This window comes from Catenuloplanes japonicus (assembly GCF_000717135.1).
In the GTDB taxonomy this organism is placed as follows: domain Bacteria; phylum Actinomycetota; class Actinomycetes; order Mycobacteriales; family Micromonosporaceae; genus Catenuloplanes; species Catenuloplanes japonicus.
Genome location: NZ_JNXY01000017.1, coordinates 115,343 through 169,454, shown reverse-complemented (window position 1 = coordinate 169,454; position 54,112 = coordinate 115,343). Strand labels below are relative to the sequence as shown.

59 protein-coding genes and 1 tRNA gene (2 of these 60 cut by a window edge) are annotated in these 54,112 nt (G+C 71.6%); 28 read left to right on the top strand and 32 right to left on the bottom strand.

The features are described from left to right. The 3 genes in view from OP04_RS24220 to OP04_RS24210 are tightly spaced (at most 16 nt apart) and all read right to left on the bottom strand, a layout consistent with a single transcriptional unit that may run on beyond the window. Window positions 1-653, bottom strand: partial view of a siderophore-interacting protein gene (locus OP04_RS24220; RefSeq protein WP_198153958.1) — the 5' portion only. The gene continues 154 nt to the left of window position 1, outside the view; 653 of the gene's 807 nt are visible here — the first part of the coding sequence; its start codon is at window positions 651-653; the stop codon falls past the left edge of the window. Window positions 654-669: 16 nt separating this feature from the next. Then, window positions 670-1,566 (bottom strand): PDR/VanB family oxidoreductase, encoded by an 897-nt coding sequence (locus OP04_RS24215; RefSeq protein ID WP_033342089.1) that lies wholly within the window; start codon window positions 1,564-1,566, stop codon window positions 670-672. Next, window positions 1,566-2,183 carry an MSMEG_1061 family FMN-dependent PPOX-type flavoprotein gene (locus OP04_RS24210; protein WP_033342088.1) on the bottom strand — a complete coding sequence of 206 codons (618 nt, stop codon included), beginning with the start codon at window positions 2,181-2,183 and terminating at the stop codon, window positions 1,566-1,568. Before OP04_RS24210 ends, OP04_RS24215 begins: the two co-directional genes overlap by 1 nt. 62 nt (window positions 2,184-2,245) lie before the next feature. Here OP04_RS24210 and OP04_RS24205 point away from each other — a divergent pair, with 62 nt between their 5' ends. Beyond that, window positions 2,246-2,890, top strand: a complete 645-nt coding sequence (locus OP04_RS24205) for a TetR/AcrR family transcriptional regulator (protein ID WP_232323721.1) — start codon at window positions 2,246-2,248, stop codon at window positions 2,888-2,890. On the opposite strand, the gene OP04_RS24200 is transcribed toward OP04_RS24205, so the two are convergent. The 3 genes from OP04_RS24200 to OP04_RS24190 are packed head-to-tail and all read right to left on the bottom strand — an operon-like array spanning window position 2,891 to window position 5,255. Next, window positions 2,891-3,265, bottom strand: a complete 375-nt coding sequence (locus OP04_RS24200) for a hypothetical protein (RefSeq protein ID WP_157240260.1) — start codon at window positions 3,263-3,265, stop codon at window positions 2,891-2,893. A gap of 17 nt (window positions 3,266-3,282) precedes the next feature. After that, the gene (locus OP04_RS50040) at window positions 3,283-4,272 is read right to left on the bottom strand and encodes a peptidoglycan-binding domain-containing protein (protein ID WP_157240258.1); all 990 of its coding nucleotides are present in this window, start codon (window positions 4,270-4,272) and stop codon (window positions 3,283-3,285) included. Window positions 4,273-4,298: 26 nt separating this feature from the next. Next, entirely contained in the window at window positions 4,299-5,255 is a 957-nt protein-coding gene (locus OP04_RS24190) for a penicillin-insensitive murein endopeptidase (protein ID WP_033342086.1), read from the bottom strand. Window positions 5,256-5,597: 342 nt separating this feature from the next. Between OP04_RS24190 and OP04_RS24185 the strand changes: the two genes are divergently transcribed. Then, the gene (locus OP04_RS24185; RefSeq protein WP_157240256.1) at window positions 5,598-6,041 is read left to right on the top strand and encodes a hypothetical protein; all 444 of its coding nucleotides are present in this window, start codon (window positions 5,598-5,600) and stop codon (window positions 6,039-6,041) included. A gap of 20 nt (window positions 6,042-6,061) precedes the next feature. Beyond that, window positions 6,062-6,808, top strand: a complete 747-nt coding sequence (locus OP04_RS24180) for a D-Ala-D-Ala carboxypeptidase family metallohydrolase (protein WP_033342084.1) — start codon at window positions 6,062-6,064, stop codon at window positions 6,806-6,808. A gap of 58 nt (window positions 6,809-6,866) precedes the next feature. Here the strand turns inward: OP04_RS24180 and OP04_RS24175 are convergent, their stop codons facing one another. Further along, window positions 6,867-8,147 (bottom strand): helix-turn-helix domain-containing protein, encoded by a 1,281-nt coding sequence (locus OP04_RS24175; RefSeq protein WP_063746675.1) that lies wholly within the window; start codon window positions 8,145-8,147, stop codon window positions 6,867-6,869. 250 nt (window positions 8,148-8,397) lie between these two features. On the opposite strand from OP04_RS24175, the gene OP04_RS24170 reads away from it, so the two are divergent. Continuing rightward, window positions 8,398-9,180, top strand: a complete 783-nt coding sequence (locus OP04_RS24170; RefSeq protein WP_033342082.1) for a MerR family transcriptional regulator — start codon at window positions 8,398-8,400, stop codon at window positions 9,178-9,180. 7 nt (window positions 9,181-9,187) lie between these two features. Here the strand turns inward: OP04_RS24170 and OP04_RS24165 are convergent, their stop codons facing one another. Both OP04_RS24165 and OP04_RS24160 read right to left on the bottom strand, forming a co-directional pair. Next, the gene (locus OP04_RS24165; protein WP_157240255.1) at window positions 9,188-10,399 is read right to left on the bottom strand and encodes an LpqB family beta-propeller domain-containing protein; all 1,212 of its coding nucleotides are present in this window, start codon (window positions 10,397-10,399) and stop codon (window positions 9,188-9,190) included. Between the two features lie 22 nt (window positions 10,400-10,421). Continuing rightward, on the bottom strand, window positions 10,422-10,988 hold the full coding sequence (locus tag OP04_RS24160) for a TetR/AcrR family transcriptional regulator (RefSeq protein WP_033342080.1): 567 nt from the start codon (window positions 10,986-10,988) through the stop codon (window positions 10,422-10,424). Window positions 10,989-11,064: 76 nt separating this feature from the next. Here OP04_RS24160 and OP04_RS24155 point away from each other — a divergent pair, with 76 nt between their 5' ends. After that, entirely contained in the window at window positions 11,065-11,922 is an 858-nt protein-coding gene (locus tag OP04_RS24155; RefSeq protein ID WP_033342079.1) for an alpha/beta fold hydrolase, read from the top strand. Between the two features lie 18 nt (window positions 11,923-11,940). Next, window positions 11,941-12,750: an alpha/beta hydrolase family esterase gene (locus tag OP04_RS24150; protein ID WP_033342078.1), complete on the top strand. Its 810-nt coding sequence runs from the start codon at window positions 11,941-11,943 to the stop codon at window positions 12,748-12,750. Between the two features lie 51 nt (window positions 12,751-12,801). Here the strand turns inward: OP04_RS24150 and OP04_RS24145 are convergent, their stop codons facing one another. The 6 genes from OP04_RS24145 to OP04_RS24120 are packed head-to-tail and all read right to left on the bottom strand — an operon-like array spanning window position 12,802 to window position 17,913. Then, complete coding sequence (locus tag OP04_RS24145; protein WP_033342077.1) at window positions 12,802-13,479, bottom strand: GntR family transcriptional regulator; 678 nt, start codon at window positions 13,477-13,479, stop codon at window positions 12,802-12,804. Further along, a complete protein-coding gene (locus OP04_RS24140) occupies window positions 13,469-14,488 on the bottom strand; it encodes an amidohydrolase family protein (RefSeq protein WP_033342076.1) in 1,020 nt (339 codons plus the stop codon). Before OP04_RS24140 ends, OP04_RS24145 begins: the two co-directional genes overlap by 11 nt. Further along, window positions 14,485-15,249 carry an NAD(P)-dependent oxidoreductase gene (locus OP04_RS24135; protein WP_033342075.1) on the bottom strand — a complete coding sequence of 255 codons (765 nt, stop codon included), beginning with the start codon at window positions 15,247-15,249 and terminating at the stop codon, window positions 14,485-14,487. Before OP04_RS24135 ends, OP04_RS24140 begins: the two co-directional genes overlap by 4 nt. Beyond that, window positions 15,249-16,196: a VOC family protein gene (locus tag OP04_RS24130; RefSeq protein WP_033342074.1), complete on the bottom strand. Its 948-nt coding sequence runs from the start codon at window positions 16,194-16,196 to the stop codon at window positions 15,249-15,251. Before OP04_RS24130 ends, OP04_RS24135 begins: the two co-directional genes overlap by 1 nt. Beyond that, a complete protein-coding gene (locus tag OP04_RS24125) occupies window positions 16,193-17,218 on the bottom strand; it encodes a PrpF domain-containing protein (RefSeq protein WP_198153957.1) in 1,026 nt (341 codons plus the stop codon). Before OP04_RS24125 ends, OP04_RS24130 begins: the two co-directional genes overlap by 4 nt. Before the next feature lie 11 nt (window positions 17,219-17,229). Beyond that, window positions 17,230-17,913 (bottom strand): 4-carboxy-4-hydroxy-2-oxoadipate aldolase/oxaloacetate decarboxylase, encoded by a 684-nt coding sequence (locus OP04_RS24120; RefSeq protein WP_033342072.1) that lies wholly within the window; start codon window positions 17,911-17,913, stop codon window positions 17,230-17,232. 108 nt (window positions 17,914-18,021) lie between these two features. Here OP04_RS24120 and OP04_RS24115 point away from each other — a divergent pair, with 108 nt between their 5' ends. The 5 genes from OP04_RS24115 (at window position 18,022) to OP04_RS24095 (ending at window position 21,323) form a co-directional block, all read left to right on the top strand. Then, window positions 18,022-18,957, top strand: coding sequence for an ABC transporter substrate-binding protein (locus tag OP04_RS24115; protein ID WP_033342071.1), 936 nt, complete (start codon window positions 18,022-18,024; stop codon window positions 18,955-18,957). After that, entirely contained in the window at window positions 18,954-19,715 is a 762-nt protein-coding gene (locus tag OP04_RS54785; protein WP_033342070.1) for an ABC transporter permease, read from the top strand. The genes OP04_RS24115 and OP04_RS54785 overlap by 4 nt, the downstream gene beginning before the upstream one ends. Then, window positions 19,712-20,449: an ABC transporter permease gene (locus tag OP04_RS54780; RefSeq protein WP_232323720.1), complete on the top strand. Its 738-nt coding sequence runs from the start codon at window positions 19,712-19,714 to the stop codon at window positions 20,447-20,449. Before OP04_RS54785 ends, OP04_RS54780 begins: the two co-directional genes overlap by 4 nt. Then, on the top strand, window positions 20,446-21,228 hold the full coding sequence (locus tag OP04_RS24100; protein ID WP_033342069.1) for an ABC transporter ATP-binding protein: 783 nt from the start codon (window positions 20,446-20,448) through the stop codon (window positions 21,226-21,228). The genes OP04_RS54780 and OP04_RS24100 overlap by 4 nt, the downstream gene beginning before the upstream one ends. Before the next feature lie 20 nt (window positions 21,229-21,248). Next, window positions 21,249-21,323: transfer RNA gene (locus OP04_RS24095), tRNA-OTHER, on the top strand. Between the two features lie 402 nt (window positions 21,324-21,725). Here the strand turns inward: OP04_RS24095 and OP04_RS24090 are convergent. Then, complete coding sequence (locus OP04_RS24090) at window positions 21,726-22,841, bottom strand: DNA glycosylase AlkZ-like family protein (RefSeq protein WP_033342068.1); 1,116 nt, start codon at window positions 22,839-22,841, stop codon at window positions 21,726-21,728. 139 nt (window positions 22,842-22,980) lie between these two features. On the opposite strand from OP04_RS24090, the gene OP04_RS24085 reads away from it, so the two are divergent. Next, on the top strand, window positions 22,981-24,504 hold the full coding sequence (locus OP04_RS24085; protein ID WP_033342067.1) for a catalase: 1,524 nt from the start codon (window positions 22,981-22,983) through the stop codon (window positions 24,502-24,504). Window positions 24,505-24,584: 80 nt separating this feature from the next. Here the strand turns inward: OP04_RS24085 and OP04_RS24080 are convergent, their stop codons facing one another. Together OP04_RS24080 and OP04_RS24075 are read right to left on the bottom strand one after the other, a co-directional pair. Beyond that, the gene (locus OP04_RS24080; protein ID WP_033342066.1) at window positions 24,585-24,848 is read right to left on the bottom strand and encodes a hypothetical protein; all 264 of its coding nucleotides are present in this window, start codon (window positions 24,846-24,848) and stop codon (window positions 24,585-24,587) included. Window positions 24,849-24,880: 32 nt separating this feature from the next. Beyond that, on the bottom strand, window positions 24,881-25,201 hold the full coding sequence (locus tag OP04_RS24075; RefSeq protein ID WP_033342065.1) for a luciferase domain-containing protein: 321 nt from the start codon (window positions 25,199-25,201) through the stop codon (window positions 24,881-24,883). Between the two features lie 366 nt (window positions 25,202-25,567). On the opposite strand from OP04_RS24075, the gene OP04_RS24070 reads away from it, so the two are divergent. Further along, window positions 25,568-27,109, top strand: a complete 1,542-nt coding sequence (locus OP04_RS24070) for an SDR family NAD(P)-dependent oxidoreductase (RefSeq protein ID WP_033342064.1) — start codon at window positions 25,568-25,570, stop codon at window positions 27,107-27,109. Next, complete coding sequence (locus OP04_RS24065) at window positions 27,103-28,242, top strand: leucine-rich repeat domain-containing protein (RefSeq protein ID WP_157240253.1); 1,140 nt, start codon at window positions 27,103-27,105, stop codon at window positions 28,240-28,242. The genes OP04_RS24070 and OP04_RS24065 overlap by 7 nt, the downstream gene beginning before the upstream one ends. A gap of 65 nt (window positions 28,243-28,307) precedes the next feature. Here the strand turns inward: OP04_RS24065 and OP04_RS24060 are convergent, their stop codons facing one another. Continuing rightward, the gene (locus tag OP04_RS24060; RefSeq protein WP_232323719.1) at window positions 28,308-28,829 is read right to left on the bottom strand and encodes a flavoprotein; all 522 of its coding nucleotides are present in this window, start codon (window positions 28,827-28,829) and stop codon (window positions 28,308-28,310) included. 32 nt (window positions 28,830-28,861) lie between these two features. Then, window positions 28,862-30,064: a hypothetical protein gene (locus OP04_RS24055; RefSeq protein ID WP_051798828.1), complete on the bottom strand. Its 1,203-nt coding sequence runs from the start codon at window positions 30,062-30,064 to the stop codon at window positions 28,862-28,864. A gap of 513 nt (window positions 30,065-30,577) precedes the next feature. On the opposite strand from OP04_RS24055, the gene OP04_RS24050 reads away from it, so the two are divergent. The 3 genes from OP04_RS24050 to OP04_RS24040 are packed head-to-tail and all read left to right on the top strand — an operon-like array spanning window position 30,578 to window position 32,381. After that, window positions 30,578-31,144 (top strand): GPP34 family phosphoprotein, encoded by a 567-nt coding sequence (locus tag OP04_RS24050; RefSeq protein WP_033342062.1) that lies wholly within the window; start codon window positions 30,578-30,580, stop codon window positions 31,142-31,144. A 44-nt stretch (window positions 31,145-31,188) separates the two neighbouring features. Then, on the top strand, window positions 31,189-31,764 hold the full coding sequence (locus OP04_RS51155) for a winged helix-turn-helix domain-containing protein (protein ID WP_063746673.1): 576 nt from the start codon (window positions 31,189-31,191) through the stop codon (window positions 31,762-31,764). Continuing rightward, a complete protein-coding gene (locus OP04_RS24040) occupies window positions 31,761-32,381 on the top strand; it encodes a hypothetical protein (protein ID WP_033342061.1) in 621 nt (206 codons plus the stop codon). The genes OP04_RS51155 and OP04_RS24040 overlap by 4 nt, the downstream gene beginning before the upstream one ends. A gap of 382 nt (window positions 32,382-32,763) precedes the next feature. Here the strand turns inward: OP04_RS24040 and OP04_RS24035 are convergent, their stop codons facing one another. Both OP04_RS24035 and OP04_RS24030 read right to left on the bottom strand, forming a co-directional pair. Next, the gene (locus tag OP04_RS24035; RefSeq protein ID WP_033342060.1) at window positions 32,764-33,744 is read right to left on the bottom strand and encodes an NmrA/HSCARG family protein; all 981 of its coding nucleotides are present in this window, start codon (window positions 33,742-33,744) and stop codon (window positions 32,764-32,766) included. A gap of 9 nt (window positions 33,745-33,753) precedes the next feature. After that, window positions 33,754-34,596 (bottom strand): NAD(P)H-binding protein, encoded by an 843-nt coding sequence (locus OP04_RS24030; protein ID WP_033342170.1) that lies wholly within the window; start codon window positions 34,594-34,596, stop codon window positions 33,754-33,756. Between the two features lie 143 nt (window positions 34,597-34,739). Here OP04_RS24030 and OP04_RS24025 point away from each other — a divergent pair, with 143 nt between their 5' ends. The 4 genes from OP04_RS24025 to OP04_RS24010 all read left to right on the top strand — a co-directional run bounded on the left by OP04_RS24025 (window position 34,740) and on the right by OP04_RS24010 (window position 39,366). Further along, the gene (locus OP04_RS24025; protein WP_033342059.1) at window positions 34,740-35,096 is read left to right on the top strand and encodes a winged helix-turn-helix transcriptional regulator; all 357 of its coding nucleotides are present in this window, start codon (window positions 34,740-34,742) and stop codon (window positions 35,094-35,096) included. Then, a complete protein-coding gene (locus OP04_RS48590) occupies window positions 35,093-36,952 on the top strand; it encodes an ankyrin repeat domain-containing protein (RefSeq protein WP_157240251.1) in 1,860 nt (619 codons plus the stop codon). The genes OP04_RS24025 and OP04_RS48590 overlap by 4 nt, the downstream gene beginning before the upstream one ends. Before the next feature lie 75 nt (window positions 36,953-37,027). After that, window positions 37,028-38,203: an AAA family ATPase gene (locus OP04_RS24015; protein WP_033342058.1), complete on the top strand. Its 1,176-nt coding sequence runs from the start codon at window positions 37,028-37,030 to the stop codon at window positions 38,201-38,203. Then, the gene (locus tag OP04_RS24010; RefSeq protein ID WP_085066714.1) at window positions 38,200-39,366 is read left to right on the top strand and encodes a vWA domain-containing protein; all 1,167 of its coding nucleotides are present in this window, start codon (window positions 38,200-38,202) and stop codon (window positions 39,364-39,366) included. Before OP04_RS24015 ends, OP04_RS24010 begins: the two co-directional genes overlap by 4 nt. 5 nt (window positions 39,367-39,371) lie before the next feature. Here the strand turns inward: OP04_RS24010 and OP04_RS24005 are convergent, their stop codons facing one another. Further along, window positions 39,372-39,950, bottom strand: coding sequence for a TetR/AcrR family transcriptional regulator (locus OP04_RS24005; protein WP_033342167.1), 579 nt, complete (start codon window positions 39,948-39,950; stop codon window positions 39,372-39,374). An 85-nt stretch (window positions 39,951-40,035) separates the two neighbouring features. Here OP04_RS24005 and OP04_RS24000 point away from each other — a divergent pair, with 85 nt between their 5' ends. Next, window positions 40,036-40,917 carry an SDR family oxidoreductase gene (locus tag OP04_RS24000; protein WP_033342057.1) on the top strand — a complete coding sequence of 294 codons (882 nt, stop codon included), beginning with the start codon at window positions 40,036-40,038 and terminating at the stop codon, window positions 40,915-40,917. A 478-nt stretch (window positions 40,918-41,395) separates the two neighbouring features. Beyond that, a complete protein-coding gene (locus OP04_RS23995; protein ID WP_232323717.1) occupies window positions 41,396-42,499 on the top strand; it encodes a DUF808 domain-containing protein in 1,104 nt (367 codons plus the stop codon). A gap of 102 nt (window positions 42,500-42,601) precedes the next feature. On the opposite strand, the gene OP04_RS50035 is transcribed toward OP04_RS23995, so the two are convergent. From OP04_RS50035 to OP04_RS23980, 3 genes are read right to left on the bottom strand one after another with little or no spacing between them, the layout of a single operon-like run. Continuing rightward, the gene (locus OP04_RS50035; protein ID WP_051798819.1) at window positions 42,602-43,084 is read right to left on the bottom strand and encodes an RDD family protein; all 483 of its coding nucleotides are present in this window, start codon (window positions 43,082-43,084) and stop codon (window positions 42,602-42,604) included. A 59-nt stretch (window positions 43,085-43,143) separates the two neighbouring features. Beyond that, the gene (locus OP04_RS23985; protein ID WP_157240248.1) at window positions 43,144-43,746 is read right to left on the bottom strand and encodes a hypothetical protein; all 603 of its coding nucleotides are present in this window, start codon (window positions 43,744-43,746) and stop codon (window positions 43,144-43,146) included. Window positions 43,747-43,751: 5 nt separating this feature from the next. After that, window positions 43,752-44,228, bottom strand: a complete 477-nt coding sequence (locus OP04_RS23980; protein WP_232323716.1) for a sigma-70 family RNA polymerase sigma factor — start codon at window positions 44,226-44,228, stop codon at window positions 43,752-43,754. 144 nt (window positions 44,229-44,372) lie between these two features. Between OP04_RS23980 and OP04_RS23975 the strand changes: the two genes are divergently transcribed. Continuing rightward, window positions 44,373-47,273 carry a GH92 family glycosyl hydrolase gene (locus OP04_RS23975; protein WP_033342055.1) on the top strand — a complete coding sequence of 967 codons (2,901 nt, stop codon included), beginning with the start codon at window positions 44,373-44,375 and terminating at the stop codon, window positions 47,271-47,273. A 47-nt stretch (window positions 47,274-47,320) separates the two neighbouring features. Here OP04_RS23975 and OP04_RS55815 read toward each other — a convergent pair whose 3' ends face one another. From OP04_RS55815 to OP04_RS23960, 4 genes are all read right to left on the bottom strand, one after another. Beyond that, window positions 47,321-47,935: an acyltransferase family protein gene (locus OP04_RS55815; protein WP_232323715.1), complete on the bottom strand. Its 615-nt coding sequence runs from the start codon at window positions 47,933-47,935 to the stop codon at window positions 47,321-47,323. Then, a complete protein-coding gene (locus OP04_RS55810; RefSeq protein ID WP_232323714.1) occupies window positions 47,929-48,402 on the bottom strand; it encodes an acyltransferase family protein in 474 nt (157 codons plus the stop codon). Before OP04_RS55810 ends, OP04_RS55815 begins: the two co-directional genes overlap by 7 nt. 89 nt (window positions 48,403-48,491) lie before the next feature. Further along, window positions 48,492-50,483 (bottom strand): sensor histidine kinase, encoded by a 1,992-nt coding sequence (locus tag OP04_RS23965; protein WP_232323713.1) that lies wholly within the window; start codon window positions 50,481-50,483, stop codon window positions 48,492-48,494. Between the two features lie 26 nt (window positions 50,484-50,509). Further along, window positions 50,510-51,238 carry a response regulator transcription factor gene (locus OP04_RS23960; protein ID WP_051798817.1) on the bottom strand — a complete coding sequence of 243 codons (729 nt, stop codon included), beginning with the start codon at window positions 51,236-51,238 and terminating at the stop codon, window positions 50,510-50,512. Window positions 51,239-51,380: 142 nt separating this feature from the next. Between OP04_RS23960 and OP04_RS23955 the strand changes: the two genes are divergently transcribed. Genes OP04_RS23955 through OP04_RS54775 form a run of 3 tightly spaced genes read left to right on the top strand, consistent with a single transcriptional unit; the run spans window position 51,381 to window position 52,604 of the window. After that, window positions 51,381-51,626, top strand: a complete 246-nt coding sequence (locus tag OP04_RS23955; protein WP_085066712.1) for a helix-turn-helix transcriptional regulator — start codon at window positions 51,381-51,383, stop codon at window positions 51,624-51,626. Further along, window positions 51,610-52,323, top strand: coding sequence for a type II toxin-antitoxin system HipA family toxin (locus tag OP04_RS23950; protein WP_085066711.1), 714 nt, complete (start codon window positions 51,610-51,612; stop codon window positions 52,321-52,323). Before OP04_RS23955 ends, OP04_RS23950 begins: the two co-directional genes overlap by 17 nt. Continuing rightward, window positions 52,227-52,604, top strand: coding sequence for a HipA domain-containing protein (locus tag OP04_RS54775; protein ID WP_332309678.1), 378 nt, complete (start codon window positions 52,227-52,229; stop codon window positions 52,602-52,604). The genes OP04_RS23950 and OP04_RS54775 overlap by 97 nt, the downstream gene beginning before the upstream one ends. A 22-nt stretch (window positions 52,605-52,626) precedes the next feature. Here OP04_RS54775 and OP04_RS23940 read toward each other — a convergent pair whose 3' ends face one another. After that, window positions 52,627-53,445 (bottom strand): enoyl-CoA hydratase/isomerase family protein, encoded by an 819-nt coding sequence (locus OP04_RS23940; RefSeq protein ID WP_033342050.1) that lies wholly within the window; start codon window positions 53,443-53,445, stop codon window positions 52,627-52,629. A gap of 60 nt (window positions 53,446-53,505) precedes the next feature. On the opposite strand from OP04_RS23940, the gene OP04_RS23935 reads away from it, so the two are divergent. After that, window positions 53,506-53,904: a MerR family transcriptional regulator gene (locus OP04_RS23935; RefSeq protein ID WP_033342049.1), complete on the top strand. Its 399-nt coding sequence runs from the start codon at window positions 53,506-53,508 to the stop codon at window positions 53,902-53,904. Here the strand turns inward: OP04_RS23935 and OP04_RS23930 are convergent. Continuing rightward, window positions 53,892-54,112 carry the final stretch of a flavin reductase family protein gene (locus tag OP04_RS23930; RefSeq protein ID WP_033342048.1) on the bottom strand. The gene runs 247 nt beyond the window's last position, so 221 of the gene's 468 nt are visible here — the last part of the coding sequence; its start codon lies off the right edge, out of view; its stop codon occupies window positions 53,892-53,894. The two genes, OP04_RS23935 and OP04_RS23930, sit on opposite strands and share 13 nt — an antisense overlap.

The window sequence follows — 54,112 nt, the reverse complement described above, 5'->3', positions numbered from 1 at the left end:
GCGGCGCGGACCGTCTCCAGCGCGAGCGCGCCCGGAATCCCGCCGCGGCCGTCGCGGGGCAGCCAGTGCACCCGGACACCCGCTAAAGCGGGAAAAATCCGGATGTCGGACGACGTGGGTACCTCCAGGAACACCGACGCACGCAGGCCGGCCGGGGCGTGGTCGAGGATGCTGAGCACGGCCGGGACCGCGCTCTCGTCCGCGACCAGCAGCTGTGGCACACGGGGGTCCGGCGGCAGGTACTGGATGCCCTCGGGGAACAGTCCGGCCTCGTCACCCGGCCGCGCGTGGGTGGCCCAGTGGGAGGCCGGGCTGTCGTCGCCGTGCGCCACGAACTCGATGTCCAGTTCGCCGGCGTCCGGGCGGCAGGCGCGGATCGTGTAGTTGCGCACGTGCGGGCGTACCGCCGCGGGAATCAGGTAGATCTTGGCGATCCAGCTGTTGCCGGACGAGTTCGGCAGGCGCAGCCCGTCCTGGCCACGGCGCGGGAAGAACAGCCGGACCGCCTGGTCGACACCGAGGTAGTCGAACCCGCCCATCTCCTCGGACGCCAGCGTGACGGTGATGAAGTGCGGGGTCAGGCGCGTGACGCGGGCGACGCGGGCGCGGATCAGCGTGCGGAACGCGGGATTGCGGAACCTCAGGGCAGGCATCGGGGGAGGGCCTCTCTCACAGATCCAGGACCAGGCGGGGGCCGAGAGCACGGGAGACGCAGGCGTACATCCGGCCGGCCGGCGCGCCGATGTCGTCGCGGTGCTCCGGCTCACCGTCGAGCACGCGCAGCTCACAGCTGCCGCACACGCCTTCGCGGCAGCCGGACGCCACGGCCACGCCCTCATCGGCGAGCGCATCGAGCAACGATCGATTCGGGGGTACGGCCAGCGTCCGCCCGGACCGCGCGCAGAGCACCTCGAACGCGGCGTTCGGCCGGTGTGTGCGCGGCTGCGGCCGGAACCGCTCCAGGCGTACCCCCGGAAAGATCTTCTGCACGTGATCGGTCATCGCGGCCGGGCCGCAGCAGTGGACCAGCGTGCCCGGCGCCAGCTCGGCCGCCACCTGCCGCAGGTCGGGCCGCCCGTCGCGTTCGGTCTCCACGATGCGCACCCGGTCGCCGTGCCGCTCGCGCAGGTCCGCCGCGAACGGCATCGCGCCGAGGTGTCGTCCCGTGTAGATCAGACGGGCGTCGTCGATCGCGTCCATCATGGACAGGAACGGCGTGATGCCGATGCCACCGGCGATGAACAGGTGGCCTGGCGCGGGCGTCAGCGCGAAGTGGTTGCGCGGCGCGGAGACCGCGAGCGGGCGGCCGGCGCGCAGGAAGCGGTGGATGTATTCGGAGCCGCCGCGGCTGAGCCGGTCGAGGCGGACCGCGACCCGGTAGCGCGTCGCGTCGCCCGGGTCGCCGCAGAGCGAGTATTGCCTGGTCAGCCAGTTGGGCAGGGTGAGGTCGACGTGGGCGCCGGGCGTCCAGGGGAGAAGCGGCGTGTCGGCGGCGTCCAGGTCGAGCGCGACCACGTCCTCGGCGACCGGTGCGATGCGCGCCACCACGGCCTGTTGCGCGGCCATCAGAACAGCTCCCGGTAACCGGCCCGGACGTGCTTCGTGATGGTCTCGACGTCGCCGCCGACCAGGTCCGCGACCACGTCCGCCATGGTCGGCGCCTCCGCGGCCAGCGCCTGGCTGTCCGCGTCCCACAGGCGGGAGCGCAGCAGCGCGCGTCCGCAGTGGAAGTAGACCTCGGCCACCTCGACCACGATCGCCAGCATCGGCGTGCTGGCCTCGGTCTGCATGCGCGCGAGCACGTCCGGCTCGTCGGTGACCCAGGCGCGGCCGTTGACGCGCACGGTCTCGATCATGCCGGGGATGAGGAACAGCAGGCCGATGCCGTCGTTCTCGGCCAGGTTGGTGAACGAGTCGGCGAGCTTGTTGCCGGGCCGGTCCGGGATGGCCAGCGTGCGCTCGTCGAGCACCTTGGCGAAACCGGGGTAGTCGCCGCGCGGCGTGCAGTCCGCGTTCCCGGCCGCGTCGGCCGTGGCCATGGTCAGGAACGGCGAGTGCGCGATGAACCGGCGCACGTGCGCGTCGATGTGGCCGAACTTCTTCATCCGGGTGAGCGCGTCGGGCTCGCCGATGCGCGCGCGGACCTCATCGGGCGCGACCCGATGCATATAAGTGCTGCTCATGGCACTATTATGAGCAATTACTCGCTTCCCCGACTACTCGCTTTCGCGCGGGACAGGAGCCCATGATGGCCGCGGACGACAAGCGCCTGCGGGCTCGGAAAACGCCGCGGCAGGCGCGGGCGGAGATCACCCGGCGGCGGATCCTGGACGCGGCTGCTCACGTTTTCGCCGAGCACGGTTACGCGGCCGGCACCACGAACCGGATCGCGGAGCGCGCCGGGATCTCGATCGGCTCGCTGTACCAGTACTACCCCGGTAAGGACGCGATCCTGGCCGAGCTGATCGGCGGGCACCTCGACCGCGGCATCGTCTCGCGGCAGATGTGGGCGGATGCGCCCTCCGCGCCGCTGACCGACGTGCTGCGCGGCTACGTCCGGCAGGCCGTCGACAACCACCGCGACGACCCGCAGCTGCTGCGGGTGTTCCTGGAGCACGCTCCACAGTGGGCCGACATCGCGCCCCGGATCGCAGAATTCCACCAGACCGAGATCGAGGGGGTACGGGAGGCGCTCGATCACCATCCCGAGGTGCACGTGGCGGACACCGCCACGGCCGCGCAGCTGGTGGTCACCACGGTCGAGCTGGTGGTGCACTGGGTGAGCGCGGGCGCGGAGGTGACGCCGTCCGCGCTGGAGAACGAGCTGGTGGCGATGCTGGGGCGCTACCTGGCGGGGGCCGACGCCCCAGCACCGCCGGTCAACGGGTGATCAGCAGGACGGCGAGTCCATGATCTTGATCTGGGTCACGGCCCCGGCCTGGTAGACCGGCTGCAGGTGGAAGTAGCTGTTCGGCTTGAGGCACTGCTCGGAGCCGTCCTCGAACCGCAGTCGTGCGCCGTCGTCGTCCCGCGAGTTGTAGACGTACTCCGAGGACCGGCTTCGCGAGCCCAGCGTCTGCCAGGAGCCGAGATCCTGGTAGGCGGCGGTCGGCGCGTTGGCGTTCCAGTTCGAGGCGTACAGGTAGAAGCACACGCGCGGCCAGTCGCAGCCGTGCGGGGACGCGGCGGCGGCCGGTTGCGCGGCGGCCAGCGCGCCCGCGGCGATCGCACCGGCCATGGCGGCCGCGGTCCAGGTCTTCCTCATCAGATCTCCCATCGTGATCACGCGATCCCGGCGATCAGCAGCTGCCAGAGCGTCGGGTCGACCACGCCGCCGGCGGTCCGGTCGTGCGCGGACTGGTAGGCGTTCACCGCGGCCTGCGTGCCGGAGCCGAAGTCGCCGTCCACGGTCAGGCCCGCGCCGCCCTTGTTCAGCGCGACCTGCGCCGCCTTGACCGCGCTGCCCTGGCTGCCGCGCGACACCTGCTTGAGCAGCTTCGACCAGGTGACCATGCCGACGATCCCGTCCGCGGTGGCGCCGTTGGCGGACTGGAACGCCTTGACCGCGGTCTCGGTCGCGGGCCCGAAGTCGCCGTCGACCGTGATGCTCTGCCCGGCCGCGTTCAGCAGGTGCTGGAGCACCTGGACGTTCGCGCCGTTCGCGCCGCGCTCGGTGCGCGGCCAGGCCGCGGGCTGGTCGACCTGGGTCCACCAGGTCGTCTGCTTGGCCGCGCCGGCCCGGCTGAAGCTGAAGTGCACGTGGTCGGTGTGCGGGTTGCTGCCGGTGTACGTGCGCCAGCCGTCCCCGGCCTGGTAGGAGCCCCAGATCCGGTGATCGAAGATGATATACATGATGCCCAGCCGGCGTGCGTTCGCGTGCTGGTTGCCGCGGCTGTCCGTGGCCAGCAGCCAGGCCAGCAGCTCATCGGCGCGCGCGTGGTCCGCGGTGTTGCCCGCGTTGATCGTCCAGTCCCAGGCCCGGCCTTCCTTGTGCTCCGTGACCTCGGTGTCGCCGGTGCAGGAGCGGACGATGCCGGAGTCCCCGGTGCTCGGGTACTGGCGCAGCGCCAGCTCGCGGAAGCCGATCACGCCCGGCTTCGCCACCGGGTCGCAGGTGTTCTGCGGGTCGTAGGCGGCGTACGCGTCGATGGTGGTGCCGAACACCGGTGTGCTGGGTGCGGCCGCGGCGGCCGGGACCGCGGAGGCCAGCAGCGCCGCGGTCGCCACGGCCGCGGTGGTCGCGCCCCGGCGGAGGGTGGTGGTGAAACGCATGAAGCTCTCCCCGTTGGTGAGAATCGTCAGCACTTGTGCAGTGCGTTCGGGTGGCCGACCTCGCAGTAGCGGATGTGCAGGTGGTTGTCGTGGTTGTCGTAGCTGCTGGTCAGCCCCTCGCTGATCAGCACCGGGTCGTTGAAGTAGACGAGCTTGATGTGACCCGGCGCGGCGGCGCGGACGGCCTTGACCAGCTCCCGGGTCGCGGCCCGGTCGTAGGTGCTCGACTGCCAGGTGATCCGCCCGGCCGTGCACTGCGCGGAGTCGGTACGGATCGGCCAGATGTCGATGTCCAGGCCGGCCTCGTGCGAGGCATGGCCGGGAATGTCACCGCCGTGCTCGAAGCCGGAGTCGCCGACCGGCACCTTGCCGTTGCCGGTGAAGCCGCGCGTGGCCGTCTCCAGCTGCGCGACCGCGTCCGAACTGGCCCAGTTCGCGTTGCCGTTGCCGTCCGGGTCCTGGTCGCACAGGTTGGCGCTGAAGTCGAGGTACTCGTAGTGCCAGACCAGGTTCTTCCAGGTGTCCGGGCCGACCACGCCGTCGGACGAGATGCCGGCGTGCGACTGGAACGTGCGCACCGCGCTCTCCGTGCCGCTGCCGAAGTCGCCGTCCACGGTCAGCCCGGCGCCGCGCTTCGCGTTCAGCAGGTACTGGACCGCCTTCACGGCCGAACCGGTGCTGCCGTTGCGGACCGTGGTGACCAGCTTCGCCCAGGTGTTCGGCCCGACGATCCCGTCGTCGTCGAGCCCGGCACCGCGCTGGAACGCGGCCACCGCGCTGTTCGTGGCCGGCCCGAACGCACCGTCCACGGTGATCGACGCGCCGTGCTGGACCAGCAGGTACTGGATCGCGGTGACGTTCGCGCCGCGGTTGCCGCTGTTCTGGGCCGGGAAGAACGCGGCGGAGAACGCCTGCGCCGCGGTCCCGGTGCCGAACAACGTCGCCATGACCAGGCCGAGCACGACCAGGGCTCTGACTTTCATAGGTGCCTCCGATGGTGGGCCGGTCGGGTGACCGCCCGCGATGGACTGTGCGGCGGCACGCGGGACACCGGCAACGGATCGATGCGGTTGTGGGACGACGGGACGCCGGCACGCCGCTGACGTGCGCGAACGCCGCTGGGATGGGACGGGCGTGGGATAACCGCCGATAGACCGCGGTCATCCCAGCGGCGTCCCGGGACGCGGTGCTCCGCGCCTGGTGAACCGGGGCGTCCGTGACCGGGCGTCCCAGAACGGTCGCTGATCGTGGACCGGCGTCCGGCCCGGCTGCCACGGTGACGCGGTCCGGCCGTTCGTCGCCGGCGCTCCGAGAGGACACCCTTCATGCCCGTTATCAGCAAGAGGAAAGTGCTCGCCGGCCTGGCCGCCACGCTGCCGATGGCGGCCGCCATGGTGATCACCTCCGCGTCACCCGCGATGGCCGCCAGCTGCTACGACCACACCGGCAACGTCTCGGGCACGTACACCCGCACGGACGGCCTGGACCAGCGTGTGCCGGCCAGCGGGAGCCTGAGGACCACGTCGTACTGCAACGACATCAACCTGTGGGTCGGCGAGGACACGGTCAATCCGGACTACCCGTACCTGATGGCGTGCGTCGTGTTCACCGCGCACAGCACCTCGTGCAGCAACGGCAACATCCCGGTCGGACCGGGCTGGAACGTCATCGCCACCGACGTGCTGGACAACAGCGCGTTCATCGTCAAGGTCCGCGGCCTCCAGAACGACACCGACGCGCGCGGCACCAAGTTCAAGATCGCATTCTGAAAAACCCGAGAAGGAGCCACATGTCTTCGCACGACTTCGCCGTGGACCGCCGGACCCTGATGCGCGGCGCGCTCGCCGTCGGCGCCGGAATCGCCGCGGCCCCGCTGGTCGCCGGCGCCGCGTTCGCCTACAACTGGGGCGGCACGCTCCAGGCCGGCGCGAACGGGGCCGCCGTCACCGAGCTGCAGATCCGGGTGGCCGGCTGGCCGACCGGCAGCGCCAGCCAGACCCGGCTGGTCATCGACGGCGACTTCGGCCCGGCGACCACCGCGGCCGTGAAGCGCTTCCAGACGGCGTACGGCCTGAGCTCGGACGGCATCGTCGGCCCGAACACGCAGTCGGTGCTGAACGGCCTGGAGTCGTCGGACGGCTCGACCGCGCACTTCAACTGGAGCGAGTTCTACGACCAGTCCGCCGGTAACTTCAACGGCGGCAAGGTCAGCGCGGCCGCGGTCAAGGAGAACGTCCGCCGTGCCATGTATAAGTTGGAGGCGCTGCGCAAGAAGCTCGGCGACCGGGCGGTCACCATCACCTCCGGGTTCCGCAGCATCGCGCACAACGCGGAGATCGGCGGGGCCAGCGACAGCATGCACCTGTACGGCACCGCGGCCGACATGCTGGTCTCCGGCGTGAGCATCAAGACGATCTACCAGAAGGCGGAGACCTGTGGGTTCTCCGGCCTGGAGACGTACACGGTCGACCACCAGCACGTGGACAGCCGGGCCGACCTCGGCCGCTCCTGGTGGTGGGAGGACGGCACGGTCTGACCGTCTCCGGAACGCGCCGGCTGCCGTGCGCACGGGGGCACGGCAGCCGGCGCGTCCGTCAGCTCGCGGTCGGGGACGGGGTGGCCTTGAGGGTCTCCTCGCAGTACGGCCAGTGGTGGAAGTCGCGCGCGGTGCTCCACAGCCGGTGGGCGGCGGTGATGTTCCACTCCGGGTCGAACGCCTGCGCCGGCGTGCCGTCGAGCTGGGCGAGCGTGGAGTCGGAGATCTGGAAGAGACCCCAGTTCCGTGAGCCGTTCGTGTTCGGCAGGACGTGCAGCGGATCGAGCCGCGACTGGCACCGGGCGATCGTGACCGCGTCCTCCGGCGCCTCGGTGAAGACCGCCCGGATGCGGGCCGCGGCCTGGTCCGGCGTCCAGGTCTCCATGCGCACCGGCTGGTCGTAGAGCGCCCTCTTGGTGGCGTCGTCCACGATGCCCTTCGGCGGCAGCCCGGCCAGCACCTGGAACGCGGTCACCCGGCGCAGCGTCTCCGGGCCGAACGCGCTGTCCGCGGACAGCTTTCCGCCCGCCTTGATCAGCAGCGTCTGCACCTCGAGGACGCACTCGTCGTTCTCACCCATGCTGACCGGGTCCTGGCAGGCGCGGGAGAACAGCAGCCGGTCGTCCGCGGGCGCGGAGCTTCCGGGCTGCGGATCCGTCGACCCCCGCAGCGCGAACAGGCCGGCGGTCGCTGCGAGCACGACGACGACCCCGGCCGCGGCGAGCAGCAGTGTCCGCCTGGTTCTGCCGGGCGACGCTGACTCCATTGTGGACTCGCGGGCGGGCGCCGCCTCCGCGGTCTCGCCCGCGGGCCCCGGCTTGTCATCGGCCGTGACCCGCACATCCGTGCTGGCCGCCGGACTCCTGGAGCCGGTAAGGCGCTCGGCGGAACCGGAATCGGCCGCTTGCGCATCGGAGCCGCCCGCCGACGCGCTCGGGCCTGCTGCCCGCTCGCCCGAGCCGGCCGTCCCGGAATCCCGCTCGCCCGAGCCGGCCGTCCCGCCGGTGCCGGTGGTCTGCTCGGAGACATCGGCCGGGGCCGCGTCCGGGACCGGGCTGATCGGCTCGGTGTGGCGGACCGCCTCGGCCGCGGCCCACAGCCGGTGCAGGTGCCGGATCTCCTCCGCGGTGGCGCCGCACGACCGCGCGAACGACAGCACGATCCGGTAGTCCTGCGGGACGCTGGCCCCGGAGCAGTATCGATGAAGGCTCGAACTGCTGACGCCGGCCAGCTTTCCCAGCTGCGTGAAACCGAAGCCGCTGCGGCTCTTCAGCATCCGAAGGTAGGCCGCGAACCGTTCCGTGTGATTAAGATGATCATGAATGACTCCCCCCGCCATGAGCCCGACCCTACACCAATGTGCACAGCCGCAGATTGTCAATATTTAGGCGTATCTGTAGGGGTCATTTGTCGCGATTCAACCGAAGGTTCGGCCGCGCCCGGAGGGGTTTCCGGCACCACCCACGGACCCGGCAGGGAGGAGCGCCGGCGACGACCGGTGCCCGCGGGAGCATGCGGAAAGCGACCACCCGCGACGTGGGAAGTCAAGCGCTGGACCCTCCCTCAGGGAGAGGCGTCAGACTGGGACGATGCTGACCGTCGGCGAGTTCGCCCGGCTCACCCACCTGAGCATCCGCACGCTGCGGCGCTACCACGACTCCGGCCTGCTGGTGCCGGACCGCGTGGACGAGGCGACCGGGTACCGCTACTACACGCCCGCGCAGATCCCGAACGCACAGGTGATCCACCGGCTGCGCGAGCTGGACCTGCCGCTGGCCGAGGTGCGCCGGGTGCTGGACAGCGAGGATCCGGACGAACGGGCCCGCATCGTCGCGGCCCACCTGCGGCGGCTGGAGGATCAGCTGGAGCAGACCCGCCGGGCCGTGGTGTCGCTGCGGCAACTGCTGGCGCCGGAGCCGGTGGCGGTGGAGCTGCGCCGCGTGCCCCCGCTGACCGTCGCCGCGATCGAGGCGGTCGTCGACCTCGGCGACGTGCTGAGCTGGTACTCCGGCGCGATGGCCGAGCTGGACGCGATGGCGTTGCAGGGCACCCCCGGCGGCGTGTACGACAACGCGCTGTTCACCGAGGGTCGCGGGTCCGCGCTGGTCTACCTGCCGAGCGCGGTCCCGCCCACCGGCGGGCGCGTCCTCCCGGTCACGCTGCCCGCGGCGGAGCTGGCCGTGGCCGTGCACGAGGGCGCGCACGACGCGATCGACGTGACCTACGGGCGGCTGGGCCGGTGGGCCGCCGAGCACTCGCTCGCGATCGGCGGCCCGGTGCGGGAGCACTACCTGTGCGGCCCGCGCGACACGGCCGATGCCGCGTCGTGGCGCACGGAGATCGCCTGGCCGGTGTTCACGGTCGCGGGCTGAGAAGAGCTCAACGCCGCCACGCGTACGCGTCGTCGCGGTTGTTGTCGTCCGGCGGGGCCAGCGAGGTGTCGGCGGAGACGAACGCGACCGTCTCGCCGTGCGCGGAGACCGCCGGATACCCGCTGTGCCCGTCCGAGTCGGTGGCGGACGGGCTGGCCAGCGTGTTCGTGCCGGTCAGCAGGTCCCGGACGAAGATGTCACCCCAGGCCTCGGTGTCGTCCGGCGTCAGGTCACGGGACACCCCGCGGAACGCGACATGGCGCCCGTCCGCGCTGATCCTCGCCTCGTGGCAGATGCAGCCGATCTGCTCGCCGGCGTTGTTCAGGCTGACCTTCGTGGTGGTGCCGGCCGCGCGATCCCGGACGTAGGCGTCCCGGTGGTGCCGGCCGACGTTGGTGTCGCCGGGCACGATGTCGTCCTCGTCCGAGGCGAAGACCACGAGGTTGCCGTCGCCGCTGATCGAGACCGTGGTGTCGGAGTGCGAGGTCTGACCGCCGGTGTAGGTGACCGTGACCTGGTCGAGCGTGCCGGTCTGCAGGTCGCGGACGAAGATGTCGGTGTCCGGGCCGATGCCGTAGCCGGGCGTCTCGGGCACGTCGTCCGGGACCAGGCCGGCCGTGGCGGTGCTGAACACCACGTACCGGCCGTCCGCGGACAGATCGATCTGGTGCGCCGCGCCGTCGATCAGCGTGGTCGTGCCGGTGGCGAGGTCGTGCACGTATGCGGCACCTTCCGCGATCATCGCCACGTGCGTGCCGTCGTCGCTGAGCCGCACCTGCCACACCGTGCCGGGCACGTCCGCGCCGGCGAGCGTGGCCACGCCGGTCTGCAGGTCGGTCACGTAGGCGTCGTCCGTGGTGTCCGTGTCGGCCGGGTCGAGCGCCACGTCGGTCAGGTAGGCGAGGTAGCGGCCGGTGGCGTCGAACGAGGGGTCGCCCGCGGACCCGCCGCCCGGGGCGAAGAGCGTGGTGGTGCCGGCGTCCAGGTCGCGGATGAACGTGCCGCCGGTGGGCGCGGCCGGGGACAGGTTGCCCGAGCGGGTGGTGAAGGCGACGTACCGGCCGGTGCCGTCGACGTCGATGTCCGTGTAGGTCCGGTTGTCGCCGCGGGTCCCGTCGGTGGCGACGCTGACCAGCTGGACGGTTCCGGCGTTCGCGAAGGCCGGGGTGGCGGGGAGGAGGAGCGCTGACACTGCACAGAGGACGGTGAGTGTTCTCATGACGCAGCATCATTGCAGCAAGTTATTGCACTGTCACGGTGCGTAGGCCATTCAGCATGATGTTGAGATAGCGGTGCGAGACCGCGCGCCGATCCTCGCCGCTCGGGTGCACGTCCACCGCGTAGATCACGCCGCACATCAGCGGCAGCATGTCGGCCTGCGTCACCTCGCGCCGCACCGCGCCGGCCTCGTGGGCGCGCGCGAGCAGCCGGCCGGACAGCGTGTGCAGGCGCGCCAGCAGCTCGGACGTGTGCGGCAGCACGTGGGTGCCGGCCGCGAGCGCGGGCCGCAGCGACGCGTCGTCCAGCTGCGCGTCCAGCATCGCGACCAGGTGGCCGGAGAACGCGCGCCAGGTGTCGTCGTCCTCGACCGCGCGCTCCGCGCGAGCGACCAGCGCCTCCAGGCTCGGCGTCGCCACCGTCTCCAGCAGCGCCTCCGCGGTGGGGAAGTGACGGTAGACCGTGGCGACGCCCACGGAGGCGGCGCGCGCGACCTCGTTGAGCTGCATCGGGGTGCCCTCGTCGACGAACCGGCGGCCGGTGTCGACGATCAGCTGCCAGTTGCGGGCCGCGTCCTTGCGCATGGTCATGAGACCAGGATAACCGGATAGGTCATCCGTCTTGTGTTACGGTCAAGCGGATACGTTATCCGAATTTGGAGGCGCTGTGCTGCCCGAAGGCTTCGCCAGTCGTACCGTCGCGGTCAACGGTCTTGATCTGCATGCCGTCGTCGGCGGGGACGGGCCGCCGCTGCTGCTGGTGCACGGCTGGCCGCAGTTCTGGTACACGTGGCGCCTGGTCATGCCCTCGCTTGCTCGCCACTTCACCGTGATCGCACCCGACCTGCGCGGGACCGGTGCCAGCGACAAACCCGCCACCGGGTACGACGCGGCCACGCTCGCCGGCGACCTTGCCGGGCTGATGACCGCGCTCGGCCACGAGCGGTTCGCGGTCGCCGGCTACGACATCGGGATGATGGTCGGCTACACGCTCGCCGCCACCTACCGCGACCGCGTCACGAAGCTCGCGGTCGGCGAGGCGGTCCTGCCCGGCTTCTCCGAGCTGCCGCCGCTGCTCATGCCGCCCGCGATGAACGAGTTCATGTGGCACTTCGCGTTCAACCGGCTGCACGACATCAACGAGCGGATGGTGGCCGGGCGCGAGGAGGTCTACTTCGGACACCAGTTCGCGTCGAAGGCCGCCTCTCCGACCGCGATTCCGCAGTCCGCGGTGGACGTCTACGTCGAGGCGCTCCGTGACCCGGCCGCGCTGCACGCCAGCTTCGAGTTCTACCGGGCCGGGGAGAGCGAGGATCAGGTGCTCGCGTGCCGGGCGGCGGGGCTGCTGGAGATCCCGGTGCTCGCGCTCGGCGGCGAGCTCGCGGCCGGTGCGGCGGTCGAACAGGTCATGCGGCTGGTCGCCACGGACGTCCGCGGCGTGATCATCCCGGGCGCCGGACACTTCCTGCCCGACGAGGCGCCGGGCGCGGTGGCGCAGGCCCTGCTCTCCTTCCTGACTTCCTGACCTGCGAAAGGGACGGACATGACTGATCGTTCGATCGAGGTGGGCGGGCGTACCCGCACCTACACCGTCGTCACGCCGGAGGGCGGCTTCGACCGGCTGCTGCTCGCCTTCCACGGGTCGGGGCAGCAGGCGGCGTCGCACCGCACGTTCACCGGCAACGCGTTCGACGACATCAAGCGCACGGCCGTGGTCTACCTCGACGGCTACCGGCGCCGGTGGAACGACTCCCGCCTGCACAGCCGCTTCCCCGCCCGCAGGCAGAACATCGACGACACCGGGTTCGCGGAGGCGGTCGTCGCGCGCGAGGCCGGTGGGCGGCCGGTCTACGCCTCCGGGTACTCCAACGGCGGCGGCCTGGTCATCCGCCTGCTCCACGAACGGCCGGGACTGCTCGCCGGCGCCACGATCATCGCGGCCGGGCAGCCCGCGCCGGACAACCTGCTGGACCTGGGCGACGCGCCGTTCGTGCCCACGCCGATCCTGCTCATCCACGGCACCCGCGACCCGCTGGTGCGGTATGCCGGCGGGGCGATGGCTCCGTGGGCCCAGTTCCTGTTCCGGGTCGGGGGCAGTCTGCTCTCCGCGCCCGACACCGCCGCCTATTTCGCCGCGCGCAACGGGATCGCGGCCTTGCCGTCCACCGTCGATCTGACCGCCGAGCTGAGCCGCACGGACTACCGCGAGGACGGCCGTCCGCCGGTCACGCTCTACACGGTCCACGGCGGCGGCCACACGATCCCCGGGCGTACCCCGTCACCCGCCCTGCTGGGCCGTACCACCTCTCACCTGCACACCCCCGGCGCGATCACGGAGTTCTTCGCCTTCTGACGCAGTGGTCCGGGAAACCCACGCGGCGCGGCTTCGGCCGGCCGGCGGCGGTCAGAGGCCGAGGGCGTCCATGGTGCGGAGGGCGTCGATGACGCTGGAGATGTGGTCGCGCATGGCGGCCTCGGCCTCGGGCGGGTCGTGGGCGAGGATCGCGGCGATCACGCGTTCGTGCTGGGGGAGGGAGGTCTCGGGGCGGCCGGGGAGCAGCGACAGCATGAACTGGTGGCGGACCAGCTGGGCGTGCAACGTGCCGATGATGTCGTCCGCGGTGTGGTGCGCGGCGATGCTCCGGATCAGCGCGTGCAGGCGCTGGTTGAGGTCGCTGTAACGGCGGGACTCGCCGGCCGCCACGGCCGCCCGCATCTGCGCGCCGATCTCGGCCAGCTCCACGCCCTGGGCAGCGTCGGCCCGGACGGCGGCGCGCGCGGCGACCAGGCCCTCCAGCACCATCCGGACCTCGGTGATCTCCACGGCCTCGGCCAGCGACACCTTGCGCACCACAGCGCCGCGGTTGCGCTGCATCTCGACCAGCCCGTCGCCGGCCAGATCCTGGAGCGCGGAGCGCACGGTGAAGCGGCTCGCCCGGAACCGCTCCGAGAGCTGCGCCTCGACGAGCCGCTCGCCGGGCAGATACTCACCCCGCAGGATCGCCTCGCGCAGCGCATCCCGCGCCTCGGCTATCGGCGAGATTTCCTGGCGCGCGGAGGGAACGGACTGCTCAGCGGGCATGAGGGGCAGAATACCCGAGCCGTGGATAGACGCGGCGCGCGTTGAGCTCATACACCCGGTCGCGGTCCTCCGGGCCCAGCGTGGGGTGTGCGTCGATGTACCTCCGGGTGTCGTCGAAGTGGTGCCCGGTGAGCGGGTCGAGGCCGCGGACCGCGCCGATCGCCTCCGAGCCGAACAGGATCGCGCCCGGGTCGATGACGTCGAAGAGCAGGTTGATGCCGGGCTGGTGGTAGACGCAGGTGTCGAAGAAGACGTTCGCCCCGAGCATCGACGCGGGTGCGGGCCGGTCCAGCATGTCGGCGAGGCCGCGGAAACGCCCCCAGTGGTACGGCACCGCGCCGCCCCCGTGCGGGATGATCAGGCGCAGCCCGGGGAACGTGCGGAACAGGTCGGACTGCATGAGCTGCATGAACACGGCCGTGTCCGCGTTGAGGTAGTGCGAGCCGGTGGCGTGCAGATTCCGGTTCGTCACGGCGGAGACGTGCACCATCGCGGGCACGTCCAGCTCCACCATCACCTCGTAGAGCGGGAACCAGGCCCGGTCGGTCAGCGGCGGCGACGTCCAGTGCCCGCCGCTCGGGTCCGGGTTGAGGTTGAGGCCGACGAACCCCAGCTCGGTCACGCAGCGGCGCAGCTCGGCCAGGGACCGCCCGATCGGCACACCGGGGCTCTGCGGCAGCTGGCACACGCCCGCGAACCTGCCCGGGAACAGCGCCACCACGCGCGCCACCAGGTCGTTGCACGCCCGCGACCAGGCCAGACCCGTGTCCGTGTCGCCGGCGTGGTGACCCATCGCGGACGCCCGCGGCGAGAAGATCGTCAGGTCGATGCCGCGCGTGTCCATCATCCGCAGCTGCCCGGCCTCGATCGTGGCGCGGATCTCGTCGTCGTCGATCACCGGGTACGCCGGCGGCGCCAGCCCGACCTCCCAGGCCGCCAGCTGTGCCTCCCGCCAGGCGGTGTGCGTGGCCAGCGCGGTGGTGTAGTGCCCGTGACAGTCGATGATCATGTCTGGTCCCGTAGCGCGATCAGCAGGTCCCGCGCCGCGGACGCGATCCTCGGCGGGACGCCCAGCTCCTCCAGGTGTGCCGCGGCCGCGCTCATCTCGCCCGCCCGGCGGCGCGCGTGCCGGTGGGTGCCGTCGGTCAGCCGGTCGATCGTGCGCGCGTCGAAGCCGGCCAGCTCCGCGCCGATGTTCGCGCGCAGCCACGGCTCGCAGCCGGCCTTCTCCGCCGCGGCGAGCGCCTCCACCACCGCAGCGGCGAGTCCCTTGTAGAACACGCTGCGCAGCAGCTTGCGCGCGATCGCCTCGCCCGCCGCTCCGGGCTGCACGGTCACCTCGGCGCCGAGACCGGTCAGGATGCGCGCCACGTCGGCGGCGGCAGAGCCGGAGACCAGCATGGGGGTACGCAGGCCCCGCCCCGGCACCGGCGACATCAACGCGACGTCGGCCACCGGCACGTCGTGTGCCGCGGCCCGCCGGGCGAGCGCGGCCTTCACCGAGGGTGCGGTGGTGTTCAGGTCGGCCCAGATCACGCCGGGTCGTAGCGCGGCCAGCGACGCCTCCAGCGCGGGGAGCGCGTCGTGTGCGCTGTTCACGCTCAGGACCAGGTCAGCGTCGTGCACCGCATCCGCGTCGCCGTCGCGTGCCCGCACCCCCGGCGGTGGCTCCTGCACGGGGTCGTAACCTCGGACGTCGGCGCCGGCCGTGACCAGGTCACGGGCGATCTCGGCGCCGGCCTCGCCGAGCCCGAGCACGGCGATGCGCATCAGGGCACCACCGGCGTGCCGTGCGTGTGGAACGTGTCGATCGTCTTCAGGCCCCACGCCTGCCCCTTCGCACGCTCCTCGCGCGTCCAGCTGATCGTCGGCCAGTCCGGGTCGAGGATGAGGCGGGCACCGGCGTTGCACAGCTCGATGCGGTTGCCGCCGGGCTCCCACACGTACAGGAAGAAGGTCTGCTGGATCGCGTGTTTGTGCGGCCCGGTCTCGATGTGCACGCCGGCGTCGAGGCACACGTCGGCCGCGCGCAGGATCTCCTCGCGCGTGTCCGTGGCGAACGCGATGTGGTGCAGACGGCCGCGGCTGCCGGTCCAGTCCTCCGTGTAGACCAGGTCGTAGGTCTTGTTGCCGACCGAGAACCAGACCGCCTGCGGGCTGCCGTCGTCCTTGACGATCCGCTCGGTGCAGCGGGCACCGAGCGGGCCGGCCAGGAACGCGGCGACGCCGGGCACATCCGCGGCGAGGTAGTTGATGTGGTCCAGCCGGCGCAGATTCGCACCCCGGCCGGGGTAGGCGGCGGCCTGATTCTTCAGCGCGGGCCGGTCCGCGTCGTCGGGGTGATAGCGGTCGACATCCCAGTAGAGGCCGAGCTCGTGCCCGTCGGGGTCGGTGAAGACCGTGACCTCACCGAGGCCGCGCACGTCCTTGACCACGCGCGTCGGCGTCAGCTGCGCGGTCAGCCGGGCGACGGCCTGCGGGCTGGCCGCGCGCAGGTAGGTGCGGGCGATGCCGGCCTGCGCGGACCTGATCAGCCGGACGGTCCAGGACTGGTAGTCGTCCCAGGTGTGCAGGTAGACCGAGTCGGCGTCGCGGTGCACCTCGCGCAGGCCCATCAGGCGGACGAAGAAGTCGGCGGACTCGTCGAGCACGGGGGTGCGCAGCTCGACCGGGCCGACGTGCGCGATGTCCCGGCGGCGGTCGGGGTCGTGGCTCATGACGTCACCTTTCCCGCACGTGGCCACACCAGGCCGTCGGCGAGTTTGCGAGCGGTGCGGACGACCTCGCTGCGACGCAACCGGTCGCGATCGAGGTCGATGGAGACCGCGAACGTGCCACTCGGGTGCTCGATCAGCACGTCGCGGCCGCCGGGCAGCGACATCACGGTGCCGGCGGCGCGGACCCCGGCGGCCACGGACACCGCGCCCAGCACCCCGATCGCGGCGTGCACCCGGTGCGGGATGAACGTGCGGGTGCCGACCGTGCCGCCGTGCCGCGGCGGGGACAGCAGCGACACCTTCGGAACGGTGGCGTCGCGCACGTCGCCCAGGCCCATCAGCCGGCCCGCGTCCAGGCGCACCGCCTCGACCGCGGCGCGCAGCCGCGTGTCGCTCTCCAGCTCGGCGGGGCTCTCCGTGCCGGTCACGCCCAGGTCGGCCGCGCGCGCCAGCACGACCGGCATGCCGGCATCCACACAGGACACGGTGAGCCCGCCGCAGCGGTCCGCCGGGCGGCCGGTCGGGAAGACGGCGGTGTCACGGCCGGGGAAGGCCAGCGCGATCGGGGCGGCCGGGAACGGGGTGCCGGCCATGATCGTGTCGCCGTCGTAGCGGACCCGGCCGCCGGGCGTCTCGACGCGCGCCTCCGCGTGCGCGATCACGGGGTTGAGCAGCCGGATGCGGACCGGGGTGCGGTCGCGCCTCACCGGGACCAGGCCGCGCTCGATGGCGAACGGGCCGACGCCCGCGAGCAGGTTGCCGCAGGTCTGCGCGTCGGAGACGGTCGCGGTCTCCGGGACGACCTGGAGGAACAGGTAGTCGACATCCGCGCTGCCGTCCGCGCACGGCCCGACCACGGCCACCTTGCTGGTCAGCGGGTGCCCGCCGCCGAGCCCGTCGATCTGCCGCGGATCCGGCGAACCCATGATCCGCAACAGCAGGTCGTCGCGTGCGGCCCGGTCGCCGGGCAGGTCGGCGGCCAGGAAGTAGAGCCCCTTGGAGCTGCCGCCGCGTAGCTGCATGCACGGGATGCTCATGGCAGCCGGTCCACATAGCGCACACCGAGCTTCTCCAGCAGGGGGCGCAGATCGTAGAGATCGAGGCCGAGCACACCGTCCGCGAGCCGGGCGCGTTTCGTCTCCTCGGCGGCCAGGCGGGTGGTGGTGGCGGCGGCGACCTCGGCGCCCCGGGGTGCGGGGAGCGTCAGCACGCCGTCGTCATCCGCGATCACGACGTCGCCGGGGCGGACGAGCTGGCCGGCGGCCACGACCGGGACGTTGACCGAGCCGGGACCGGCCTTGACCGTGCCCTGGGCGTGCACCGCGCGCGCCCAGACCGGGAAGCCCATCGCGACGAGCGCGGCGAGGTCGCGCACGCCCGCGTCGATCACCAGGCCGCGCACGCCGCGGGCGCGCAGCGAGGTGGCCAGCAGCTCGCCGAACATGCCGTCGGTGGACGGCGACGTGGTGGTGACGACCAGGACGTCGCCGGGGCGGCACACCTCGACGGCCGCGTGGATCATCAGGTTGTCGCCGGGCGGGCAGGAGACGGTGATCGCGGAACCGGCGATCGTGGCGCCGGCCTGGCGGGCGCGCACGGCCGGGCCGAGCAGCCCGATGCGGCCCGCGGCCTCGTGGACGGTGGCGACGCCGGCCGCGCCCAGCTCCGCGATGATCCGCGGCTCGGCCCGGTCGACGGTGCGGACGACGAAATGCATGTCCTCTGTCTACCCTCTTCCGAGATTGGCGTCAATATTGTCTTCAGGATTGTTGACAATGTGTGTAACGTTCGGCGCGTCGGTCCCACCGTCCTGTTGGGAGGGCTCATGATCCGTCGTCTCGTCCTCGCCGTCGCCGTCATGCTTACCGCCGCCGCCTGTGGATCAGGGCCGTCCGTCACCGAGGACGGCCTCACGAAGATCACCGTCGGCGTCATCCCGATCGTCGACGTCGCCCCCGTCTACCTCGGCGTGCAGAAGGGTTTCTTCGCCGAGCAGAGGCTCGAGCTCGAGCTGCAGACCGCGCAGGGCGGCGCCGCCATCGTGCCGGGCGTGGTCAGCGGCCAGTTCCAGTTCGGCTTCAGCAACACCACGTCGCTGCTGCTCGCGTCCGCGCAGGGCCTGCCGGTCAAGGCCGTCGCGTCCGGCGTCGCCTCCACCGGCGAGCCGGGGAAGGACTTCGGCGCCGTGGTCGTCGCCGCGGACAGCCCGATCAAGACCGCGCGCGACCTCGCCGGCAAGAAGGTCGCGGTCAACACGTTGCGAAACATCAACACCACCACGGTCGGCAACGTGGTCGCGGCCGACGGCGGCGACCCGTCCGCCATCACCTACGTCGAGTTGCCGTTCCCGGACATCGCGCCCGCGATCGCGCGCGGCGACGTGGACGCGGGGCAGCTGGTCGAGCCGTTCCTGACCATCGCGACCGGGCAGGGCGACCGGCAGGTGGTCTCCAACTACGCCGGCACCGCCCCCGGCCTCACCGTCGGCCTGTATTTCACCGGCAGCCAGCAGGACCAGGCCGTCGTCCGGGCCTTCACCACCGCGATCACCCGGTCCATGGAGTACGCGTCCGCCCACCCCGACGAGGCCCGTGCCGCGCTGTCGACGTATACGAAGATCGACCCCGCCGTGCAGGCCGCGCTCGTGCTGCCGAAGTGGCCGTCCACGGTGGATCGTGCCTCCGTGCAACGGCTCGCCGACCTCGCGCAGAAGGACGGCCTGCTCCCGCGTGCGCCGGACCTGAATGTGTTGCTGCCATGAGACGCCCGCTGCTCGGCGCCGCCGGCCTGCTCGTCGTGATGGCGCTCCTCGAGGCGCTGCCGCGGGCCGGGCTGGTCGACGGCCGGTTCCTGCCGCCGTTCGGCACCACCGCCCGCGCGCTCGGCGCCCAGCTCGCCACCGGCGGCTTCTGGACCGTGCTCGGGCAGACCGCGCGCGGTTGGGCGCTCGGCCTCGCGCTCGCCATGGTCGCCGGCGTCGTCGCGGGCATGGTCATCGGCAGCGTGCCGGTGCTGCGCGCCGCGACCGCGTCCACCATCGAGTTCCTGCGGCCGATCCCGTCCGTCGCGCTGATTCCGCTGGTGGTGCTGGTCTACGGCAGTCGGCCCGAGTCCGCGCTGGTCCTGGTGGTCTACGCCGCGTTCTGGCAGGTGCTGATCCAGGTGCTCTACGGCGCGGCGGACGTCGACCCGGTCGTCCGCGACACCGCGCGCTCCTACCGTTTCTCGCGCTGGGGCACGCTGCGCACGGTCGTCTGGCCCACGGTCCTGCCCTACGCCGCGACCGGGTTCCGGCTGGCCGCGGCCGTCGCGCTGATCCTGGAGATCACGGCCGAGCTGGTCATCGGCGTGCCCGGCCTCGGCCACGCGATCGGCGTCGCCCAGAGCTCCGGCGCGGTCGCGGAGACCTATGCGCTGGTCATCGTGGTCGGCCTGATCGGCGTCGTGGTCAACCTGTCCGCCCGCGCGGTCGAGCGCCGCGTCCTGCGCTGGCACACCTCGGTGCGGAGAGACCTGTGATCCGCCGCCTCGGGCTGCCCGCCGTGCTGATCGGGGTGTGGTGGCTGCTCTCCGCGGGCAGCACCAGCTTCTTCTGGCCGCCGCTGTCCGTCATCGCCCGCACGTTCCCGGCGACCTGGACGCTCGACCCGATCCTGCACGACGTGCTGCCCAGCCTGGCCCGGCTCGCGCTCGGCTACACGATTGCGCTGCTCGCGGGCGTGACGCTCGGCGTCGCGATCGGCTCCTCGGCCACGCTGCGCGCCTGCTGCGAACCGGCGCTGGAGTTCTTCCGCGCGATCCCGCCGCCCGTCCTCATCCCGGTCATCGCACTGTTCGCCGGCTACACCGGGTGGACCTCGAAGATCATCACCATCGCGCTCGGCTGTCTGTGGCCGATCCTGCTCAACACGGTCGACGGCGTGCGCGCGGTCGACGAGGTGCTGCGCGACACCGCCCGGTCATACCGGTTCGGCCGCCTCGCGGTCCTGCGCCACGTGGTGCTGCGCGGCGCCGCCCCGCGCATCGTCACCGGCGCCCGCCAGGCCCTGTCGCTCGGCGTCATCCTCATGGTGATCAGCGAGATGTTCGGTGCGGACCGTGGGCTCGGCGCGGCCGTCGTGCAGTTCCAGCGCGGGTTCGCGATCCCGCAGATGTGGACCGGCATCATCCTGCTCGGCCTGCTCGGCGTGGCCCTGTCCGCCCTGTTCCACCTCGCCGAACGCCGGCTCTTCGCCTGGAGGTCCGACTCATGACCACCGTCCTGTCGGTCGACGCGCTCGCCAAGACCTATCGCAGCCCTGGGCGTACCGTCGAGGCCGTTCGTGATCTGACCTTCGACATCGGGCGCGGCGAGTTCGTCTGCGTGGTCGGCCCGTCCGGAGCCGGCAAGACCACGCTGTTGCGCTGCATCGCCGGCCTGATGCCCGGCACCGGCGGCAGCATCCACCTCGACGGCACCGCGGTCACGGCACCGCCCGCGGGCATGGCCGTCGTCTTCCAGGAGTACGGTCGCAGCCTCTTCCCGTGGCTGACCGTGCGCCGCAACGTGGAGCTGCCGCTCGCGGAGAAGGGCGTGCCGCGCCCCGCCCGGCGCGCGCGGGTCGACGAGGCGCTCGACGCGGTCGGCCTGTCCGACAGCGGCAACGCGCACCCGTGGCAGCTCTCCGGCGGCATGCAGCAGCGCGTCGCGATCGCCCGCGCCATCGCCTACGAGCCGTCCGTGCTGCTCATGGACGAGCCGTTCGCCGCCGTCGACGCCCAGACCCGCGCGGAGCTGGAGGACCTGATCCGTGCGCTCTGGCATCGTCTCGGCATCACGGTCCTGTTCGTCACGCACGACATCGACGAGTCCGTCTACCTCGGCCAGCGCGTGCTGGTCCTGTCCCGCAGCCCCACCGAGATCCTCGCCGACCTCCCCATCGACCTGCCCGCCGCCCGCGACCAGCTCACCACCCGCGCCTCCCCGCGCTTCACCGCGCTGCGCGCCCAGGTCTACACCCTGATCCAGCGCGCGAAGGCGGGTGAGCGCTGATTGCTATCCTCCGCGGTGGTGGAGTCGTAGCGCAGAGGTCGTCGCGCCCGTACCCGATCTGGAGGACGCCGGTTCGAATCCGGCCGGCTCCACCATTCTGGGCCTGATCAGAGGTTCGTGACGGTGGTGCGCAGCTCGGCGAGCACGGTGGTGGCGACCCTGGTTACATCCTGGTCGGTGGGGCGCGTACTCATGCCCACCGCGCTGCGGCTGGGAACCCCGCTGTCGCGTCGTCCGCCGCCGGGGCACGACCGAGCCTGCACGCCGCCATGGCCGACATCCCCGGCGGCACCGTCGTGGGCCCGGCATCATATAGATGTATGGCGCGCTGAAGCCGGCCCAGGCCCCGAAGCAGGCCCTGCCGGCCAGCTGTTCTGACCGGACGGGCCGAGCGCCCGGGGCGGCCACGACAACGGCGGCGATGAGCCGGGCCCAGCGGCTGGTCGGGCCCGGACCGGACGTGAACACCTTCCGCCGCCGGTCCTGAGCTGGCCGGGTCATGCGGCCGGGATCGCGTGCAGGTCACGACCGAGCACGGCGGCCAGACGACCGGTCTCCCGCTCGATCGCGGGCCACTGACGATGGCGCTCGTCGGGCCGGCTGACGGTGATCTCGTCGCCTTTGCGGGTCCATGTCCCGCGTACCACACCGCCGGCCACGACCGGGTTGGCCTTGCGGGTCATGAGGTCACGGAGCTGCGGCGGGGTGACGTGGGGGTCCTTGGTGCCGGGGCCCATCACCCACTGGTCGTGCCCGGGGAGGAACCGCACCTCCTCCGACGGGGCTGTCTTCTGGAGGGCGTCGGCATCCTCGCGGGCGATGTGCGCGGTGGTTCCCTCGACGTCCACCGCGACCAGTCGGTCACCGAGCCGATCGATCCAGGCGTCGAGTCGTTTGCCGCCCGCGCTGAGGCCGTTGCCGAGCCAGTAGTGCAGGTTCTCGATCGGCGCCGGCCCGTAGGTGCGGAAGTACGCCAGGACGGCGGCCGGTCCGGCCTCGTCGAGATCGGGAATGCCCGGCCATCGTGGATTGGTGTCCAGCCGCTGGAGGGTGAGCCGTCCGTCCCGTGGCGGTCCGATGCTCACGTCTCCCTGCCAGCACAGCGGCTTGATCAGCGTGCCCGCGCCGTCGTCGAAGACCGGCCCGAGATGCCGGTACGCGCGGTGTTTCGACAGCTCACGGCCCAGCTCCGCGACGGTGCGTGGTCCGTCGCTCAGGGCCGCACGCACCGCGGCCCGGAAGTCCGGCCAGTCCGCGGGGGCGAGCCGGTAGTGCTCGGCCCAGCTCCGCCGTTCCCACTGCCGGCCGGCCGCGCGGAGTGCCAGGTAGATGCCGCCGTCGGCGGGGGAGAGGTAGTGCACGGCTCCGCGGAACGCGAAAGCCTTGATCACGTCGCCGCTGGTCAGGGCGTCGGCGAGCGCATCCGGGGGCGCTGCCGGGCAGCGGGTGCGCACGGCCAGGTCGGCCAGTGACTCGTCCATCGACAGCACCGCGCCGAGCCGGCCGACCACCTCGGCCACCGACGCCGCTCCGACCGGATCCAGCAGATGCCGGCGCAGCCGCCAGGCCAGCGCCTGGGCCCACGTCACCGACACCTCCGACTTGGCTCCCATCGGACCAGCCTCGCACGGACAGACTCCCTGTGACCCGGAAGAGGTGACGGTCCGTCCGGAAACCGGCCGGTCTCCGGTTTGGGGCGGGCCGGCTGCGGAATACCTGAACCGAACCCGGAACCTTGGGAAGGGGCTTCGCATGACCGCACAGGAACGGCCGCCGACCACCACGGACGCGGGGGTGCCGGTCGCCGGTGACGAGCACTCGCTGAGCGTCGGGCCGGACGGGCCACTGCTGCTCCAGGACCACTATCTGATCGAGCAGATGGCGAACTTCAACCGGGAGCGGATTCCGGAGCGGCAGCCGCACGCGAAGGGCGGCGGCGCGTTCGGCCGGTTCACCACCACGCAGGACGTCAGCGCGTTCACCCGGGCCGGCGTGTTCGCGCCGGGGCGGGAGACGGAGGTGCTGATCAGGTTCAGCACCGTGGCGGGGGAGCGGGGGAGCCCGGACACGTGGCGTGACCCGCGCGGGTTCGCGGTCAAGTTCTACACGGACGAGGGCAACCTGGACATCGTCGGGAACAACACGCCGGTGTTCTTCATCCGCGATCCGATGAAGTTCCAGCACTTCATCCGCTCGCAGAAGCGGCGTGCGGCGAACAACCTGCGCGATCATGACATGCAGTGGGACTTCTGGACGCTGTCGCCGGAGTCGGCCCACCAGGTGACCTGGCTGATGGGCGACCGGGGGATCCCGCGCAGCTGGCGGCACATGAACGGGTACGGCAGCCACACCTACATGTGGATCAACGCGGATAAAGAGCGTTTCTGGGTGAAATATCATTTCAAGACGGACCAGGGGATCGAGTGCTTCACCCAGGACGAGGGCGACCAGATGGCCGCGATCGACACCGACTACCACCAGCGTGACCTGTTCGAGCACATCGAGGCCGGCGAGTTCCCGTCCTGGACGCTGCACGTGCAGATCATGCCGTTCGAGGACGCGAAGACCTACCGGTACAACCCGTTCGACCTGACCAAGGTCTGGCCGCACGCCGACTATCCGCTCCGCGAGGTGGGCCGGCTGACGCTCGACCGGAACGTCACCGACTACCACACCGAGATGGAGCAGGCCGCGTTCGAGCCGAACAACATCGTCGCCGGCACCGGGCTGTCCCCGGACCGGATGCTGCTGGCCCGAGGGTTCAGCTACGCCGACGCGCACCGGGCGCGGCTCGGCGTCAACTACCGGCAGATCCCGGTCAACTCGCCGAAGGCTCCGGTGCACAGCTACTCCAAGGACGGCGCGATGCGCGTCCGGAACGTCACCGACCCGGTCTACGCGCCGAACTCCTACGGCGGCCCGCGCGCCCAGCCCGGCCTGACCGACGACGGCGGCACCTGGCACGCCGACGGCGAGATGGTCCGCACCGCCTACACGCTGCGCCGGGACGACGACGACTGGAGCCAGGCCGGCACCATGGTCCGCGAGGTTCTCGACGACGCCGCCCGGGACCGCCTGGTGACCAACATCGTCGGCCACCTGCTCAACGGCGTCAGCGAGCCGGTGCTGCTGCGCGCCTTCGACTACTGGCGCCACGTCGACAAGGACCTGGGCGACAAGATCGAAGCAGGGGTACGCGCGAAGCAGGGCGAGAAGGACCCCAAGGCCACCGCGCAGTCGAACCCGGCTCGGTCCTCCGCCCAGCACAAGGCCTGAGTGCCGCCGCCGGCCGGTCCGTCGGGACCCGACACGGCGGCGCGTGGTGCCGGCGCGGCGGCCGATCGTCGTGCGGCCGGTCAGGCGTGGGACTCGACCCACTCCCGGAGGCCGCGTTCCGAAACCGTGCCGTCGCGCGTGGAGCCCCACTCCCAGGTGTCCAGCTCGCCCCGGACACCGAGGACACGGGCGGCGCAGTCGTGGCCGAGCAACTGCACCTCGACGGCACACTCCCAGGTGGGCCTGCCGGCCGCGGCCTGCGCCGGCGTCGCGGCCACCGCGGCGGTGATGCTGACCAGGACAGAGGCGGCGGCCGCGGTGACGGCCCGGGTGAAGTGACGCATACGGGTCCAATCTGGTGAGACGCGGGCGAGTATCAGCACGTGCCCATGGCGTAGTCGTAGGCCGCGCGTACCACCTGCCGGGCACGAGCCCTGGCCGGGAGCGCGAGGTGCAGGCTGCCGTCGTCGTGCAGGTGGGCGAACTCCCGCTTGCCGGACGGCGGCATGAGCAGCACGCCGTCCGGCGCCGCGGCCGGGACGAAGAACGCCCGCGCCCGTTCGGTCGGCAGTTCGTCGGGCAGCTCCGCGTCGGGGAACGTCCGTGTCAGGAACGCCCGGGGCGGCCGCCGGGTCGGAGATCTCGCTCGGCCCCTCGTGTACGCGGTCGCCGGGCAGCACCCATGCCGATCCGGCACGGCAGTGCCGTGAACAAGCCTTAGCGGCGTCGTCGGCACGGCGGCGGCTGCACCGTCTCCGGCACGCGTGACGGCGACTTTGCCGCCGTGAACGCCGTGGGCGGCGTTCACGGCTCCCGTCGGTGCGACGACCACGCCGACGACCGATGAATCCACATCGGACCTGCTCCCGATTCCCGACGGTCGCATCAGGAGCAGGTCAATCCGAACGCGGCCCGGATCATGGCGATCAGGCACGCACCCGCCTGATCGACGAGTTCCGGTCCGCGGCCGGTTGACCAGCGGTGACGGCACCTGACGACCGTCCCGGTAGCGGTTAAGATCTCGTGGTTGAAGGGGGGCCCGTAGGTCGGAAGGGCGGGAACTGTGGGACCTGAAGCGGACGAGCTGGCGGCGTGCCTGCGGGTGCTGGCCGCGCTGACCGAGGATCCGGCGGATCCGGCGCTGGCGGAGGTGCGGGCGGCCGTCGATCTGGCGTATCGCGCGGGGAAGAAGCAGCGGAAGGCCGCACGGCACACCGAGCGGCGCGCGCGGGACCTGGCACTGCTGGCCACGGCCACCCGATTCCACGACGAGAATCCCACGCCGGCGCCGGCGGAAACCCGGAAGAGCGAAGAGCGGCGGTTGTACGGCGGCCGCCGCTGCTACGTGTGTAAGCAGAGCTACCGGGACGTCGACACCGAATATCACCTGCTCTGCCCGGATTGCGCCGTCGAGAACCTGGAGCGGCGGCACGCGCGCGCGGACCTGACCGGCCGCCGGGTGATGATCACCGGTGGGCGCATCAAGATCGGGTTCCAGACCGCGTTGAAGGCACTGCGCGACGGCGCGGACGTGCTGGTCACGACGCGGTTCCCGGTGGACGCGGCGCGGCGGTTCGGGGCGGTGCCGGACGCGGCGAAGTGGCTGGACCAGCTGTGGATCCACGGCGCGGACTTCCTCGACCTGCCCGGCGTGCTCGCGCTGACGCGGGAGGTCGAGGCGCGATGGGGCACGCTCGACATCCTGATCAACAACGCGGCGCAGACGATCCGCCGCCCGCCGGAATATCACCGCGAGGTCCGCGCCGCCGAACACGAGGCCCTCACCGGCCCGGCCGCGACGATCACCCGCACCGGCGGCAGCCCGATCTCCGGCACCGGTGTCGGGCCGATAGCCAGCGGCGGCGGTCCGATCACCGGCACCGGCGGCAGGCCGATAGCCACCGGTGCTGGGCCGATCGCCGGCACCGACGGCCAGCCGATCACCCGCATCGGCGACCGGTCGATCATCCGCGTCGATGGGCCGGCGTCCCCCCGCGCAGACGCGCCGCCGATCTCCCACGCCGCGGACACGGCCGGAATCGGGAGCGCACCACTCGTACCCATGGAGGCGTTTTTTCCTGTGGGGTTGAGGGACGAGACCGGGGAACCGCTCGATCTGCGGGGCGTCAACAGCTGGGTGCTGGGCGTGGCGGACGTGAGCCCGGCCGAGTGGCTGGAGACGCACGTGATCAACGCGTTCGTGCCGTTCCTGCTGACCGGGCGGCTCAAACCCCTGATGATCAAAAGCCCGCATCCCGATCGGTACGTCGTGCAGGTCTCCGCCATGGAGGGTGTCTTCCAGCGGCCCTACAAGACGCCGCGCCACCCGCACACGAACATGGCCAAGGCCGGGCTGAACATGCTGACCCGCACGGTCGCGGCCGAATACGCGGCGGACGGCATCCACATGTGCAGCGTGGACACCGGCTGGATCACGGACGAGCGCCCGCACCCGGGCAAGACCGCACAGCGCGAGGCGGGCTTCCGGCCGCCGCTGGACGTGATCGACGGGGCGGCGCGCGTCTACGATCCGATCGTGCGGGGCGTGCGCGGGGAGCCGGTGCACGGCGTGTTCCTCAAGGACTATCGGGAGGCGCAGTGGTGAACGTCCGTTGCCCGGTGTTCACGCCCGGCATCCCGGTGGTGGACGGCCCGCTGGACGCGCTGCTGGCCCGGCTCGCGGATCCGGCGCCGATCGCGGGCACGCTGACGTTCCCGCGCGGCACCGTGCAGCCCGACGGCCGCCTGGACCTGTGCAAACAGTCGCTGAGTCCGCTCGAGGTGCGGCGCGTGCTGTCCGCCGCGGTCGCGTCCGCGCACCCGCGGCACCTGCTGCTGGGCACGAACGGGCTGGGCGCGGCCGGCGTCGAGGCGCTGGTCGGCGCGCTGCCGGCCGATCATCGGGTGGAGACGCTGTATCTCGGCTGCAACCTGATCGACGCGGCCGGCGTGGCGCCGCTGGCGGACCGGATCGCGGACGACGGGACGGTCCGGGCGCTGTGGCTGAAGCGGAACCCGATCGGCGACGAGGGGGTGCGGCGGGTCGCGGAGGCGTTGCGCGGCAACACGACCGTGCGCACGCTCGACCTGACCAACACCGGCATCACGGGTGCCGGACTGCGGGTGCTGGCCGGGGCGCTGAAGGAGCGAGGTGCGCCGCTGGAACGGCTGTATCTGGGCGGGAACGCGTTCGGGCCGGCCGAGGCCGAGATCATGGCGGACCTGATCCGGGATGCCGGGATCGTTGGCCTGTTCACGGCTGCGGGGCGGATCGGCGATGCGGGCGCGGATGCGCTGGCGGCGGCACTGGACGATGTGAGCAGTCAGAGCGTGGCCGATCGGAGCGTCGAACTCGGGCTCGGCGGTAACGGGATCGGCGTCGCCGGGGTCCGGGCGCTCGCCGCCCGCCTGCACCGGATCAATGTGCTGGACCTGGCCCGCCCGCCGTCCGCGCGGGTGCTGATGGCCGAGCCGAACGAGGTGGGCGACGCAGGCGCGGCCGCGCTCGCCGACGCGCTGCCGGCCAGCGGCCTGCGCCGTCTGGACCTGCGGCACACCGGCGTGACCGGCCGTGGCGCCCGACTGCTGGTCACGGCCGCGGCCGCCTCGGGCACATTGGAGGAGCTGGGCCTCGGTTCCGGCGTGCCACGCCGGATGAAGCGCGCGGTCGCGACCACGCTGTCCCCGGTCTCCGCGCCGGCGCCGGACGTCCGCGCGATCGCGAGCGTCTACCGCTGATCGTCCCGACACCATGTCCGGATCAGCCTCGGCAGCCACCGGGAACCTGCTCCAGACATCCGCCGTCATGCCGAGCAGTCCGAGGACACGGCAGCCAGGGCGAGGTCCCAGGGAACCGTGGCGGTGACGCTATTACCAGTTCCGGGTGCGTGCGGCATCCACTGGCCAGGGCCGAACACGACGTGGACGCCTTCGGCCCGCAGCGATGCGACCGCCTGCGAAAAGGGACGTCGGGCTGCGAGGGCTGTGTTCACGAACGGCAACACGGCTACGGACCTGCCGAGCCCGATCGCCTCCGCCACGACGTTGAGCGCGTAGGTGTCGTTGATTCCGAGTGCGAGTTTGTTGATCGTGTTGTAGGTGGCCGGGGCGACGATGAGCGCGTCCGCATGGCTTGAACGGGGCCCGCCGTCCCCAGGGGCGCGATAGTCACTTCGTACGGGAAACCCGCACTGGGTGGCGATGGCATCCACGTCGAGAAAGGCTCTGCCGGCCGGTGTTGCCACGACGTGGACCGTCCACCCATCGGTTTGCGCCATCCCGATCAGCTCGCCGACCCGCCCGGCAGGACCCGCTCCAGCCGCCACTACGCACAGAGTCCGACCCGTAGACTGCGCGCTCACACCGAAGCTCCGAGCGACTCGATATAGGTGCGGACATGGCGTTGCATCGATAGAGGACTGCGTCGGGCAATGTCGTGGAGCATGAGGTGGACTGATCGACGGGTGCGGACTTCCTCCGGCGCCTGTTCCTCGGCGGACTGAATGGCGCTGAACGCGCGTTCGTACTTCCCCCACTGAATGAAGGCCCTGCCGGTATCCAGCAGTAGCATGGCGCGGCGTTCCGGGACCTGAATCGCAGTCGGGTCGATCGATTGTGCGAGACGGATCGCCGCGCCCGCATCGCCGAGTTCGACCGCCACGCCGACGCGATGGATGAGAACGTTCGTCGGGTTGAAGGTTGTCCAGCGGGCATTCCCGTCAGGGCCGGTGTGCCGGGCCGCTAGCGACGCCTCATCGAGAAGCGTTCCCGCCGCGTTCGTGTTTTCGGAACGGGCGGCCGCGACGGCCCCGCGCAGGAGGAGCGCGCCGTAGACGGAGAATTCCTGAGCGCTTCTCATCTTGATCGTGGTTGCGAGTTTGTGTGCCGCGGTCTCGGCGGCGCGAGAAGCGTGAGCGGCGTGTCCACCGGCAAGGAGCCCGTGTGCAACCGCGCGCATGCTGCTCGCAACGGCCAGTGGATCTCCGCAGGCACGGGCCGCGGTGATGCTGCGCTCGGCGGCGATCGCCGCCAGGACAGGATCGCCGAACTTCAGCAGCAGGCCGCTCGCCACCTGGTATGCCTCGGAAGTCAGAGCCGTCGCACGTGCGTCATCGTGCGCACCTGACGCGAGCGCGCTCAGTGCAGGTGGAAGCATTGTCAGTGCCTGCCGATAACGGCTGGATTGATAGGCGCGACGGATCTTCACCACCAGACCAGATGCCTTGTCCAGATCGAGCTGACCATTCGCAGGCGTGGTGATCGGCGTGGTGATGACGGTGACGAGGCTGGCGAGTACGGTACGTCGCCGCATGGGATCCTTCTCCTCCGCGTCTGCCTGCGCGTCCGGGAAGGTGATGTCCGAGACCGGGTCCTGCTGGGCGGGCATCACACCCACCTCGGCGTGGAATCTGATCCGGACGTCCTCCGGCGCGCGTTCGAGATCGATGTCCAGGAGCTGCTGAGTCTCGGTGTTCAGCCGAGCGAGTGTGCCGCGCCGATCCCAGTTCAGGACGGTGGAGGTGGAGAGCCCGAGATGAGCCGCGTACGCGCGAATGCTCATCCGGCGGGTCTGTCGTAACGCGGCTGCCTCCCGGCCGGTCCATCTGCCTACTACCGGCATTGGCCGCCGCCAGCACTCTCGCTTGGACGTCGCGGAAGTTGAGCTAGATCAGTCGATGCCATCAAGAGCTCCGAAATGGTCGGCCCGGCGCGGTTGCAGCAGTCGCCAGCCTAGTAGTCGCAGCAGTCCATCGCCACGAGAGCAACACAAGACCGCTACGTCTTCGCGTTCCCCGGCTGCGCCTGGCAAAGCACGATCTTCACTAGCGCTTGTCGATGTTTTGCTACCGAAGAAGTGGAGTTGAGATACCACCTACGGCACGAATCCTGGATGAGTTGGCGCAGGTGCGACCTCATCGCGGCTGATCGTATGCGTCCGAGGTCGATGTCTGACTCCCTTGAGACCTGAACCAAGAATTGCGAACTGAAGGGAATGCGAATGTCCGGCAATTCCGCGACCGTGACAGGGTTACGGAAGCTTTTAACCGTCGCTGATCTCTTGGCTTACGGGACTGTGACCCACGCGACGGTACGAGACCGGCTGTTCTTCCTCGCCCACGACGAAGACCGGAACCTGGCGCCGCACGTGCATCCCGCGCTGCTCGACTACGCCCTCGCCGGCGCCACCATCATCGATCTGCTCCTGCACGACTGGATCCGGGACCTGCTCTACGAGATCAGCCCCACCATGTACGACCGCACCCAAGCCGCCCTCATCGCCACCGGCACCATCCGCGAACACCGACGCCGATTCCGCCGCACCGGACACCGGCTCAACGACCCGCATGCCGTCGGCGCGCCACGGGCCGCCCTTCGCAGCCTGGTCCTCGCGACCTCGGCCCGGCGGAACTTCACCCGCCGGCCCGGCACGGACGCGTTGGCGGCGCTCGTCAACGCCGTCCACCTGTATCCGCCGCTCTACCTCGACTTCAGCGACGCGGAGATCCGCGGTCTGCTGAACCTCAACACCCGCGGGATCGCCACCCGCGCCCGGCCCGGCGCCGCCGCCCACGCGATCCCGTACATCGCCGGCTGTGTCGAGGACGCCGTCGCCGCACACACGGTCGCCGTCTACCCCTGAACCCGGCACCACCCTTCCACTCTCCGAGAAGAGGAACTCATCTGATGTCTGACACCGACATTCGGCCTGTGGGCAGAGGCCAGCCGAAGTATGAGCAGCTGTTGAACCGGATCCGGGACCAGATCCTTCGCGGTGAACTGCTGCCCGGCGCGAAACTCCCCTCATCGAGAACGCTCGAGAGCAGCTACGAGGCATCGCCCGGGACCATCACCCGGGCGATGCTCATTCTGGAGCAACTCCGCTACATCGAAGGCCGCCCCGGAGACGGACGCTACGTACGCCCGCCCACCGACTGGCGCGACCACGCCCGCCACCGCCTGCCGAACCCCGACAGCCACGACGAGACCGACACATCCAGCCTCCCGCCAGACCCTGAAGTCGCTCACCCGGTCCCGCTGGTCTCCGACATCCTGGCCGTCTGCCGACGCACCGGCCTGACGGTGGAAAAGGCCCCCCACGGGCTGTTGTGGGGCTGGGTGAAATGCGCCACCGGAGCCCGCGCGATCACCGTGCTCGCCAACCCGCCGGACGCACCGAGGCACGCCTCCCAACTGCTGGCGTTCCAACAGTGGCATGCCTCCCACCGCGCACCGCGACAACGGGGCCAGGTGACAGCATGACGGCGATCTTCCAGTTCCGCGTGCTGGTCGCACCCGCACCCGACGACACCCAGACGATGGGCATCCTTGCCCTCGACGACACGTCCGCCGTCGAGATCGCCCCGGAAGAGAACACCGGCCTGGTGCACTTCGACCGGTCGGCACCGAGCCTGGCCAGCGCGATCGCCACCGCCACACTGGACCTGGAACGACTCGGGCTACGGCCGTGCCGGCCGGGGCAGCGAGAACTGGTCACGATCCCGGAAGCGGCCAGCCGATTCGCACTCGCGGTAGAGGACTTCAGGGCCAGGCTGACCGGCACGCTGTCCGAACGGCACGCACCGCGCCCGATCCGGAAATACACCGTCGGGGACGAACCGGTGTTCGAGTGGCCGGAACTCGCCGAGTGGACGCGAAATCGCATCGGCTACGTGATACCGGACGACGGACCCACTCTCGACGCCGCCGGCCTCGCCATGCGCCTACGCCTCCACATCCATGCGGGAGACGTACCCGACATCGACACGCTGACCGCGCTCGTCACACCGCCCCGCGAACACCGCCGCGAAAACCCCCGGAGCACGGACGATTACAGCGGCAGCAACGACAGCAAGGCCGATGCCAACGAACAGGAGTAGATCAAGCCCAGGCCCGTCAGGCGGTAGCACGCGCCTACCCGCTCCGAGCTGTAGGTGTCCAGGCGTAAGCGCGTTCCAACCAGCTGAACGTGCTACGCGCGCCCGCGCAAAGCCCGGTCCGGAACTCGGAGTCTTGCCCGGCAGCGTCCGGGCGCTGATCGAGGCCGGCGCCGGCAGGCCTCGACAACGCCTACGGCGGGTACTGAGCTTTCGGCGCGAGGATACGGTCGGCCGCCGGACCATTATTTCGCGAATCTTCGGGCACGGAGTGCCCGGTGATCGCGGCGGGTCCGGACCTCGACGCCGAAAGCTCAGTAACGCCACGCCGAAGCTCGGCATCGCTACGCCGAGGCAGGAAGCGCATTGCCAGAATCAGGCCGGCTCAGAGCGCCGCGGCCAGCTGTTCCCGGTGCGCGATCAGCCAGTCCTCCAGCGTCCGCAGCCGGGGGTTGAGCGCGCGCACCACCTCCAGGTCACGGTTCCCGACGTAGGTCGCGGACGCCTCGGTGAAGAACTGGAACATGTTGCCGAGCTCGTCCGCGTCCGGGAAGCCCGCGTTCCGCAGCTGGTCGTGGCTCATCGGCCGGTAGTCGACCGGCTCGCCGAGCACCCGCGCGAACATCGCGGCCAGCTGCTCCCCGGTCGCGTGCGTGCCGGCCAGGCCCACGGTCCGTCCGATGTAGCGTGGCCCGGCCTGGAAGACGCCGTACGCGGTGCGCCCGATGTCCTCGGCCGCGACCAGCGCCATCACGCTGTCACCCATCGGCAGCGTGAGCGTGGCCCGGCCGTCCGCGTCGTGGTGCGGGCTGAGGCCGGCGTGGATGAACATCTCGTAGAAGAACGAGGTCTCCAGGAACGTCGTGGGTACGCCGAGCGCGGTGAAGACCGCGTTCGCCTCCGCCTTCGCGTCCAGGTGCGGCACCTTGTAGCCCTCGCCGATCGTCGGCGGCTCGCTGCCGAGGAACGCGAAGTGCGGCCGCGTGTCCTCCAGCGTCGACCACACCACGTGGCTGACCCCGGCCGCGTGTGCCGCGCGGGCCGCGTTGCCGGCCTGGTCGCGTTCCCGCCGGGCGCGACTGCGCGCCGCCAGCTGCGCCGGTGTGAGCTGCGCGCGGTAGTCGGTGACGACGAACGCGCCGTACGCCCCCTCGAACGCGGCCCGCAGGCTCGCCTCGTCGTCCAGATCCACCGCGACCACCTCGGCACCGCGCGCGGCCAGCTCCTTCGCCCGCGCGGAGCCCGGATCGCGGGTGAGCGCCCGCACCGCGAACGGCCCGTCCCAGTCGTCGAGGACGGCCCGTGCCAGCCCGCCGCCCTGTGCGCCGGTCGCGCCCACCACCGCGATGATCTTCTTGTCGGTCATGGTTCCCCCTCAGTTGAACGCGTCGATGTTGCGGGCGGCCCACTCGGCGAACGGGCGTGGCGGCCGGCCCAGCACCGTCGCCACATCGGGGCTCACGGCCTGTTCCGCCGCGTTCGGCGCGCCGTTGAACGCCAGCACGTTGTCGACCAGCGCGGCCGGCATCGAGGCGGGCATCCGTTCCCGGGCCTGCTCCGCGGTCAGCGCGACGACGGTGATCGGCGCGCCCACCAGCGTGCCGATGGTGTCCGCCCGCTGCCGCGGCGTGCTCGGCTCCGGCCCGGTCAGCACATACACGCGCCCGCCGTGACCGGGCTCGCGCAGCACCGTGGCCGCGACGTCGGCGAGGTCCCGGACGTCCAGCACCGGGTGGGCGACGTCGGCGAACGCCGCCTCGACCGTCCGGTCCGCGCGGATCGAGGGCGCCCAGTGCAGCGCGTGCGTGGCGAACAGGCCGGGTCGCAGGTGGGTCCACTCCAGACCCGAACCCTCGATCGCCTCCTCGGTACGGTGCAGCAGCTCGCGTCCGGTCGCGTCCGGGCGCGAGCCGACCGACACCGACGACAGCAGCACGATCCGGCGTACCCCCGCGTGTGTGACGATTCTGATCAGGTCTTCCGGTACGAGACGCGTGTCCGCCTCCGGGACCAGCAGGAAGAACGCGTCGGCACCGGCCAGCGCGGGGGACAACGACGACGGGTCGTCGAGGTCGGCGCGGTGGTGCGTGACGCCGTCCGGGATGCCGCCGTCCGGGGGCGTGTGCCGGGACACCGCGGTCACCGGTGCGCCGGCGTCGGCCAGCGTGCGGACCAGGAGGCGGCCGACGTTGCCGGTCGCTCCGCTCACCACAATCATGATCAACTCCGAAATAGGAAGATTGCGTATAGTTCCTTCGAGGAACTCGGTTCCTGAGGTGAACCGCGCTGTTCTATCCTGGGAGCGGCCCGGAAGCGGGTCAATAAGGCACATTCGCGTCACCAGGTCCCATGGAGGTAACCGTGAGCGCCACCGAACCCGTGTGCGACGTGCGCGAAGTGCTCGATCTGGTGGCCGACAAGTGGTCGCTCTACATCGTGTCCAACCTGCGCGACGGGCCCCGCCGGTTCACCGAGCTCAAACGCGCGGTCGACGGCGTCAGTCAGCGCATGCTGAGCGTGACGCTGCGCCGGCTGGAGCGCGACGGCATCCTGCTGCGTACCGTGTACGCCGTGATGCCGCCCCATGTGACGTATGAGCTGACCCCGCTCGGCGTGAGCCTGCTGACCGCTGCCGCGCCGCTGATCGCGTGGAGCAACGGCAACCTGGAACAGATCGCGGCCGCGCGGGTGGCCTACGACCGGGTGCAGGCGATATGAGGAGGATTCCGGCGTCGCTGCGGGCCCTGGTCCCGGCCTGGCGGGATGCGCGCCGGTACGCCGTACCCCCGCGCATGGTGCTGGAAGCGACGACCCGCCGTGAAGCCGGCGACGCGATCGGGGCCTGCGACGCGGCCCAGATGGATCTGCTGGTCGACGCCGACGCGGTGCGCCGCGCGCGTGGCGCCGAGGTCGCGGCCCAGCTGGCGGACGATCTGCGGCACCTCGCGCCGGACCTGCTGCGCTGGCACCTGCCGTGGGAGTCCGGCGGCAGCCACACCGCGCTCGGACCGCGCATGACCATCACGCTGGCCCGATACGGCGACGACGCGCTCTACCTGACCACGCCCGCGATCACCGACGCCCGCCGGCGCCCCCGGCTGCGCTTCGGCCCGGCCGCGCGGTTCTCCCGCACGCACAGCTGGGACGCGCACCGGCACCTGTGGGACGCGCGCGCCGCCGGCGAGCTGTTCGCGCGGGCCGGCGGCGTGGACCGGCTGCCGTTCCACGCGCCGGACGGCCGCCTGCTCGCCCCGGACGAGCTGCCCGGGGACCGGCCGGACGACCCGGTCGCGCTGATCGAGTGGACGACCGTGCTGCTGGACGCGGGCCGCGCGGCCGAGGCCTGGGCCGCGTGCGGCATCACGCTGGAGATCGGACCGGGCTCCACCGTGCCCGGCGGCGCCGCGGACCCGGTCCTGCCGCTGCTGCGCGCCGCCCTCGATCGGTTGCACCTGCCGGTGGTGCCCGACGGCGCCCGTGCGGCAGCGCCGGCCGACGTGAGCGAGGCGGGAGGCGACCCGCAGCGGGCCGTGACGCTGGTGCCGACCGAGGGCACCAGCTGGTACTACCGCGATCCGATGCTGGTCGCGCGCGTCGACGACGGCTACACGGCCCGCGTCCTCGGCCGCGGGGACACGCCGGCGCAAGCGCCCGAACTGCCCGCCCCCGCCTGGCGCCGCGCCCCCGACCTGGAGCTGCTGCGTCTCGGTCGTCTCAAGCCGGATCAACTCCATCCGCTGGTACGCCGTGCGCTCTTCCCCGCCCTGGACACCGGCTACCGGCCCGCGCCCACCGGCCTGACCGACGAGATCCGGGTCCGCTGCCACGCGGGATGGCACCGGGCCGGGTGGCGCGACGGCCGCGTCCGCCTCCGTGACCACGCGCCCGAGGAGGCCCGCCGCGAGCAGGCCATGCGCGCGCTCGGCGCGCCCACCCCGCGCTGCTTCACCGTCGAGGAGGCCTGGCGCCACGGCCCGTCCGCACGACTGCCGCGCCGTCTCCGCATCCTGCGCACCCAGATGATCTCGGCCGCGCTGCACGGCGACGCGGACACGCTGACCGCGATGCTGGACGCCGGCGTCGACGCCGCTTGCCGGCTCGGCGACGGCCGGACGCTGCTGCACCTGCTCGCCCACCTCGACCGGCCCGCGCTGCTGCCCCGGCTGCTCGCCGCAGGCCTGCACCTGGAGACGCGGGACGACCAGGGGCGCACGCCGCTGTTCGCCGCGATCCGGTACGGCGCGTCCACGGCCGTGGTCCGCGTGCTGCTGGACGCCGGCGCGCGCACGGACGTCACCGACCGGACCGGCGCGACACTGCTGCACGCGCTCACCTCCCCGCACGCGGCGACGATCCTGCCGTGGCTGCGTGACGCCGGGCTGTCCCTGGAGACGCGCGACGCGCAGGGCCGGACGCCGCTGTTCTCCCTGGCCGGGTACCCGACCGCGGCACCGGAGGCGGTCCGCGCGCTGCTCGAGGCCGGTGCCGACGTGCGGGCGGGGGACCTGGTCGGGCGGATCCGGTCGTCGCGTCGTGCCGACGAGCTGGATTTCGTGATCGAGGCGGTGTCGTAACCCGCTTGCCCCGGTGCGGGAAGATCGACCCGGGCGCCGGTTGACGTCCCTGTTCGACATTCCCGTGGAGGCACGATCGTGGCGAATCCGCTCGCCCGCGCGGACGCGCTGGTCGCGGCCGTCAGCACGACCCGCACCGAGCCCGGCGTCAGCGCGCAGGCCGAGGCGCTCGGCCTGGCCGTCTCCGCGAACCTGCCGGTGCTGCTCTGGGGCGAGCCCGGCATCGGCAAGTCGGCCACGCTCGGCCAGCTCGCGGCCGGGCTGGGGCTGCCGCTGGAGACCGTGATCGCCAGCATCCACGAGCCGAGCGACTTCGCCGGGCTGCCGATCGTCGGCGACGACCCGGCCACCCAGGGCGTGCCGATGGCGCCGCCGGACTGGGCAGTGCGTACCACCGCGGCCGGCTCCGGCCTGCTCTTCTTCGACGAGCTCTCCTCCGCGCCGCCGGCCGTGCAGGCCGCGCTGCTGCGCGTGGTGCTGGAGCGCCGGGTCGGCAGCCTGCACCTGCCCGCGTCGGTACGCATCGTCGCCGCCGCGAACCCGCCGGGAAGTGCCGCGGACGGCTGGCACCTGAGCCCGCCGCTGGCCAACCGGTTCGTCCACCTGCACTGGACGCACGATCCGCGCACGGTCGCCCGCGGCCTCGCCGGCACCTGGCCGGCCGTGACCGTGCCGACCGTGCGCGAGGAGCGGATCCCGGCCGCGCTGGCCCGCGCGCGCGGCATCGTGGCCGGCTTCCTCACCGCGCGTCCCGGACTGGCCCACCACCTGCCGCGGGACGCGGCGTCGCGCGGCGGGGCCTGGCCGTCGCCGCGCACCTGGGAGATGGCGCTGCGGCTGCTGGCGTTCGGGTACGCCTGCGACGCCGGCCGGGACGCGATCGGCCTGGCACTGACCGGCGCGATCGGCGACGGCCCCGGCCTGGAGCTGCTCACGTTCGCCGAGGAGCTGGACCTGCCGGACCCGGACCACGTGCTCGCCCGCCCCGAGACGTTCGCGCTGCCGGACCGCGGTGACCGGCAGCTCGCGTTCCTGACCGCCGTGGTCGCGGCCGTGCAGGCCACGCCGACGCGCGAGCGGTGGGAGGCCGGCTGGGTGGTGCTGGCCAAGGCGGTCGACGCCGGCGTCCCGGACGTGGCCGCGCGGGCCGCCACGGACCTGGCCGTGATGCGCGAGCTCGACTGGACCGTACCCCCGCAGCTCGATGCCTTTGTGGAGGTGCTGGCGCTCTCCGGGGTGCTGGGGCGGTGACCACACTGGACCGGATCAGGCTGCTGGCGGCGCGGTTCCGGGCCGCCGGCGACCGGCCGTACCTGGCGACCGCGCTCTACGCGCTCCGCGTGGTGCCGACCGCGCAGGTCCCGACCATGGGCGTGGACCGGTTCTGGCGCTGCTACGTCAACCCCGCGTTCGTCGACGCGACGCCGGTGCCGGAGCTGGCCGGCGTGTGGATCCACGAGGTCGCCCACCTGCTGCGCGACCACCACGGCCGCGCCGACCGGCTGCCCGTGACGATGCGGGCGGACCGGACCCGGATCAACCTCGCGCAGGACTGCGAGATCAATGACGACCTGACCGGCGACGGCATCCTGCTGCCCGGCGACCACGTCCGGCCGGGCACGTTCGGCCTGGACGACGGCAAACTGTTCGAGGAGTACCTGGCCGGCGTGCCGGAGTCGGCGACCTGCGCGCGGTGCGGGTCCGGCGCGTACGGCGGCACCGAGCCGTGGGACCTGCCGCCCGGCGGCCCGGACGTGGGGGAGACCGAGGCGCAGGCGATCCGCCGGCAGACCGCGGAGGCGATGCGGGCGCACGCGCGCGGCCGCGGCATGCTGCCCGGCGGCTGGCAGCGCTGGGCCGCGGAGATCCTGGAACCGACCGTGGACTGGCGTCAGGTACTCACCGGCGCGGTCCGGTCCGCGATCGCGTGGGCGTCCGGCGCGGTCGACTACACCTACCACCGGCCGTCGCGCCGGTCCGCCGCGCAGCGCGGCGTGGTGCTGCCCCGGCTGCGCCGCCCGATGCCCGGCGTCGCGATCGTGGTCGACACGTCCGGCTCGATGTCCGCCGACGACCTGGCCGCGGCGATGGCGGAGATCGCGGGCGTACTGCGGCAGGTGGGCGTGGGCGGCAACCGGATCGCGGTGCTGGCCTGCGACGCGGCGGTGGCCAGCACGCGCCGGATCGCGCGGATCGAGGAGCTGGATCTGTCCGGCGGCGGGGGCACGGACATGCGGGTCGGCATCCGGGCCGCGGCCGCGCTGCCGCTGTCCCCGGACGTGATCATCGTGCTGACGGACGGCGAGACGCCGTGGCCGTCGGAGCCGCCGGCGGCGCGGGTGATCGCGGCCCTGATCGGCGATCGCGCGGCCCCGCCCCCGGACTGGATCACGGTCGTGACCGTCGGCGGGTGACGCGGTCAGCCCAGTGACGCGCTCGCGGCCCGCAGTTCGGCCAGCGCCTTCAGCGTGTACGGCGTGAGCCCGTCATCGTCGTCCCGCTCGCCCTCGGTCCACACGGCGAACCCGCGCTTGAACGCCAGCGAGCCCAGCTCGCTGGCGAGCGCCGCGGTCGCGTCCGGCACGCCGCGGGCCACCAGCGCGGCGGTCATGGCCGCGGTCAATCCGACGGTCTTGAGCGCGTCCCGCGCCTGGAGCTCCGCGTTCGCGGCCACGGCCACCTTCAGCCGTGGCGCGAGCTCCCGGTTGATCGGGCCCATCGCGTCCGACGCGCGCACCAGCCCGGCCGTGACCGCCTCGATCGGACTCGCGCTCGCGGGCGCCTCCGCGATGCCGTCGGTCAGCAGTCGGCTCAGCACCTCCTGGCCGGCGACCAGCAGCTCGCGCTTGTCCGGGAAGTGCCGGAAGAACGTGCTCTTGGTGACGCCGGCGCGCTCGGCGATCTGGGCGACGGTCGTGTCGTCGTAGCCCTGCTCGATGAAGAGGTCCACGGCCGCGAGCACGAGCCGTTCCTTTGCGCCTGCTTCCCATCGGGCCATGCCGACCATCATAGTGACGGCACCTTTGTCCCATCACTCTGGTAGTGTCACGGGACAAGAGTCCCATCACTTCCGGGAGTAGTCCATGCACGTCTTCGTCACCGGCGGCACCGGCCTGATCGGTTCCGCCGTCGTCGCCGAGCTGCTCGGCAACGGCCACACCGTCCTCGCACTCGCCCGCTCCGACGCCTCCGCGCGGACCGCGTCCGCCGCCGGTGCCGAGCCGATCCGCGGCGCCATCGCCGACCTGGACGTCCTCCGCGCCGGCGCCGACCGCGCCGACGGGGTGATCCACCTGGCGTTCGGCAACGACTTCAGCAGCCCCGAGGCGGTCGCCCGGTGCGTCGCCGAGGAGACCGCCGCGCAGGTGGCCATCGGCGAGACGCTGGCCGGCAGCGACCGCCCGTTCGTCACCGTCTCCGGCACGCCGTTCGCCGCGGGCCGCCCCGCCACCGAGGCCGACCCCACCTTCACCGAGGGCGTGGTCGGCGGCCGGGGCCTCGCGGTCACCGCCACGCTCGCGCTGGCCACCCGTGGCGTCCGCAGCTCCGCCGTCCGTCTGCCGCGCACCGTCCACCTGGACGGCGACGGCGGCTTCGCCGGCATGCTGACCCGGATCGCCCGCCAGACCGGCATCTCCGGCTACCCCGGCGACGGCACCCAGCGCTGGCCCGCCGTCCACGCCCGCGACGCCGCCACCCTGTTCCGCCTGGCCCTCGAGCACGCCCCCGCCGGCACCGCCTGGCACGCCGTCGCGGACGAGGGCGACCGGGTCATCGACATCGCCACCGTCATCGGCCGCCGCCTGGGCCTGCCCGTCCAGCCCGTCCCGGCCGAGACCTACGGCCCCCTCGCCGCGATCTTCGCCACCGACCAGCCCGCCTCCAGCACCCACACCCGCGACGCGCTCGGCTGGAAGCCCGCCCACCCCTCCCTCCTGGAGGATCTCGAGAACCTCCACCCCTGACCATCGGGGGTACGCCGGAAAGCTCCGAATCCCAGCCCGGCCCGATATGGACGGCGGGGAGTCGCCGGGGAGGCCGTTCCGCGTCGAACTATTCGGTCTTCTTCGGGTGACCGCCGACATCGCCCAGGTCGCGTTCGGTCAGGGCGCGAAGGAGATCGGGGTCGGCGTGGATCTCGGCGGTGTGGCGCCACGCGGTCGGCAGCTGGCGCGCTCGGCCGTCTCGGTGGGCCGGCGAGGCAACTCCGAGAAAGGGACCGACTCGCCGGCGGTTGCAGTCACAGTTCAGCACTACTTCAGTAGTCATCAAGGCAGCGGATCCGGTAGCGCTTCGTGGTCGCGTACCCACGGGATCGTGAAGAGGGCGTCAGGCGCGCCGGGGTGGGGGTGGGCAGGGATAATCGGCGGGGAGTGTGTGAGGAACCGAGCGGAAGGACTTGTCTTGAGCGGTGGACTAGCAGCCCTGCTGGACGATATTGCGGTGCTGGCACGGGCGGCGGCCGCGTCCATCGATGACGTCGGTGTGGCGGCGGCGAAGGCCGGGTCGAAGGCGGCCGGGGTCGTCATCGACGATGCCGCGGTGACGCCGCAGTACGTGCGTGGCCTGGCCGCGGAGCGTGAGCTTCCGATCGTGAAGCGGATCGCCATCGGCTCGCTGCGCAACAAGTTCCTGATCATTCTGCCGGTGATCCTGCTGCTCAGCCAGTTCGTACCCTGGCTGCTCACCCCGATCCTGATGATCGGTGGAGCCTACCTCTGTTACGAGGGCGCGGAGAAGGTCTGGGCCAAGGTGTCCGGGCACGACGCGCACGGCGGCGAGGAGAAGCTCAAGGACGAGAAGACGCTGATCTCCGGCGCGGTGCGGACCGACCTGATCCTGTCCGCCGAGATCATGGTCATCTCGCTGAACGAGGTCGCGGACCAGTCGTTCTGGTCGCGCCTGGCCATCCTGTGCATCGTCGCGGTCGTGATGACCGTCGCGGTCTACGGCGCGGTCGGCATCATCGTGAAGATGGACGACGTCGGCCTGCGCCTGTCCGAGCAGTCGGCGTCCGGCGTGGCCGCGTTCGGCCGTGGCCTGGTCAAGGCGATGCCGATCGTGCTGACCGCGCTCACCGTGATCGGCACGGCCGCGATGCTCTGGGTCGGCGGCCACATCCTGCTGGTCGGCACGGACGAGCTGGGCTGGCACGGGCTCTACAGCGTCGTCCACCACATGGAGGAGGCCGCGCACGACGCGACCGGCCCGCTCGGCGGCTTCGTCGGGTGGCTGGTCAACACGATCGCCAGCGCCATCATCGGCCTGGTCGTCGGCGCGATCCTGGTCGTCATCATCACGTTCGCGTTCCACCGCAACAAGGACACGGACGCCCACGGTACGGAGCACGCGCCGACGCCGGCCGAGAGCACGGTTCCGGCGGCGGATGCCACCGACGCCGCAGCAAAGCCGAGCCCTGCGGCAGAGCCGGTCGAGACGGCGAAGCCGAGCCCGGCGGCGGAGCCGGTCAACGCGGCGGAGCCGGCAAGCCCCGCGGAACCATCGAGTGAGGCGAAGCCGAAGCCCGCCACCGGAACGACCGAGTAACCCCGCAACACCGAAGAAGCCGCCCCGTCGTGACAACGACGGGGCGGCTTTCTCGTCTCCGGGCGTGCAGACCCAGATCAACTACCCTTCGAGGGTACGACGTCAGCCGCGCACCACAAGCGTCTTGGCGACCATGTCCCCGAGACGCCGATGCCGGGCGTTGGACAGCACGACGATGAACGCGACCAGGTAGGAGAACGCGCCGTCGACGAAGCGCAGTACCGTGCGCATGGCGGCCTGCCCCCAGCTCGGCGCAGTCCCGGTGGCCTCGTCGACCACGCGGATGCCGGTGGCCATCTTGCCGAGGGTGCGACCGGTGAGCTTCTCCATGACCACCCAGTAGCCGAACGTGAAGACGGCGTACAGCGCGGTGCCGACCGGCGACATCGTCCACATCGACGTGGTCCCGGTGGTGGTCGCGGCCGTATCGGCCTCGACGCCGAACAGCATCATGAAGACGATGCCCACCGCGAGGAACAGCACCCCGTCGAGCAGCGTGGCGACGACCCGCCGCCCGGTCACGGCGACGTTCGCGGAGGTCCCGGTGTGCGCGGCCGAGTCGGCCGGATAAGCGATGTTGCTCATGGAGTCCCCTAACTGATGAACAACGCTGACGAGGCCCTCCTACCCAGACAGCAATCGATTTAAGACACCGATCGGCAGGGAACCGGATCGCCGTCGACCAGGCTCATGTGGACGGACTCGTAGGACTTGCCCGCGGCGTCACGCACGGAGAAGATCACGAAGTGCATGCTGGTGCCCGGGGGCATGGCGTCGGGCCGGATCGCCCATGCCCGCTTGTCGGTGCCGGTCGGCCGGACCATGACCGAGAGCAGGAGCGGCGACCGCACCTCGCCGTCGTCCGCGCAGTGCGGTGCGAGCCGGCCCGGCTCGGTCACTGCCTCCACCTCCTTGAACTCGATCAGCGCCGGAACGCCGGCCCTCTTCAGTTCCGCGGTCAGCCCGTCCGGGTCGGCCAGGTCGCGGATGACGATCTGCAGGGTCCCGTCCGGCTCGGTCCGCACCGACCAGGCGGCCAGCCGCACCGAGTCCGGCTCGGCCCGGCCCGGCGGCAGGCTCAGCGCCACGCCGGAGGCCAGCGCCAGCGCGAACACCGCCGACAGCACCGACCCGGAACGGCGGCGGCGCCGAACCCTGAGCCCCCTGGCCGTGACGTCGTCGAGCGTGTCCGTCAGCCGGACCCGCTGGAACTCCTCGCGTACCAGGGCATGCAGGTCTTGGGTCATGGTCTTCACTCCTGTCCGGTGGTGGGGGCGAGGCAGGCGCGCAGCGCGGCGGTGGCGCGGGCCAGGTGGGCGGTGACCGTGCCGGGGGCGATGCCCAGCGTCCGGGCGGTGGTCTCGGTGTCCAGGTCGAGGAAGATCCGCAGCGCGATCACCTGGCGTTGCCGGGGTGGCAGCGTTCTCAGCGCCGCCATCAGCCGCGGATCGGGCAGGTCGTCGTCCGGTGGGGGCTGGATCGGGTCGGTCCACTCGACGGCCGGGACCTCGCGGCGCCAGCGGCGCCACCAGGAGACGTGCACGTTGAGCGCGGTCCGGACGATCCAGGCGCGCGGGGCGGGGTGGGCCGAGAGCTTCGGCCAGGAGGCCCAGGCGCGGGCGAACGCCTCGGCGACGGTCTCCTCGGCCAGCTGTCTGCTGCCGACCGTCGCCATCACCGCGCGTAGGCAGGCGTCCTTGGACGTGGCGTAAAAGTCCTCGAAGTCCACGGTGCTCTTACGTTCGGTCGGCCGGATGCGCTTACCTGGACGTCGTACCGATGCGTGGTGTTGATCTTTGAGGGGCATCAGTGTTCATCTGTGGGCGTGATACTGCCGGACGCTTCTGGCATTTCCCCGTGAAAGGAACATCGCATGCTCGGGTGGAGTACCCCACGCCGGTGGGCGGCGGCCGCGGTCGCGGCGACCGTTCTGGCGCCGCTGGCCGGGACCGCGGCCATGGCGCAGGCGAAGGCCGTCGCGCCGTTCGACGCGGTCGACCAGTTCATCGGCACCGAGATGGACACGACGCAGAACAAGAGCAATGACGCGTACGGCAATACGTTTCCGGGGGCGGCGCTGCCGTTCGGCATGGTGCAGCCCAGCCCGACGACCTACAAGCCGGGCAACGCGGGCGTGGGCGAGAAGGGCGGGTACGAGTACACGGCCGGCCAGATCCGCGGCTTCGGCCTGACCCGTCACTCAGGAACGGGGTGCACGGGGCGGTTCGGCGGCTACGAGTTCCCGACGATTCCGTACACGGGTGAGCTGCCCGGCGGCGTGCTGCCGTCCAGTCCGGCGGCGGATGTCAAGCCGTACTTCCTGGCGTTCGCGCACGCGGACGAGGTGTCCGAGCCGGGCTACTACAGCGTCAAGACGGCGAACGGGGTGCGCACCGAGCTGACCGCGACCACGCGCACCGCGGTGAGCCGCTTCGCGTTCGCGGGCGACGCCACGCTGATCCTGGACGTGTCCGGGCCGAACAATCGCACGTTCGGCAGCGCGGTCACGATCGATCCGGCGACGCGCACGGTGTCCGGCTGGATGTACGGCACGGACGTCTGCGACAACGGCAACCTCTACCGCGCCTACTTCTCCACCACGTACGACACGAGTTTCGCCTCCTACGGCGTGTGGAAGGACGACGTCCTGAGCGCGGGATCGACCGCCGTGGAGAAGAGCGGCACGGACACCGGCGTCGACTTCCGGCACGACAACGGTGCGTGGGTCACGTTCCCGTCCGGGGCGACCGTGACCGCGAGCACCGGGTTCAGCTACGTGAGCGTGGAGAACGCGGCTGCGAACCGTACCGCCGAGGTGGGTAAGAAGTCTTTCGACGCGATCCGTAAGGACGCGAGGAAGGCGTGGGAGGACGCGCTCGGCACGATCGACGCCAAGGGCGGCACGGACGAGCAGCGCACCACGTTCTACACCGCGCTCTACCACTCGTTCCTGCACCCGAACGTGCGCGAGGACGTCAACGGCCAATACCTGGGGTACGACAGGCAGGTGCACCAGGTCGAGAAGGGCCGGCACTTCTACCTGAACATCAACTTCGCGGGTTCCGGCTGGGACATGTACCGCAGCCAGGCGCAGCTGATCGCGCTGACGTTCCCGAGGGTCGCGGCGGACATCAACCGGTCGATCGTGCTGCTCACCCAGCAGACCGGCGGCTGGGCGCCGGGCGCGTCCCGGATGCAGGGCGACAACCTCCAGGTCATCCTGTCCACACTGGACGACATGGGCATCACGGACTACGACCGGCAGGCCGCGCTGGCGTCGATGGTCGCGACCCAGAAGCTGCCCGCGACCGCGTCCAAGCGCACGGACGCGTACCAGTACTTCGCGACCGGCCTCATCGAGAACCGCAAGGGCGACTTCGCCACGTCCCGCGTGCTGGAGTACTCGATCGACGACTTCGCGATCGCGCAGCAGGCGCTCCGGCTCGGCGACCGGGCGTCCTACGACTTCTTCATGGCCCGCGCGCAGAGCTGGATGAACGTGTTCGACCCGGCCACCGGCCACCTCCGGCCGCGTGAGCGCACCGGCTTCGACCAGAACTTCGACCTGCGGGTACGCGACGACGGCGCCGGCCGCGGCCAGTTCAACCAGTCGACCGGCTACCAGTACGGCTGGCTCGTCCCGCACAACCTCGGCACGCTCGTCGCGGCCCGGGGCGGCGCTGCCGCGTCGGAGGCTCAGCTCGACGTGCTGATGGCACAGCTCGACGCGGGCGCCTACACGCAGACCGGCAACTACCTGTCCAACCAGCCGGCCTTCGGCACGCCGTGGGTCTACAACTGGCTGCGGGCGCCGGCCAAGGGCGTGGACGTGCTCTACCGCGCGGTCACCGAGATGTACGACACGACGCCGTCCGGCCTGCCCGGCAACGACGACCAGGGCGCGCTCAGCGCGTGGCTGGTCTTCGCGCACCTCGGCTTCTACCCGGCGATCTACGGCACCGGCACGCTGGTCCTGCACGCGCCGATGTTCGAGCAGCTGTCCGTGAACCCGATCGGCGGCGGCCACAAGATCGAGGTCCAGGCGCCCGGCGTCTCCACCGGGAACCGCTACGTCAAGGACCTGCGGGTCGACGGCGACCGGCAGACCGCGTCCTGGGTCGGCGCCTCGTTCGTCCGTAACGGTGGCAAGCTGCGCTTCGTCATGTCCGCCACGCCGACCTCGTGGGGCACCGGCGCCGCCGACGTGCCGCCGTCCTACCCGGACGGTATGAACGCCCGCAACAACGTCGGCACCACGCCGGACGGGCAGGGCAACCTGGGCTCGATGGACCTGAGCGACTGGTCGTACTCGCGCACCTCGCTCGCGGCCGTCGGCGCGGCGCCGGGGGCCTCCATCCCGCACGGCGCGCTCACGTTCACCTGGCCGTCCGCCGCCGCGGGCACGCCGGACAACTGGATCCCGCACGGCCAGCGCATCGATCTGACCAACCGATCGGCCTCGGCCGTCTCGTTCCTCGGCCTGGCCACGAACGGCCCGTCGACCGGCACCGCCCAGGTCGTCTACACGGACGGCTCGACCCAGCCGGTCCCGCTGACCTTCGGCGACTGGGCCGGCACGGCGCCGGCCGGCAGCACCGCGCTGCTGACCGTCCCCGGCCGCAACAACGCCAACGGCACCGCCGGCGACGGCACCTTCCGCGTCTTCGCCACCGACCCGGCCACCCTCGACCCGTCCAAGACCGTCGACGCCGTCATCCTGCCCCAGGGCACCGACCGCGGCATCATGCACATCTTCGACGTGACCATCGGCTGACCTCCTCCCGCGGGCGTCCTCCGGCATCGTGCCGGAGGACGCCCTTTTCAGGGAGTCGTCGTCGTAAGTGAGGGGCGCGGCAGGGTGCCGGTGGCGATCAGGCGGCGCAGCGCGGGGGAGAGCGGGCGCTCGACCAGGCGGTGGACCAGCCAGGCGGCCATGAGCAGCACCAGGACGGCGGCCACCACGAGCAGCGGGATCGGCAGCCCGGTGCGGTCGTAGGCGTAGCGGATCATCGTGAAGCCGATGCGCGGGTGCAGCAGGTAGAACGGGTAGGAGACGGCACCGGCGACGGCCAGCCAGCGCCGCCTCCAGCGGTCGGTGGCGCCGAGCGCGATCATCAGCAGGGCACCGTAGGCGAGCGTGATGATCAGCAGGCCGGGCGGGACCGGCACCGGGAAGCCCGGGTTGGCGAACAGCACGCGCTCCCGCACCCGGACCAGGCTGATCGCCCAGGACGCGGCGAGCAGCAGCCACAGCGGCAGGCTCGTCCCGTGCCGGCGGATCAGATAGAGCGTCATGCCGGCGACGAAGTACGGCGCGAACTGCGGCATGACCAACTGCGCAAGCGGCACCTCAGGGGGTACGACGAGGGAGGCGGCCAGCCAGCCGGCGCCGAGCGCCATGACCCGGCCGCGGGTGAGGCCGAACTGGATCACCACGGTAACAGCAGGTAGAAGCGCAGCTCGTACCAGAGCGTCCAGTACACGGTGTCCACATAGGGCACGTTGAGCGGCTCCGCGAGCATGGTCAGGTTGACGGCCACGTCGCTCCCGGTCAGCCCGTGCGGCAGCGGGATGCCCTCGGTCAGCGGGAACAGGGTCATCACGGCCGCGGTGATCAGCACGCAGGCCCAGAACGCGGGGTAGAGCCGGCCGGCCCGGGACGCGAGGAACGCGCGCGGGGTCCGGTCCCAGCCGCTCATGCAGATGACGAAGCCGCTGATCATGAAGAACACCTCGACGCCGAGGAAACCGTAGATCAGCACCGAGTTCACCTCCTGCGGCAGGTGGGTGGCGGTCGGGTGCACGCCGTCCACGGACCAGGCCATGCCGAGGTGGTAGCCGGCCACCACCAGCGCACACAGCAGCCGGAGCCCGTCCAGGGCCAGCAGACGATTCGCAGCCATCGGTCGGCCGCCTCCTGTTCGTCGGGAGCGCAGGGGTCATCGCCGCGAGCGGCGGGGCCGCTGACGGTTCGGTGCGGATGAGAGGGGTGTCAGGCCCCGGCGGGCAGGCGGATGGTGAAGGTGCTGCCGTGGCCGGCGCGGCTGGTCACCGTGACCGTGCCGCCGTGCGCGCCGGCGAGGTCGCGGACGATGGCCAGCCCGAGGCCGCTGCCGCCGGTGCGCCGGCTGCGGGACCGGTCGGCGCGCCAGAAACGCTCGAAGACGTGCGGCAGGTCGTCCTCGTCGATCCCGGGCCCGGCGTCGGCGACCTCGATCACCAGCTCGCGGCCGTCGCTGCCGTCGCCGGCGGTGCCGGTTTCGAGGCGGGACCGGACGGTCACGGTCGTGCCGGGCGGTGAGTGCCGGACCGCGTTGGAGAGCAGATTGCCGACGGCCTGGCGTACCCGCAGCGGATCGAGCACGACCTCCGGATCACCGGCCGTCTCCAGCACGATCGTGACGTCCTCGGCGCGGCTGCGGTGCGCGGTGACGACCTGATCGAGCAGCTCGTCGACGTAGACCAGCTCCGGATGCAGTCGCAGCCGGCCCGCGTCCGCGGCGGCGAGGTCGCGCAGGTCGTCGATGACGTGCTGGAGCAGCTCGGCCTCGTCGGAGAGCAGGTCCAGCAGCTCGGGCCCGGGGTCCGCCACCCCGTCCCGGGCCGCCTGGAGCCAGGCGCGGATCGTGGTCAGCGGCGTGCCGAGCTCGTGCGCGATGTCGTTGACCATCGTCCGGCGCTGCCGCTCCCCGGCCTCCCGGCGGGCGGACAGGTCGTTGAACGCAGTGGTGAGCCGGGCGATCTCGTCCCGGCCCCGGACCGGCACGTGCGAGGCGCCCTGCTCCGCGGCGCGGGTGAGGGCGTGCAACGGCCGGGACATCCGCACCCCGACCAGCAGCGTCACCGCGACCGCGACGGCCAGCACCAGCGCCGAGACGCCGGCGATCCGCAGCGTGCTGGCCTGCGCCAGATCGAAGACCGGTGTGGCGGCGGATGCGGCGTCGTTGATGTAGAGGTACGCGGGCGGTGCGACGTAGGGCCGCAGCTGCTCCCGGCGGGCGGTGTCGAGACATTCCTGCGGCTGCGGCGCGAACCCATCCGGTTCCGCATCTCCGGGATCCGCCGCATGTCCGGGGCTTGCAGGGTCTCCGGGGTTCGCAGGGTCTCCGGGAGAGACCGCGTCTTCGGGTGAAGCCGCATTCTCAGGCGAAGTATCGGCCCCGGGTGAAACAGCGGCCCCGGGCGAGGGCGCCTCTCCAGGGGCGCCCGCGGAGGCGACCGCGCCTTCGGGGGCGGAAGCGCCTTCTGGGGCGTCGTCAGGCGAAGCCGGTGCTTCCGTGGCGGTCCAGGTGAAGCCCAGCCGCACGGTGATGGCCCGTTGCCGGTCGCCGCCCGCCAGACAGGCGTTGGCCAGCGCCGTCAGCTCGTCCAGCGCCCGGCGTTCGGTGACGGTGGCGACGTCCGCGCCGGTCCGGCGCGCGCACTCCGCCAGCTCCGCCGAGACCGCCTCCGACGTACCGACCCGCGGTACCAGCGTCGGCCGCCCGTCGGTAGCGCTGTCCAGCACCGTCTCGACGCCCCGGGCGGTCATGCACGCCTGCGCCGCCGTCATCCTCGCGGAGACGTTCGTCCGTTCCTCGCCGATGAGCCGGTACAGCCCGACCGCCCGCCGGTCGATGCCGGCCGCGTCCGCGCTGTTGGTGAGGTAGCCCTCGGCGTAGAGCGCGTCGAGGAACGCGGACCGCCGGGCCGGCAAGGCCGGCATCGACGGCTCCGAGCTGGCCAGGAACACGCCGTCCGGCCCGGTGAGCGTGATCTGCCGCCCGGTGACCTCCGCCAGCCTGACCAGCAGCGGCCGTACCCCCGCCCAGCTGGTGTTCGTCGCCGCGTAGCCGAGCACCTCGTCGTAGATGCGCGCGTCGTACGCGAGCCCGTGCCCCTGCTCCTGTGCGATCGCCCGCGTGGTGCTCTGCGACGCGAGCCACGCCGTGGCCGTCACCGCACAGAGCATGACCAGCAGCGACAGCCCCAGCAGCCGCGCCACCAGACTCCGATGCACCGGCGTCCGTGTCACTGCGACCCGTCCGGAAGCCGAGCCCCATCGGGAAGCTGTGACCCGTCCGTGAGCCGATAGCCGACGCCGTAGACCGTCAGGAGATAGGCCGGCCGCCGCGGCTCCGGCTCGATTTTGCGACGCAGCCGCATGACGTGCATGTCGACGGTCCGGTCCGTCGCCGCCGCCTCGAACCCGCGCGTCCGCTCCAGCAGCTGCGCCCGGGTGAACACCCGGTCCGGCGCCGCCGCCATCGCGGCCAGGATCTCGAACTCGCCCGGCGTGCAGTCCACCCGCCGCCCGCCGCTGGTCACGTGCCGGTCCCGCACGTCGACCACGATCTCGCCGACCCGCAGCGCCGTCTCCGGCTCGGCCGGCGCCCACGACGTGCGCCGCAGCATCGTGCGCACCCGGGCCATCAGCTCCCGCGGGTTGTACGGCTTCACGAGATAGTCGTCCGCCCCCGCGTCCAGCCCGAGCAGCAGGTCGTCCTCGTCGCGTCGCGCGGTCAGCATCAGCACCGGCACGTTGCTCTCCCGCCGCAGCACCCGGCAGACCTCGATCCCGTTCAGCTGCGGCATCATCACGTCGAGCACGAGCAGATCCGGCTTCTCCCGCCGGACCTGCTCGATCGCGTCCCGCCCGCCGTGCACGACCGTGGCCCGGTATCCGCTCGCCTCCAGATACCGCCTCACCACCTCCGCCTGCCGCGCATCGTCCTCGGCGACCAGCACATGAGCTCGCACGGGAGCGACTATAGGCAGCCGGCCGCAGCCCCCGCCCGATGATGACAATCCCGATACAACCCCCGGTGGCTGTGCGGTTTTTGGCACAACGACCTCCCTTGGTACGGTTGTGGGGAAATCGTCACAACCAGGAGGTGCTGCGATGCGAGCACAGGTACCGGTGCGATCCGGGGCCGGCTTTGGCCTGGCCATCGCGGAGGCACGCGCTGAGCGAGGCCTTACCCAGGTCGCCGCCGCCGAACTGACCGGCGTCGAGCGTACCTACCTGGCCCGCATCGAGGCTGGCGCGACCACTCTGCTGCTGGACCGCGTCATCAAGATCCTGCGCCGTCTCGGCGCCGAGGTGATCGTGCTACTCCCCGAGGAGCCTCATGGCCCGCGTCCGTGAACTAGGCGTTTGGCTGCACACTCAGCGCGTCGCCACACTGCGTGCCCCCAAGATCGGCCGTGTGACGTGCGAATACTCCCCGGAAATCGCGGCGTCGGGTCTTCGGGGCAAGCCATTGCTCTCCTGCTCCCTCCCGGTGCGAAGCGGCCGGCAGGACGCCTGGCCTTTCGCCACCGGCCTTCTGCCGGAGGGGCAGCACCGCAGCGCCATGGCGGGTCTGGCCCGGGTGAGCACGATCGACCTGCTCGGCATGCTGGACCGTTTCGGCCGTGACGTCGCGGGTGCGCTGATCGTCGCGGCCGATCAGCCTGTCGCCCGGGACGCCCGCGCCGTTCCGTACGGTGCGGGAGAACTCGAGACCGCGCTGAGCGAACTGGGCGACCACCCACTGGGTCTCTACGACGATTCGGAACTGTCGCTGGCCGGAATCCAGGACAAGATCCTGCTGGTACGCACGCTGGACGGCGAGTGGGCGCGCCCGGTCCACGGCTACCCGTCAACGCACATTCTCAAGGTCGACGACCGGTTCCACACGGGGCTGGTTCGCGCCGAGCACGCCTGCCTCAGTCTCGCTCGCGCGGTCGGTCTCGGGAAGAGCGGCTGCGTCTGCTCGACCGGGCGACGTTCACCGTGGCGATCGGTGATGCCGACGCGCACGGCAAGAACCTGGCGTTTCTGCACCCGGAGCCGGGTGTGATCACGCTCGCGCCGCTGTACGACACCGTGCCCACGATGGCCTGGCCGAAACTGCGGGCGGAGGCGGCCATGAGCGTAGGCGGCGTCACCCGGCTCCCCGAGGTCGACCGCGCGGCGCTGATCCGCGAGGGCGTGTCCTGGGGGCTGCCGCCGGATGTCGTCGCCGCGCGCATGGACGACGTGCTCGACCGGCTGCGCGCGGTGCTGTCGGCGGACGCCGGCGACGTACCCGCGATGGGGATGGTCAAGGACCGGGTGAAGGCATTGATGGGGAGCTCCTGAACGAAGAAGCTCCCCGCAGGACTCAGTGGACTTCGTCGATCAGGTCCTCCAGGCGCAGTTCGCCCTCGCGGGTCTGGACGCCGGCGTCGAGCAGCCGCTGGGCGCGAATCACCGCGTCGGCCGTGAAGAGGCTGGTCAGGGCCTCGTTCTCGGTGGTGAGGGAGTGGCCGTCGATCGCGGTCTTGGCGGCCTGGATGACGGCGGGGGACAGGGTGGCGATGTGGCGGGCGAGCGTGGTGACGAACGCATCGAGATCAGAAGCAGGTAGTGCGCGATTGATCAGGCCGTAGCGTTCGGCCAGGGCGGGGTCGGCGAGTGCGCCGCCGAGGATCAGCTCGAGGGCGCGGGCGCGGCCGGCCAGCGCGGTCAGGTATTGGGTGCCGCCACCGCCCGGGATGATGCCCATCCGGGTCTCGGGCTGGGCCTGGCCGCCGCGGCCGAGTGCGGCGAAGCGCATGTCGAGCGCCATCAGCAGCTCGTTGCCGCCGCCGCGGGCGAAGCCGGCCAGCTTGCCGATGGTGACCTGCGGGAGGGCGCGGATCTCCTCGTGCAGCGTCTGCATCATGTTCGTGCCGGGCAGCACGTCCGCGTCCGCGTAGGCCGCCAGCCGCGATGGCTCGGTCACGAACCGCATGTCGCCGTGCGCGATGAAGAAGTCCGGGTCCGCGCTCTCGAAGACGATCACCCGCACGGCGGCGTCGTCCCGGACCCGGGCGGCGAACGTGCGCAGCGCGAGGATGAGCGTCTCGTCTAGCAGGTTGAGCGGCGGGTTGTCGATGGTGAGCGTGGCGACGCCGTCGGACACCGCGACGCGTACCCCGGAAAGATCTTGGTAGGTCATGTGATTACGCTAAAACTTCACATCCATGTGAAGTTCAAGCGTGTGTGACCGGAGGCATAGGTGCGGATCGGGGACCTGTCGGCGCGGACCGGCGTGAGCACGCGCTCGCTGCGCTACTACGAGGAGCAGGGGCTGCTGACCAGCGCGCGCAGCGGCGGCGGCCACCGGCACTACACCGAGGACGAGGTGGAGCGCGTCCGTTACATCCAGCGGCTGTTCGCGGCCGGGCTGTCCAGCCAGACGATCGCGGCGCTGCTGCCGTGCGTCGAGTCGCCGAGCCTGGGGAACTCGGAGGCCGCGTTCGCGGTGCTGATCGCGGAGCGGGGCAGGCTGGCCGCGCACATCGACGATCTCGTCCGCACGCTGGCCGCTCTCGACGAGGTCATCGTCTACAACCGCACCGCCCGCCTGCCCGATGATCAAGATCAAGGGCAGGCGGGCGTACGTCAGACGAGCTGACGGAACGCGCTGCCGTGAAAGACCAGCGGCGGCACGTCCTGGCGGTACTCCACGTGCCGCACCGCGAGCAGCGCGATCACGTGGTCGCCCGCGGGCAGCTCCTGATCCAGCACACAGTCGAACCAGGCGGCGGCCCCTTCGATGCGGACCGCCCCGGACGCCGCCCCGGCCCAGTCCACGCCCGTGAACCGGCCCGCCGCGGCCCCGG

What these genes read in the sequence shown, in the direction of transcription:
- OP04_RS23940 (WP_033342050.1), bottom strand. Translation starts at nt 53,445, where the DNA reads ATGACCTACCAAGATCTTTCCGGGGTACGCGTCGCGGTGTCCGACGGC.
- OP04_RS24100 (WP_033342069.1), top strand. Translation starts at nt 20,446, where the DNA reads ATGACCACCGTCCTGTCGGTCGACGCGCTCGCCAAGACCTATCGCAGC.
- OP04_RS24115 (WP_033342071.1), top strand. Translation starts at nt 18,022, where the DNA reads ATGATCCGTCGTCTCGTCCTCGCCGTCGCCGTCATGCTTACCGCCGCC.
- OP04_RS24145 (WP_033342077.1), bottom strand. Translation starts at nt 13,479, where the DNA reads ATGCCCGCTGAGCAGTCCGTTCCCTCCGCGCGCCAGGAAATCTCGCCG.
- OP04_RS24165 (WP_157240255.1), bottom strand. Translation starts at nt 10,399, where the DNA reads ATGAGAACACTCACCGTCCTCTGTGCAGTGTCAGCGCTCCTCCTCCCC.
- OP04_RS48590 (WP_157240251.1), top strand. Translation starts at nt 35,093, where the DNA reads ATGAGGAGGATTCCGGCGTCGCTGCGGGCCCTGGTCCCGGCCTGGCGG.
- OP04_RS24215 (WP_033342089.1), bottom strand. Translation starts at nt 1,566, where the DNA reads ATGGCCGCGCAACAGGCCGTGGTGGCGCGCATCGCACCGGTCGCCGAG.
- OP04_RS24200 (WP_157240260.1), bottom strand. Translation starts at nt 3,265, where the DNA reads ATGAGGAAGACCTGGACCGCGGCCGCCATGGCCGGTGCGATCGCCGCG.
- OP04_RS50035 (WP_051798819.1), bottom strand. Translation starts at nt 43,084, where the DNA reads ATGAGCAACATCGCTTATCCGGCCGACTCGGCCGCGCACACCGGGACC.
- OP04_RS24190 (WP_033342086.1), bottom strand. Translation starts at nt 5,255, where the DNA reads ATGAAAGTCAGAGCCCTGGTCGTGCTCGGCCTGGTCATGGCGACGTTG.
- OP04_RS24150 (WP_033342078.1), top strand. Translation starts at nt 11,941, where the DNA reads ATGACTGATCGTTCGATCGAGGTGGGCGGGCGTACCCGCACCTACACC.
- OP04_RS23985 (WP_157240248.1), bottom strand. Translation starts at nt 43,746, where the DNA reads ATGACCCAAGACCTGCATGCCCTGGTACGCGAGGAGTTCCAGCGGGTC.
- OP04_RS24130 (WP_033342074.1), bottom strand. Translation starts at nt 16,196, where the DNA reads ATGAGCCACGACCCCGACCGCCGCCGGGACATCGCGCACGTCGGCCCG.
- OP04_RS24090 (WP_033342068.1), bottom strand. Translation starts at nt 22,841, where the DNA reads ATGGGAGCCAAGTCGGAGGTGTCGGTGACGTGGGCCCAGGCGCTGGCC.
- OP04_RS23975 (WP_033342055.1), top strand. Translation starts at nt 44,373, where the DNA reads ATGCTCGGGTGGAGTACCCCACGCCGGTGGGCGGCGGCCGCGGTCGCG.
- OP04_RS24205 (WP_232323721.1), top strand. Translation starts at nt 2,246, where the DNA reads ATGATGGCCGCGGACGACAAGCGCCTGCGGGCTCGGAAAACGCCGCGG.
- OP04_RS24030 (WP_033342170.1), bottom strand. Translation starts at nt 34,596, where the DNA reads ATGATTGTGGTGAGCGGAGCGACCGGCAACGTCGGCCGCCTCCTGGTC.
- OP04_RS24055 (WP_051798828.1), bottom strand. Translation starts at nt 30,064, where the DNA reads ATGAGCATTCGCGCGTACGCGGCTCATCTCGGGCTCTCCACCTCCACC.
- OP04_RS24135 (WP_033342075.1), bottom strand. Translation starts at nt 15,249, where the DNA reads ATGCGCATCGCCGTGCTCGGGCTCGGCGAGGCCGGCGCCGAGATCGCC.
- OP04_RS51155 (WP_063746673.1), top strand. Translation starts at nt 31,189, where the DNA reads ATGTCTGACACCGACATTCGGCCTGTGGGCAGAGGCCAGCCGAAGTAT.
- OP04_RS23950 (WP_085066711.1), top strand. Translation starts at nt 51,610, where the DNA reads ATGGCCCGCGTCCGTGAACTAGGCGTTTGGCTGCACACTCAGCGCGTC.
- OP04_RS24035 (WP_033342060.1), bottom strand. Translation starts at nt 33,744, where the DNA reads ATGACCGACAAGAAGATCATCGCGGTGGTGGGCGCGACCGGCGCACAG.
- OP04_RS24000 (WP_033342057.1), top strand. Translation starts at nt 40,036, where the DNA reads ATGCACGTCTTCGTCACCGGCGGCACCGGCCTGATCGGTTCCGCCGTC.
- OP04_RS24140 (WP_033342076.1), bottom strand. Translation starts at nt 14,488, where the DNA reads ATGATCATCGACTGTCACGGGCACTACACCACCGCGCTGGCCACGCAC.
- OP04_RS24160 (WP_033342080.1), bottom strand. Translation starts at nt 10,988, where the DNA reads ATGACCATGCGCAAGGACGCGGCCCGCAACTGGCAGCTGATCGTCGAC.
- OP04_RS24185 (WP_157240256.1), top strand. Translation starts at nt 5,598, where the DNA reads ATGCCCGTTATCAGCAAGAGGAAAGTGCTCGCCGGCCTGGCCGCCACG.
- OP04_RS24170 (WP_033342082.1), top strand. Translation starts at nt 8,398, where the DNA reads ATGCTGACCGTCGGCGAGTTCGCCCGGCTCACCCACCTGAGCATCCGC.
- OP04_RS24125 (WP_198153957.1), bottom strand. Translation starts at nt 17,218, where the DNA reads ATGCAGCTACGCGGCGGCAGCTCCAAGGGGCTCTACTTCCTGGCCGCC.
- OP04_RS24080 (WP_033342066.1), bottom strand. Translation starts at nt 24,848, where the DNA reads ATGCGTCACTTCACCCGGGCCGTCACCGCGGCCGCCGCCTCTGTCCTG.
- OP04_RS24210 (WP_033342088.1), bottom strand. Translation starts at nt 2,183, where the DNA reads ATGAGCAGCACTTATATGCATCGGGTCGCGCCCGATGAGGTCCGCGCG.
- OP04_RS24085 (WP_033342067.1), top strand. Translation starts at nt 22,981, where the DNA reads ATGACCGCACAGGAACGGCCGCCGACCACCACGGACGCGGGGGTGCCG.
- OP04_RS54785 (WP_033342070.1), top strand. Translation starts at nt 18,954, where the DNA reads ATGAGACGCCCGCTGCTCGGCGCCGCCGGCCTGCTCGTCGTGATGGCG.
- OP04_RS24120 (WP_033342072.1), bottom strand. Translation starts at nt 17,913, where the DNA reads ATGCATTTCGTCGTCCGCACCGTCGACCGGGCCGAGCCGCGGATCATC.
- OP04_RS24005 (WP_033342167.1), bottom strand. Translation starts at nt 39,950, where the DNA reads ATGGCCCGATGGGAAGCAGGCGCAAAGGAACGGCTCGTGCTCGCGGCC.
- OP04_RS24040 (WP_033342061.1), top strand. Translation starts at nt 31,761, where the DNA reads ATGACGGCGATCTTCCAGTTCCGCGTGCTGGTCGCACCCGCACCCGAC.
- OP04_RS23955 (WP_085066712.1), top strand. Translation starts at nt 51,381, where the DNA reads ATGCGAGCACAGGTACCGGTGCGATCCGGGGCCGGCTTTGGCCTGGCC.
- OP04_RS24175 (WP_063746675.1), bottom strand. Translation starts at nt 8,147, where the DNA reads ATGGCGGGGGGAGTCATTCATGATCATCTTAATCACACGGAACGGTTC.
- OP04_RS24180 (WP_033342084.1), top strand. Translation starts at nt 6,062, where the DNA reads ATGTCTTCGCACGACTTCGCCGTGGACCGCCGGACCCTGATGCGCGGC.
- OP04_RS55810 (WP_232323714.1), bottom strand. Translation starts at nt 48,402, where the DNA reads ATGGCTGCGAATCGTCTGCTGGCCCTGGACGGGCTCCGGCTGCTGTGT.
- OP04_RS50040 (WP_157240258.1), bottom strand. Translation starts at nt 4,272, where the DNA reads ATGCGTTTCACCACCACCCTCCGCCGGGGCGCGACCACCGCGGCCGTG.